The 57,671-nt window shown below is 33.6% G+C and carries 27 protein-coding genes (2 of these 27 only partly in view); 15 read left to right on the top strand and 12 right to left on the bottom strand.

The features are described from left to right. Window positions 1-13,035: the start of an Ig-like domain repeat protein gene (locus AW729_RS04830; protein ID WP_112124043.1), read on the bottom strand. It extends 16,458 nt beyond the left edge of the window; the window shows 13,035 of its 29,493 coding nt (coding positions 1-13,035); it begins with the start codon at window positions 13,033-13,035; its stop codon lies off the left edge, out of view. Window positions 13,036-13,994: 959 nt separating this feature from the next. Here AW729_RS04830 and AW729_RS04835 point away from each other — a divergent pair. After that, window positions 13,995-17,180 (top strand): C1 family peptidase, encoded by a 3,186-nt coding sequence (locus AW729_RS04835; protein ID WP_112124044.1) that lies wholly within the window; start codon window positions 13,995-13,997, stop codon window positions 17,178-17,180. A 219-nt stretch (window positions 17,181-17,399) separates the two neighbouring features. On the opposite strand, the gene AW729_RS04840 is transcribed toward AW729_RS04835, so the two are convergent. The 5 genes from AW729_RS04840 to AW729_RS04865 form a co-directional block, all read right to left on the bottom strand. Further along, window positions 17,400-18,593: a hypothetical protein gene (locus AW729_RS04840; protein ID WP_162685797.1), complete on the bottom strand. Its 1,194-nt coding sequence runs from the start codon at window positions 18,591-18,593 to the stop codon at window positions 17,400-17,402. A gap of 779 nt (window positions 18,594-19,372) precedes the next feature. Continuing rightward, window positions 19,373-19,987 carry a TetR/AcrR family transcriptional regulator gene (locus tag AW729_RS04850; protein ID WP_162685798.1) on the bottom strand — a complete coding sequence of 205 codons (615 nt, stop codon included), beginning with the start codon at window positions 19,985-19,987 and terminating at the stop codon, window positions 19,373-19,375. A 145-nt stretch (window positions 19,988-20,132) separates the two neighbouring features. Next, on the bottom strand, window positions 20,133-20,684 hold the full coding sequence (locus tag AW729_RS04855) for a hypothetical protein (protein WP_112124048.1): 552 nt from the start codon (window positions 20,682-20,684) through the stop codon (window positions 20,133-20,135). A gap of 199 nt (window positions 20,685-20,883) precedes the next feature. After that, window positions 20,884-29,319: an S-layer family protein gene (locus AW729_RS04860; protein ID WP_162685799.1), complete on the bottom strand. Its 8,436-nt coding sequence runs from the start codon at window positions 29,317-29,319 to the stop codon at window positions 20,884-20,886. Window positions 29,320-29,681: 362 nt separating this feature from the next. Continuing rightward, window positions 29,682-34,712 (bottom strand): S-layer family protein, encoded by a 5,031-nt coding sequence (locus tag AW729_RS04865; RefSeq protein ID WP_112124050.1) that lies wholly within the window; start codon window positions 34,710-34,712, stop codon window positions 29,682-29,684. 1,150 nt (window positions 34,713-35,862) lie between these two features. On the opposite strand from AW729_RS04865, the gene AW729_RS04870 reads away from it, so the two are divergent. The 12 genes from AW729_RS04870 to AW729_RS04925 all read left to right on the top strand — a co-directional run bounded on the left by AW729_RS04870 (window position 35,863) and on the right by AW729_RS04925 (window position 47,213). Then, window positions 35,863-36,360 (top strand): hypothetical protein, encoded by a 498-nt coding sequence (locus AW729_RS04870; RefSeq protein WP_112124051.1) that lies wholly within the window; start codon window positions 35,863-35,865, stop codon window positions 36,358-36,360. A 9-nt stretch (window positions 36,361-36,369) separates the two neighbouring features. Continuing rightward, window positions 36,370-36,555, top strand: a complete 186-nt coding sequence (locus AW729_RS04875) for a hypothetical protein (RefSeq protein ID WP_112124052.1) — start codon at window positions 36,370-36,372, stop codon at window positions 36,553-36,555. Between the two features lie 363 nt (window positions 36,556-36,918). Further along, window positions 36,919-37,491 carry a J domain-containing protein gene (locus AW729_RS04880; protein ID WP_112124053.1) on the top strand — a complete coding sequence of 191 codons (573 nt, stop codon included), beginning with the start codon at window positions 36,919-36,921 and terminating at the stop codon, window positions 37,489-37,491. A 796-nt stretch (window positions 37,492-38,287) separates the two neighbouring features. Further along, window positions 38,288-41,332 carry an FmdE family protein gene (locus AW729_RS04885; protein ID WP_236951267.1) on the top strand — a complete coding sequence of 1,015 codons (3,045 nt, stop codon included), beginning with the start codon at window positions 38,288-38,290 and terminating at the stop codon, window positions 41,330-41,332. Window positions 41,333-41,421: 89 nt separating this feature from the next. Continuing rightward, on the top strand, window positions 41,422-41,940 hold the full coding sequence (locus AW729_RS04890) for a hypothetical protein (protein ID WP_112124054.1): 519 nt from the start codon (window positions 41,422-41,424) through the stop codon (window positions 41,938-41,940). Between the two features lie 10 nt (window positions 41,941-41,950). After that, window positions 41,951-42,571: an energy-coupling factor ABC transporter permease gene (locus AW729_RS04895; protein ID WP_112124055.1), complete on the top strand. Its 621-nt coding sequence runs from the start codon at window positions 41,951-41,953 to the stop codon at window positions 42,569-42,571. Window positions 42,572-42,581: 10 nt separating this feature from the next. After that, window positions 42,582-43,064 (top strand): hypothetical protein, encoded by a 483-nt coding sequence (locus AW729_RS04900; protein ID WP_112124056.1) that lies wholly within the window; start codon window positions 42,582-42,584, stop codon window positions 43,062-43,064. A gap of 17 nt (window positions 43,065-43,081) precedes the next feature. Further along, window positions 43,082-43,780: a DUF2162 family putative transporter gene (locus AW729_RS04905; RefSeq protein WP_112124057.1), complete on the top strand. Its 699-nt coding sequence runs from the start codon at window positions 43,082-43,084 to the stop codon at window positions 43,778-43,780. A gap of 14 nt (window positions 43,781-43,794) precedes the next feature. After that, complete coding sequence (locus AW729_RS04910) at window positions 43,795-44,442, top strand: MotA/TolQ/ExbB proton channel family protein (protein WP_112124058.1); 648 nt, start codon at window positions 43,795-43,797, stop codon at window positions 44,440-44,442. Beyond that, a complete protein-coding gene (locus tag AW729_RS04915; RefSeq protein ID WP_112124059.1) occupies window positions 44,442-44,777 on the top strand; it encodes a DUF2149 domain-containing protein in 336 nt (111 codons plus the stop codon). Before AW729_RS04910 ends, AW729_RS04915 begins: the two co-directional genes overlap by 1 nt. A 263-nt stretch (window positions 44,778-45,040) precedes the next feature. Beyond that, window positions 45,041-46,507, top strand: a complete 1,467-nt coding sequence (locus tag AW729_RS04920; protein WP_112124060.1) for a sodium-dependent transporter — start codon at window positions 45,041-45,043, stop codon at window positions 46,505-46,507. Between the two features lie 310 nt (window positions 46,508-46,817). Next, entirely contained in the window at window positions 46,818-47,213 is a 396-nt protein-coding gene (locus tag AW729_RS04925; protein WP_112124061.1) for a hypothetical protein, read from the top strand. A 65-nt stretch (window positions 47,214-47,278) separates the two neighbouring features. Here the strand turns inward: AW729_RS04925 and AW729_RS04930 are convergent, their stop codons facing one another. Beyond that, the gene (locus AW729_RS04930; RefSeq protein WP_162685800.1) at window positions 47,279-47,491 is read right to left on the bottom strand and encodes a hypothetical protein; all 213 of its coding nucleotides are present in this window, start codon (window positions 47,489-47,491) and stop codon (window positions 47,279-47,281) included. Window positions 47,492-47,505: 14 nt separating this feature from the next. Next, on the bottom strand, window positions 47,506-48,423 hold the full coding sequence (locus AW729_RS04935; RefSeq protein ID WP_112124063.1) for a CorA family divalent cation transporter: 918 nt from the start codon (window positions 48,421-48,423) through the stop codon (window positions 47,506-47,508). A 724-nt stretch (window positions 48,424-49,147) separates the two neighbouring features. Here AW729_RS04935 and AW729_RS11245 point away from each other — a divergent pair. After that, window positions 49,148-49,306: a hypothetical protein gene (locus tag AW729_RS11245; RefSeq protein WP_162685801.1), complete on the top strand. Its 159-nt coding sequence runs from the start codon at window positions 49,148-49,150 to the stop codon at window positions 49,304-49,306. Window positions 49,307-49,356: 50 nt separating this feature from the next. On the opposite strand, the gene AW729_RS04940 is transcribed toward AW729_RS11245, so the two are convergent. Beyond that, window positions 49,357-49,695, bottom strand: a complete 339-nt coding sequence (locus AW729_RS04940; RefSeq protein ID WP_112124064.1) for a VOC family protein — start codon at window positions 49,693-49,695, stop codon at window positions 49,357-49,359. Between the two features lie 72 nt (window positions 49,696-49,767). Here AW729_RS04940 and AW729_RS04945 point away from each other — a divergent pair, with 72 nt between their 5' ends. Beyond that, window positions 49,768-50,451: a hypothetical protein gene (locus AW729_RS04945; protein WP_112124065.1), complete on the top strand. Its 684-nt coding sequence runs from the start codon at window positions 49,768-49,770 to the stop codon at window positions 50,449-50,451. Window positions 50,452-50,530: 79 nt separating this feature from the next. On the opposite strand, the gene AW729_RS04950 is transcribed toward AW729_RS04945, so the two are convergent. The 3 genes from AW729_RS04950 to AW729_RS04960 all read right to left on the bottom strand — a co-directional run. Further along, window positions 50,531-51,274 carry a hypothetical protein gene (locus tag AW729_RS04950; protein WP_112124066.1) on the bottom strand — a complete coding sequence of 248 codons (744 nt, stop codon included), beginning with the start codon at window positions 51,272-51,274 and terminating at the stop codon, window positions 50,531-50,533. Between the two features lie 42 nt (window positions 51,275-51,316). Continuing rightward, window positions 51,317-53,251, bottom strand: coding sequence for a cation:proton antiporter (locus AW729_RS04955; protein WP_162685802.1), 1,935 nt, complete (start codon window positions 53,249-53,251; stop codon window positions 51,317-51,319). Window positions 53,252-53,486: 235 nt separating this feature from the next. Next, a protein-coding gene (locus AW729_RS04960) for an Ig-like domain repeat protein (protein WP_112124068.1) crosses the window boundary here: on the bottom strand, window positions 53,487-57,671 show its 3' portion. Its footprint extends 1,020 nt past the window's final position; the window shows 4,185 of its 5,205 coding nt (coding positions 1,021-5,205); its start codon lies beyond the right edge, outside the window; its stop codon occupies window positions 53,487-53,489.

A 57,671-nucleotide genomic window follows, 5' to 3' on the forward strand; every position in this document is an offset into this window, starting at 1 on the left:
ACTTTCATCATCAGTAAGGTTTACACGGATACTTGTATTTCCTAATGTGGTATTTGTAGCGTTTGCAGTTATATCTGCTAGACGTCCTACAATTTCAACATTTGTTAGGTTTAATTTAGTTTCCTCATCAGCATCTGTGTTACTTTCAATGTAATAATCATTTCCTTCATAAGTAACTACAAAGGTGTAATATCCTTTTGTTGTGATGTTTGTTACTATTATTGCATGTCCATCTTCACTGTTGAATGTGACATTTCCAACATCACTGCCGTTTGCCTTAACTGATACAGTACCGTTGGTTACAGGTACACCTGTTACGGCATCGGTAATATATGCTTCAAGTGTTACATTGCCTGCGACGTTGTCAACAACGTTAGCCGTGATTGAGCTGTCACGTTTGTCTAATGTGACTTCATAGTCAACAATGTTTTCATTGAATGTATCTGATCCCGTGTATTTTATAACAAGGTTATAAGTGTCCGGTTTATCAAGGTATCCTTCAATGATATTAACTGTTGCTTCACCGTTTTCCACATCGGCCTGTCCGATTAGTGTTTCACCATCATCAAGGTATATTTCAACTGTTCCATTGTTTACGTTTTCTTCAAATAGACAGTCAACGTCAACTTTGATTGAAACGTTACCTGCAGTGTTGTTTACAACACTAGGTGTTAATGAAACATCAAGTTTAAGTACTTCAAGTGGTCCTACTGTTTCATTTGCAAAGTATGTGGTTGTACCACCATATGCTACAATGATTGTGTAATTTTTGGATACGTCAACATCATGTAACTGTATGATTGCCTTACCGTCCACAACAGTTCCACGTCCAAGTTCTATTCCTCTATCTTGGGTTTCGGTCATGTTGTATATGACCACTTCACCCTCGTTGATTATGGTTGTTGGGTTTTCCAAGTCTTCCACATTTACCTCTATGGTTGTATTGTATACGGTATTGTTTAGTACTGTGTATGATACAACATCATCTAACCTGATGATATAGAAGTTAATACTTTCAGTTACTCTGTTATAGTCTACTGTATCATTTGTAAATATACCTGTCAGGTATACTTCCTGTTCCCTACCACTAGAGTAGTTGTACAGTCCAACTCCATCTTTAACAGGAACTAATGCTAGAATATGACCTTCTTCATCATAGATTGTGAATGTACCGTTTACCGGAATTCCGTTTGCATCATTAATAGTGAAAGTTAATAGGTTGTTCTGATGTATTCTGACTGTCCTGTTAGCATAGACCCAGTCACTGTATGTTAGTATTTTATCATCAAATACTTTTCTGAAGTCATAGCTTATGTAACGATCGCTTCCAAAGTATGCAAATCCTATGGTAAAGTTATCATGGGAGAATTCTTTTCTGAAGTTAAATACGAAGTTACCTGTAGCATTTGTAATGTAGGTTCTAGTTTCATTAGTGCCGTTCTGATAGAATATCGTGATGTTTACAGGTTCATTTGGAATTGTTAAGTTATTACCGTTTTTGTCTTTAAAGAAGAGTAATCCGATAAATTCAACAAATCTTTCACTATGATATTCTGTTTGATTGAAGATACGACCTAATGTTGCAATCCTATTTACTTCTAATATTGAGTTATTGCTTGCAGTGTTGTATTCAACATCCATACGTCCGTCAAATGTTGCCGTAATATTGTATACAGCTTCACTTGCCGGTTGCCATTTGATTGATCCTTCACCGTTTTCATCAAGATGTACTACTTCTGAATATACGAATTCATTATTCTCATCGACGTTTGTGATAGTTATTGTAACATCCTTGTTTGGAATAATATCTCCATTTTGATCTTTGAGTATAACTGATATGGTTACATTGTCTTCAGGAGCTACATTTACTGTAGTTCTATCATCACTTAGAGTTAATTCAATTGTTGTATTGGTTTTATCCAATTTTACAATCACCTGAGTGGTTGCCTCATTATATAAGTGATTTTCAACATATTTAAGCGTTACAGTTGTTGCTTCTTCCAATTCATCAATAGGAATTACTACCACACCGTTTTCAACATTGTATTCCACATCTGTTGAATCGACTGTGAATATTAATTTTCCATTTGGTATCTTGGATGAGTTTCTGTCATCAACTTTAACCGTTAATACTCGTTTATCATCAGAGGTAATCTCTTCGATTGGTGTAATTACTACATCGTGTTTGACAGCGGTTAATGTTATATTTTCACTGGTTACAGGGTTTGTCACATTGGTTATACCATTGAATGTGGCATTGATTTTATATGTATCAGGATATTTTGCCTGATATTTATATGAATATCCGTTTTGATTAATATCTACGGTGAATTCTTCATCATTTACAATTATTGTAACTGTTCCTTCTGTAATTTCACTGCCGTCAACATCAATTACATGACCGCTGATTGTTGTTGTTTTATCAAATGGGATTTCACTTTCACTTAGAGCAATGTCAATTGTCACATTTTTATTCTGTACGTCAATTATCATTATCTCTTCGTTAGGAAGTCCTGGTATGCTGCTGTTTTTAGCATTGCTTGTTTCATACAAGTCATTTTCATTGTATGTTACAACAATCTGCATTGGACCGGATCTTGCTGCTGGAATTGAAATGTTTGCAACTCCACCAGTTAATGTCTGGTTAGCTATTGGATTGTTTTCCATGTCATATACTGTGATGTTTCCGATTATTACATTATCACCTGTCATGTTGGTTACATTGACACCTATCACTACATTTCCAACAGTATTGTTGATTATTGTTACGTTTGTTTTTGTAGCAATCTTGGATACTGTGTAACGAGTGTTTTCTGCATCTCCAAGTATTACTCCAGGAATACCTGTAAATATTGCCGTTACACTGTATGGAGTGTCACGTTTCTGGAGGTATTTTGCTAATTGCTCGGTAGCAGTTAATGTGTATTCATAGTAACCTGTAGCATCTGTTTGAACTGTTGCCACTTCAACAGAGTCAATTCTTATAACTACATCTACACCTGTTATAGGCATGTATTTACCTGTTACAGCATCAATTAATGTGCTGTTTAATGTACCGAATATTTTTACAGTTTCATTTACTATTAACTGAGTATTGTTCACATCTACTGATATTGATGAGTTAAGTAAGTCAATTGTATCCTTGTACTGTAATGCAGTGCTGTTTCCATAATACAATTCATCTTCACTGAAGACTGCTTCAATGATGAATTCATTGTTGTTATGTACAGTATAATCAAAGATTAACTGTCCATTTGTATCGGTTTTACCCAGATTTTCTACTGGAACACCGTTTACTTGTACATATATATCTTTGCCTGCTATTGCAGCACCAGTTCTATTTGTAAGTGTTATGACTACTGGGAATGACTGGTTTATTGCCACGTCACTTATTGGAGCGATGGTTATATTTGTAGCGAATTTATCAACCTTGTAGGTTGTACTTGCTGCTTTACCAAGAATTACACCTGGTTCACCATCATACTCAACAGTTACCACATACTCTTCGGCAGAATATGCAAGTAGCTGTGGATATGTATCCTTAGTAATTGTTACTGAATAATTTCCATATTCATCGGTTGTAGTCTGAATACTTACACCATTAATAGTTACAGTCACTAAAGCATTTGCTATAGGATGAGTGTAAATGCTGGTATAAGTATCATTCATGAAACTGTCATTCAATGAACCAGAAATTACAATGCTTTCATTGATGAATATTGGAGTTTTATTCACAGATACACTAATATTTGATGTGAATAAATCTATTGTACCATTATATAACCAGAAGGTACTGTTTCCAAAGTATACATCGTCTTCCTCAAATTCCACTTCAACCAATATCTGATTGTTGTTATGAACAATATAATCAAATGTTAACAATCCATTACTGTCAGTTGTTCCAATACCGGTTACAGGTTCCTTGTTGATAAAGACTTTAATAGCCTTACCTTCAAGACCAGTACCAGTTCTGTTGGTCAAGTTCAATGTAATTGGGAATGTTTGATTGATTTTTACACCAGTAAATGGTACTATTGTGAGATTTGTTGGAATCTTGTTGACTTTGTAGGTTGTACTTGTTGCTTTACCAAGAATTACACCCGGTTCACCATCATACTCAACAGTTACCACATAATCACTGGTTGAATATGCAAGTAGCTGTGGATATGTATCCTTAGTAATTGTTACTGAATAATTTCCATATTCATCAGTTGTAGTCTGAATACTTACACCATTAATAGTTACAGTTACTAAAGCACCTGCTATAGGATGAGTGTAAATACTGGTATATGTATCATTCATGAAACTGTCATTCAATGAACCAGAAATTACAATGCTTTCATTGATGAATATTGGAGTCCTATTCACAGATACACTAATATTTGATGTAAGCAGGTTAATTGTATCTTCATACAATAGATATGTACTGTTTCCACGATACTCTGCATCTTCCTCAAATTCTGCTTCAATTAATATTCTATCATTATTATGAATCATATATGGGAAGATTAATTGTCCATTTTCATCAGTAGTGCCTAGATCTGTAAGTTCAACCTTATTGACAAGAACTTTTATAGGTTTACCTACTACGGCATCACCTGTTCTGTTGGTAAGGGTTATTGTTACTGTGAATGTCTTGTTAATTTCTATTCCACTTAGTGGGTCTATTGTGATGTTGGTTCTGTGTTTGTTTACTTCAACAACAAATGTCGTATTATTCGTTGATTCAAGTACCTTGACGTTACCGTTAATATCGGTTAGTCCATTGAAGTGTACTTCAACTGGTATTATACCAACAATACTTGTTATGAATGTCTTTGAGTATCCGTCGGCGGTTACAGGTATTCCTGTGAATTCTTCAGTACCTATTGTTATGTCAACGGTACCTTCGGTGATTTCCACACCGGCCTCATCGTATACCCTACCACTTATTACAACGTCACTGCCACTTACTACTGGATCTGGATGTACAGTTATTGTCATATTTGATGGAATAGCCTCCACGTCAATATGTGTAAATACTTGAGAAACATCAGAATAGTTACGTCCAGTACTGTTTAGATGAGTGTTACTTTCATTGAATGCAACATTCACGTTTACTCTGCCGACTACATCTATATCATCAAGCAGGATTGTTGTGTTAATACCCATTATAGGATATTGTACTGGGTTTCCACCATTTACTCCTTCAATTGTCACATTGATAAATCCATCCTGGACATAATTTGTGAATTTACCAGTAACGTTTTCCTGTACCACTACATCAATTGATACATGTCCTATTGTAGTGTTTAGAACATTTACAGTTGTAATTGTAGGTATCTTAAGCACGTTAAACGTTTTGTTTTCACTGGTAGCTCTTATCTTATCATTCAGGATATAGGAAGCGTTCACAATGTATGTTCCATTATTATCGAATACGGGGTAAATTAGGTACATAGCTGTTGAATCAAGTGGACAGGTAATGTTTGTTCCATTGCTGAGTGTAATGTTTACACTACCCTCGGTTACACTTCGACCATAACCATCAGTTACTCTACCTATCATCATCTGTGACTCTGTCACGTAGATATCAGATAGTTCATTGATTGTAATAATCTGTCTTCTTACAACAAATTCATTTGAAACAACCCAATCATTGTAGTTATCATCATTTTCATATGTGACTTTTACAGTATAAGTGTCTGGTTCATACTCGGTTAAGTCAAATTCAACTGGATTGCCTGATTTAAGAGTGTATTGTCTTGTATCAATGACATCACCTGTTGAATTTATGATTTCAACTGTTATGTCACCACTGGCATTATAGCTTGTAGTGCTGATTGTAACAGTCTCGGTTTGTCCATAACTTATATTTGTCACATCAATGACAATTTCAGGATCTGCTTTTGTAACATTGAATGACATTGAACTTGAGTTTGAACGGAAGTGTTCATCGGCGGTATATGATACTGTTAAATTGTATGTGCCTACTACCAGTTTTCCGTCACTGACAATGTTTGTTAAGCTTGCCGTATCGATTTGGATTAGTCCATCCTCATCTATGGTGTATCCTGTTAATACAGTATCGTTGAGTTTGATTTCAAGGTTGTTAAGGTTGCTTGCAGCCGGTACTGTAATGTTAATTAGTTGGGTTTCACCATAGGTCATGTTGACCAATTGGATATTTATTGGATAGTTATCGATGGTTACTGCAAATTGGGTTTTGTTTGAACCTTCGAAGTGGTTTTTATCCCCATAATAGTTAACAGTTACATTATATGTTCCGACCGGTAGTGCATCCATTAGCTGTGATGCTCTTGAGTCAACCAGAGTGTAGGATTGATCCAAGAATACACCATTGGTTTGGTTGACTACAATTATTCTGACTGTGTTTGTTGATACTTCAGGTTCTACATGAACATCTATTCTGTATATTTCATCACCTGTATCTACAGCCTGAAGGTCAATTACAGGATTAATTTTGTTGACCGTGAATCTATGTACAGTAGTATTTGAGGTGTAGTTTAGGCTTTCATTATAGAATGCTGTTACTTCATATTCACCTGCATTAAGTATTGGTAATTCTATTACATTACCAGTTACTTTTTCATCGTTTACTTGGATGTTTAATTCAATATCATTCCATGAATAGATTGTACCATCACTTTCACGTCCTGTTATGTTAACAAGAACTGTTCCTGCCATTGGCTTATCTTCAATACCAGTTAAGTCAAAGCTGATGTCGCCTGTTTCGTTGTAGGTATAGTTGGTTACATCAAAGTCAAGCTTACTTTGAGCCTTGGATACTGTGAAGTTTGCAGTTGCTATCTCGGATAGGTATCTTCCATCACCATTATATCTTACATATACATCATAGTCTGCTGCACTTAACAAGTTCAGTGGTGGTGTTGATATTTCAACTACTCCATCACCAATATCCCCTATTTCAAATGTCTGATTGACAAATCCTTCAAGGGTACTGTTAAGGTATACTGTTAGACTACCTGTTGGTAATGGATCATCATCTGATGTCCTATTTACTCTGATTACTATGATTTCTTCTTCACCATAGGTGATGTTTGTTACATTTACCGTTAAGTTAGCGATTAACTTGTCAAATGTATCTACTATGTATGTGTAATAGTCATCTTCCAAGTGATATAATCTGAAACTGTCATCAGGATCATATGGGAATTCAAATTCATAGTTACCAAATTCATCGGTCAGGGTAGTCATATTGTATTTGAGTTGATTGTTCCTATCATATACTTCTAGTGTAACGTTCTGGTAGGTTTCATTCAAATGAACAGTAGCTGATACATCATCTATGTTAACCACACCGTTTAATCCTAGATATAGTACATTTACTCCAAGGACATTTCCACCAAGCACGTATATACCGTTTAGGTAGTTGTCACAACCGAGGAATACTCCAAGTAGATGTTTTGTGTCACCATCAACATATTCCCTTTTATTGGCACTGATATTTGCACTGTGTGCCTGGTTGTCTAGAAGCCTTATATTTGTAAGTCTTACTGTACCACCGTTTACATATATACCAGAACCGTTTGTAGCATTGTTGTTTGTAATGTTACAATCAGTAAGGTTTGTATTTTTGGTGATGTATAATGCCCCACCGTTTACTGCCAGGTTATTAGTGAAGTTAATGTCAGTTAACGTTACTGGAGCATTTATATAGATTGCTCCACCATTGGATGCATTGTTATAATCAAAGGTGTTGTTAGTAATATTATAATTACTTATACTGTTAATATATAATGCTCCACCATCATTTGTAGCTGAACCATTATAGAAAGTAGTGTTTGTAATGTTTACATTAGGACCACTTATATAAATGAATCCAGCATTTGTTGCATTAGTATTGTTAGAGAATACACAATCTCTTACAATAAGTCCATTCTTTTGAGGATAGGATGAATAATAACTATAATAAATAGCACCAGCAGTACCATTTGCAGTATTATTTATAAATACACAGTTTTCATAGGTGTTATTTGATGTACAAAGATATAATGCTCCACCATTTCTACCAACAAAATTATTTTCAAAAGTACAATTGATATGGGTGTTATTTGAACATCCACCAGTGTGATGACGATAGTAAATGGCACCACCATCCCATAGAGCTGAACAATTCGTAAAATTATTATTAATTATCAAATTGTTATTAGCAGCTTCGAAATAGACTGCTCCACCTTGTCCAGAATATTCTGGTCTATCTGCTGACATAGAAGAACAATTTATAAACTTATTATTTATTAGTAAACCATTATTATCTTTCCAACAAATAGCAGCACCAGAACGGAATACTGAATAACAGTTCATAAAAGTACAATTTGATACTTGAGAACCGACTGAAGTAGATGATGAAACGAAAAATGCTCCACCGTCTTTTTCAGAGAAACAAGTGTCAAAAGTACAATTATCTATAAGGTTTCCTGTATTTCCTTGGAAATTAATTGCTCCACCGTGATGACCATCACCAGTAGCAGTTGAAGCTTGAATTCTACCACAACTACAGTTATAGAAATATGAATCTCTCAATTGAATATTTTCACTTTTTTGCCAGGAAATAGCACCACCAAGAAGTTGTGCATAACAATTAGTAAAGTTACAACCAGTAATATTACCATTGTTAGAACCAGACAGGTACAGAGAACCTCCATTAGAACCTATACTTGAATTAAAGTTAGAATAATTAATATTCAATAATTTACCATTACAAGCTATATCTCCACCAGGTTGATTACCATTACCGGCAGAATTACTAGTCATGTTTACATAAGAAATTGTAGCACTATCACCATAAATGTAGATAGCTCCTCCACTTGAACTAGCTGCCTTGTTATTTTCGAAAATTGAATATTCAACAGTAGCATTTCCTCCTTTAATATTCACTGCTCCACCATTAGTTGTAGCATTGTTCAGAGTAAAGTTTGAATTTGAAACTTTACCATAAATACCATTAATATATACTGCTCCACCACCTTTTCCGGCAACGTTTTCAGTGAAATTTGAATTTAAAACTGTACCATTAGCACCGTTTAAATATACTGCTCCACCATTACCAAAAGTATCACTACCGACTTTATATCCAACAACCCTGTTATTTGTGTAGGATGAATTTGATATAATAGCCTTAGTACCATTAACATATACTGCTCCACCTTCTTTTAAAGCAGTGTTATTTTCAAATTTTGACAAGTCAATAGTACCGTTAGTACCATTAACATATATTGCTCCACCAGTATTGTTAGCAATATTATTAGTGAAGTTTGAATTTAATATAGTACCATTTGTACCATTGAGATATATTGCTCCACCATTATTTGAAATAGTGTTATTTTCAAAATTTGAATAATCGATTGTGGCATTAGCACCTTGTACATATATTGCTCCGGCACCATCTCCACGGTGATTGTTGGTGAAGTTGGAGTATGAAATGTTAGCATTATCTCCTTTAATATATATTGCTAAACCCCATGCATATGGTGTTGAACTAGAATCATAATTTCCATCAAAGACCGTGGCATTCACAAATGAATTGTTTCCATCTAATCTTAATGCTGCACCAGTGTTGTTTGCTGTGTTATTTTGGAAGTAAGATGAAGTAATGTTACCATCATTTCCTTCGAAACGAACGGCTCCACCAGCCCATTTTGCAGAGTTATTACTAAATGTTGATGAATTGATTACACCATTGTTACCTTTCCAATCAACAGCTCCTGCATTAGCATATGCGGAATTGTTTGTAAATGTTGAATTGTCAATAAGACCTTCATTACAACCTTCTCCGAAGCTGATTGCTCCACCATCACCATAATCACGACTACCAACAGTATATCCAATTGCTTTGTTATTAGTGAAATTGGAATTTAATATTTGAGTATTGTTAGCATCGTCATCAATGTTTATAGCTCCACCAGTAAGTGTTGCATTGTTGTTGGTAAATAGGGAGTTATTGATTGTTACGTTCTCGTTTTTCTCCAAATGAACTGCCCCACCAATAAATGCTGAGTTGTTGATGAATGTGTTGTTTTCCAATAGTTCATTTGAACCGTCAATAGCGATTGCTCCACCAGTATTAGCTCCATGTTGGTTTGTGAAGTTTGAATTGGTGATGTTGGTATTGTTACCAGTTAAGTATATAGCTGAACCCCATGAGTAGTTTCCCTGTGGGTCGTAGTTTCCATCGAATACTGAGTCGTTTACAACTAAGTGATGTCCATCCAATCTAAGTGCTCCTGCAGCGTATGGTGCTGAGTTGTTGTAGAACTTAGATGATGTTACGTTTCCGTATTCACCAGTCCATACTACTGCTCCACCATTGGCGTTTGCACTATTGTTGACGAAGGTGGAGTTGTCGATTAATCCATCCTTAGAGCCACTTCCAAAGTATACTGCTCCACCATCACCGAAATAATACGTTCCTGATGAGTTTGTAATATTGATACCTTTAACTGTGTTGTTTTCAAAGTGTGAGTTAAGAATCTTTGTATTGTTGGCTGATAGGTTAACCATTACTGCTCCACCGTCTTCTATTGCAGTGTTGTTTACGAAGAGGGAATTGTTTATTGTAATGTTTTCATTTCTTAGAATGAATACTGCTCCTCCAAACTTGCTGACGTTATTGTTCGTGAAGTTTGAATTGAGAAGAGTACCGTTACTGCCTATCCAGTTTATTGCTCCACCGTTTCCGCCGGAAATTGAATAGTTAAACAATCCTGCCTCTTCATAGTTGGTAGGATAATTTACCAGCCTTGGATCATTATCCACATTTCCAATTACCTCATTGTCATTGAATTTAGAATCGTATACGTGACCGTTGAAACCGTTCCAGTAGACTGCTCCACCACTACGATTAGCTACGTTATTGTCGAATGTTGAATTGATGATATAACCATTTGTTGAACCAGTAAAGAAGTCCAATGCTCCACCGTTTAATCCTGCAGTATTGTTGATGAATACTGAATTATTTATAGTACAGTTTTCAGCGTCAACATCAGTAACTTGTTTTGTGAAGAATATTGCTCCTCCACGGTAGGCGGCAGTATTGTTTCTGAAGTAATTGTTTACTACAGTACCATTACTTCCAGTCCATATTATAGCTCCACCGTCACCACCTGTTGTTGTGGCATTATCTGTACCTAATGCATGGTTATTTATGAAGTTGGATGATTTTACTGTTCCATTGTATCCATTCCAGTAGATAGCTCCACCACTACGATTTGCCGTGTTGTTTTCAAATATTGTATTGGTTACAAAACCGTTTGAAGCTCCTTCTCTCCAATCAAGTCCACCACCATTGTTACCAGCGGAGTTGTTTATTATTTTGGAGCTGTTGACTATAAGGTCAACTCCATCATTAAACATTATTCCTCCACCGTTTACTTTAGCTGTGTTGTTGATTATTGTTACATTGTATAGGGAACCTAGTGCTCCTGTCCATGTAATAGCTCCACCATTTCCACCAGCAGTCGGATAAGTGGTTGTTCCACTAGGATCTGTTGTTTCCTGAACTGTTCCGAAAGCCTGGTTATATAGGAATGTGGTGTTTTCTACAGTTCCGTTATGACCATTCCAGTATACAGCACCGGCACTACGATCAGCTGTGTTGTTCTCGAATGTTGAGTTGATTAGTTGACCGTTGTGTGAACCGGCTGCCCAGTCAATTGCTCCACCGTTGTGATGTGCATGATTATACTTGAAGGTACAGTTTATAACACTTGTATTTTCAGATGGATATTCAGTTGTTCCAGTAAGGAAGATACCTCCTCCACGACCAGCTGCAGTGTTGTTGATAAAGGTTGAATTTACGATTATACCTATATCTCCTACCCACATTACTGCTCCACCATCACCAATGGTAGCATTGTTGTTTGTGAAGTTGGAATTGAATATGTCTCCGTCTTCACCGGACCAGTAGATAGCTCCACCATAGGTAGCATTGTTATAGCTTAGATTGGAATTATCAATCTTACCATGTTTTCCAGTCCAATAAAATGCTCCACCTGTTTGTGCGGAGTTGTTTATTGCTGTGACATTGGTTATTCCTATGTTGGTTCCATGAATATATACTGCACCACCCATACTACCTGCAGTGTTGTTAATAAATACCATGTTATCAACACCTCGGCCGGTACCATCAGTATAAGCATATACTGCTCCACCTGAAGTACTTGCATTGTTGTTGATAAATGTGATGTTATCAAGTGCTGTTGGAGTTACAACATATAGTGCTCCTCCGTTTTCGGCTGAACAGTTTTCTATATTGATGTTCTTGAGAATTGTTGGCATGTTTTCTTGAGCGTGTATATACATTGCTCCACCGTCTGTGGCTTTGGAGTTTGTGATGTTTATATAGTTTAATATTCCATCATGTCCTGCATAGTATATTGCTCCACCATATCCTTCAAGACTATCTGAGGGTGCACTTGCATTTATTAGATTAAGATTTAATATATTTACAGTAATGGATTCACCGTCTATCAGGAATATTCTTGCAAGATTGCTTCCATCTATTGTATGTCCGTTACCGTTAAGGGTAAAGGTTTTGGTGATTAGTAATCCATCTGCAAGGGTACTGCCTGCTTGATCATCAATACCTACTGTGAATTTATAATCTTTATCTAAGGCATATGCGGTGTTACCGTTTATTAGCTGTTGTAGTTCGGTAAAAGTACCTTCTCCGTCACCTTTAATAGTTTTTTCAATATCTTTATTAATATTGCTTGTTGCAATATTGCTATCATTTGTTATTATTGAATTCTCTGTTAGTTTATTTGTCGTCTCTGTATTTGTGTTTTCACTTGTATTTGATATTTTTTCTACGTCTGCATCCGACTTAGCAGTTGCCAAATCGGATTGTACCACATTATCCACATCATAATTGGAGGGTGTGGATAACACATTATTATCTTTTATTACCTGTGTGTTGTTGTTTGTATCGGTAGCCGACACAAAAGCAGCTCCTAATAATAGGATAAATACCACACTAAGTAATAATAGACAATGCTTGATATTTGTTGTCATTTTTATGTGACTCCTATTAAACATTGTTTTTTTAAACATTTTAATTAGTTTGGTACAAAAGCTATTTAAAAGGTTAGCTTCTAATTGAAAGATTAATGTTTTATCATGAAAATGCATTAATGTAATCAATGTTAATATCTTAATATAGATTATTATGAATTATTATGATTTATCGCTAGTATTATAATGATTTTTCATAGTTAAATTGTGTTTTTTGTAATGATTATTGCTACGATTCCAATAATCATTCAATTAGTCGCTTGATATTTATCTATGTAGATTATAATTAATATACTTTGTTTTTTAGGGAATTTTTGAAGGGATTTGTTATAATTTTAAATGCTCAAAATAAAATTTTACCATGTGAATAAAGTCCATATCATAATATAAATTTTTATAAATTTTAGAATAATATTTTACCAAAAATATTTAAAAAAAAGAGATTTTTTCGAATATAAAATACTTTTTTCATGACACAAAATTTATCAACATATCCTTTACAGACATCACATATAACCTATCCCTTCTTAACGCCTATTTTGAAGATAATGGTATTTCAATCTAATGATCAACCATTACATAACGTTTAACGATTTTAATTTGAAAATTTCCAATCCTACTTATTGAATTATCTGATCCATATGTACCGAATGTACTTTCTCCAACTTAACCATAGCGAGAGTGTTGACTTTAAATGTAACGTTATCTATCCTATTGATGTTAAAGACATTGTTATTTGTTACATCATAATTATTCCGGATGATTTTACAGTAATTTGATGAAAAAATTAATCACACCACCCCTGTACTTAAAAAAAACATGAATATCCGGATTAGAAATCATATCTAATATTTTCTAGTTAATAACCAATTAATAAATACCTTTAAAGACATATAATTAAACACAATATGACTGAACTGTCAAATATATTAAATTAAACAATAGAGGATAAGTTTATTATGAATAAAAAAGTCAACATAACATTAAAAATCATAATGATATTTATATTTCTATCCATCATAATACCAGTATCATTTGCAAATAGCACCGAGACATCATACAGTGATGATACACTGCAAAGCCAGATAACCGATGAAAATGTCAGGGATTTGCCAACATTACGAAGTTCTCCCGAATACAAGGACATTTACTTCAATGCATCACTGTCACATGATAATGGAAATGGATCACTATCAAACCCTTATAAGAAGTTAACCACCAATAGAATTGAAAGTAATTCAAACATCCATCTAAGTGACGGCAATTATACCCTTTCAAGTAGAAAAACCATTAATAATGTAACATTTATAGGACAATCCAGACAAAACACAATATTATCCAATATTCTACTTACCAACAAAGAGTTAATGACGACAATAAATTTGACCTTTAACAATTGCAGCATAACAAATAACAATAACATTACAATGATAAACACGAGTTTTGTTAACTCAACATCCAGTACCATCTCAAGTAGCTCCGGAAATATTAATATGGATAACTGTGTATTCATCAACACCGACACCAAAGATAGCTTTTCAATAAGAATACAGAATACAAACCTAACAATAAACGACTCATTGCTTGAAAACAATACTGCATACAATGGAGGCTGCATATATTCACTCAATTCCACGATAACAATAACAGATTCACTATTGCTAAACAATAGTGCAAGCAGATTCGGTGGGGCCATAACATCACTCAACACAAATCTAAGCATAAAAAATACTACTCTTAAAAATAATAATGCAGGCTATGATGGAGGAGCCATATATGGATTCTATGGATTATTAAGCCTGATTAATTCAACAATCGAAAACAACAGTGCAACCGAGGGTGGTGCATTAGTAATTGATAACATGACAAGTACGGACATATCACAAAATATCTTCCAGGACAATACCGCCAATAGATATACAGACATATATTCAATTACATCCAACATAACAAATTCCATATTGGATTCAAATACCTTCAGAAATCTATCCATAAATCCCGAAGATAATGTATACATAATCAGCGTACCCAACATGATTATCGGCAATGAAAACTACACGCTATTTAAACTTGAATCGATATACGAAAATATTAGTGATTTACCCAGCAGTTATGATTTAAGGGAGTTAAACCTTGTAACACCGGTAAAAAATCAGGGAGGTGACGGTAACTGTTGGGCATTTGCAATACTGGCTACCCTTGAATCAAACATATTGAAGGCATCAAATGTTACATATGACTTCTCGGAGGAAAACATGAAAAACATCATGGCATTATACTCCGATTACGGATGGAATATCCCAACCAATACAGGTGGATCCGATACAATGCCACTGGGTTATCTGACAAGCTGGCTTGGCCCGGTCAATGATGTTGACGATAAATACATGTCAGGACTAGTATTGTCCCCCGTACTTAACAGCATTATGCACGTACAAAACATATTGTTCCTGGACAGGAAAAGTTATACCGACAACGATAACATTAAAAAGGCATTGATGACGTACGGATCGGTTGCAGTACGTATAGGATGGTACAATACTTTCGAGAAAGGCTCATCTTATTACTGCTACAACAGCAAAGACCAGAACCATCTGGTAAGCATTGTCGGATGGGATGACAATTACTCAAGGAACAACTTTAGAAACACAGCACCCGGTGATGGTGCATGGATAATAAAAAACAGCTGGGGTACAAATGTGGGTGAAAACGGATATTACTACGTTTCATATTATGATACGACATGTGCAATTAATTCATTTGAATACGTCTTTATCCTGAATGATAGCATCCGCTATGACAAAAACTACCAATATGATATACCCGGCACTACAGATTATTTCCTAAGCAGAAATGAAAGTGCATGGTACAAGAACATATTCACCGCAACAGATGAGGAATACCTGGAAGCTGTATCCACATACTTCAGAAACAATACCAGCTATGAAATATCAATATACGTGAACAATAAACTTGAAGCCATACAGGAGGGAATCACAAATGCAGGATACTACACCATTGACCTTAACCGGAAGATATTATTACAACCCGATGACATCTTTGAAGTTGTATTCAAGATAACACAGATAAATGAATCAGCAGTACCTATCTCGGAAAACATATCCCTGAACAAGTTACTCTACAAAGAGAACATATCCTTTGTAAGTTATGATGGAGTCAACTGGACGGACTTCTATAATCTAAGATGTGACTATGAAAACAGTCATTCATACTACTCACAGGTTGCTTGTATAAAAGCCTTTACTACAAAGAAAATTGCAAAGGTTAAACTGGAAATAGAAAACGACAACCCTTGTAATATTGTTGCCAAGATAGTAGACCAGCATGACAATCCGATAAATACGGGAAACGTGACATTCAATATAGGTGATGATATTGTGAGAGTGGATGTGTGTGATTCACAAGCACAACTTACAAGAATACTGCCAATAGGTGACCTCACCATAACTGCTACATTCTATTCTGATGAGTATGGTATTGTGACAAATAGTACTGAAATTACCGTATGCAATCCTGAAACTGCCAAGTTATACGTTGAAGCAACGGTTTCAGACAAACTTAACCTGACTGCTACGCTCTACGGATCAAGTGGAAGAGTATCCAATGGTAAAATAGCATTTAAGGTAAATGGTAAAACACTTAAAGATGCCAACGGCAAAGTAATTTATGTCAAAGTCGTCGATGGAACTGCAAGCATATTATATGACATTGACGGCACTTGGCTGGAAAATATCATTTCAGTAACTGCGGTTTATTCTGGAAGCAGCGTGAATCCATCTGTAAGAAACAATACAACAATATATATTCCAAAAAAGGATTCAAACATTAAACTTACCCCCTTTGAGGAAAGTGTAAAAATAGGAAACAATGTCACGTTTAAAGCTACTGTGACTGATGGATATGCTCCTATGACTACCGGTAAGGTAATTTTCAAGATAAACGGCAAAACTATTAAGGATGAAAATGGAAAAGTCATCTATGCAATATTAGATTCCAATGGTGAAGTATCAGTTAATTATACAATAACCGGCCTTAAAGCAAAAAGTTATACAATAACAGCCGTATTCATATCAGATGAATATAAGCGGGCAGAAGATACTGCTAAATTGACGTTGGTAAATTGATTGGCAGATTATGATAATTAAAAAAAGTTATTTAATCCCCCTAATTATCTTTTTTTTGATGAAATTTACTTGTTTTTTCGTGTACCATGACAAATAAATACAATATGATAAAGGATAAAGTCCATTTGCAACAAAAAAAGAGTATTATTGAAAAACTCCAAATATTGTAGAAGTTTCAAAAAAAGAATTAAAAAAAATATCAATGAAATACGCGAATTACTACTCTTTAGTAAAAGCTATCCCATTTCCAATTTGTGTTGCATGATTTCTTGTCAATGACCCATTGAATATAATATTATCCAATGAATCAAAGAAGTTGATTGCTCCACCATATCTTGCATGATTATTGGTGAAATTTCCATTAAATGTTATATTATGAGGTGTTTGACGGAAATTTATTGCTCCACCATGTTCTCCTGCACGGTTATTTATAAAGTTGCAGTTAAATATTGAATTTGTGGATTCATCCTTGAATGTTATTGCCCCACCATTTCCTGTTAATCCCGTATTGTTTTTAAAAATTCCATCAAATGTGTTGTTGTTTGTTTTATTATAGAAAAATATGGATCCTCCACAGGATTTTGCAGTGTTATATTTGAAGGTACTGTTGAAGATGTTGTTATTTGACTGGTTGTAGAAGAATATTCCTGCACCGTACATTGCCATGTTGTGTTGGAATATGGAGTTATATATGTTTTGTTGACTTAAGGTGTAGAAGAACATTGCTCCTCCACTTGCTTCCAAGGCCGTGTTATTGTAGAATCCGGACTTGAATTCGTTGCCTGTTGAAGTTCCCCTAAAGTAGATTGCACCACCTGCTCTTGTTGCGGTGTTGTTTTTGAATTTTGATTTGATAGAATTTTTTTCAGTCGTGGAGTTGAAGTATATTGCACCACCATTATTTGCATTGTTGTTTATGAATGTGGATGTTAGTTTAGATTTTGAATAATCGTTTTCAATAAAGACTGCACCTCCTGATTGATTTGCATTGTTGTTTTCAAAGAAGCAATTTATCAGATTCAATCCATACTTTGAGTATATTGCACCACCATTTGTAGCATTTCCATTGATAAATCGGATATTTTTGAGTGTTACATTGCTTGATGTTATGTTAAATATTCTGGCATTGTTTTTTGCGTCAATAACATGACTTTTACCATCCAGGACATAATTGTTCCTGTTTATTAGAATTCCACTTTTATACCCATCATCTCTGGAGGAGTTGTATATGTAATTCTTGTTCAATTGATTAGTTGTTGTGTTTTTATTAAGATTATTGTTTAGTGTTGTGAAGTCACATGTATTATGATGTGTCGAATTATATATTGTCTGCGTGTTTTCAACCGCACTTATACAAGTGATGTTTATAAGAACAAATAATACCACTGCAATAATAAATATTTTGCTTTTCATAATCATTCTCCTTATAATTTATGATTTTTTCATTTAAAAAAGGAATATGGAAGAAATTTATTTTTTCTCATCGACCTATAAATTTGGAGGCATTAAAGGTTTTTTTGAGACGTTTGATTCGTTATCCATTATTTTTTTTCTTTCCTAGTATTCCACACATTGGATTTACTCTTTTTTTTGAGTTTCACAGGCTGAGTAATCTTAAGATACTAATGTTATTAGTTCATTTACATTTAGTTGAATTATTTTTGATGCGTTGTTCCGCCCATGTTTGTTAAACTTCCAGCTGATTATACAACTTACGCCTATAATGCTATTATTAAACATATTGGGATTAAGGTAATTTTTTCATTTTTATCATTCCTCTAAGTTTATATATAATAAAAGATATTTTCCTCTACTAATTATTATATACAACAATGTATATGAATCTTTTCGAATGCAAGTACTCACTTACATTTTTAATAGCAAATCAAAGGGAAATAAACAAGTTTATAAATAATCAGAGATTACAAGTAAGTTATAATATAAAATTAATGAATCAAGAAAAATATTGGAAACATTTAAAATACCAGAAAATAGAACAGGATATGCACGCATGGCAGTGAAATTTTTACCATGAATCAAGAGCATATTCCATTGTTTTTGATAAATAAAGAATTATTAATAGATATTACTGAAAAAATGGGGCATAAACGAAATATGAAAGTAAGTACTTACTTACATGATTAAATAACAACTACTTAATAAAAAAAAGATAAAATTGGAAAAATATGGAGTTATTCTGGCATTATACCATTAAAGAGGATATCAAAAATATTATCGGAGTAGTAATCCAATTCATAATCAGGACTTAGACTATAAACTTTTCTTAATATGACTGATTGGAAGATTATACTAAAACACATAACCGCCATTACCTTAGGATCAATGTCCCTAACAGTACCCTTCTCTTTTTGTAATTTGAAAAAGTCCTCCAACTTTTCAAGGATGACATCAGTTATTTGAATAAGTAAAAGTTTTCTCTCAGGAATTTCCCTAACTTCTTCCATGGCAACCTTAAGAATACTGAAGTCACTATCGGATAGATTTAAGACTCCCATAAATGCTCCTTTAATATATTCCTCAATGTCCTCATCACCATTAAAATAGAATATACCACGTAGTCTATCTATAAACATGTTGAGGAAATGATCTTTGGTCTTTTCAATCAGATTCTTTTTATTGTCAAACTTTCTAAAAATAGTTACCTCATTGACTCCGGCTTCAGCAGCTATTTTTTTAGTTGTGGCCTTATTAACACCCTCTTTTTGAAGAATTTTAAACGTGGCATTTAATATTTTTTCCTCAGTATTTTCTCTTTCATTGAACATGATAATAAGTTTATATTTCATATTATATAATCTATTCATAGGTATTTAGAATTTAATGAAAATAACCTAAAAATATTGAAGTTGATAATTCATCAGTATTGATGTCTTAGGGTTATCAGAATAAGATACTAATGATTAAAAAAAAAAAAATAAGCTGATGAGTGAATTAGAATTCACTATCATTATATTCATCAGTTGAAAATCCAAATCCTCTTGCACAGTATGTTTGATTTCTTCCCAAGAAGCGTGAATTTTCAGCAAATTCATATTCATTGTATTCATGAGGTTTTATTATCTTTGCACCATTTTTCTTGTAGATATCAGTTACCATGTTATAACTGCTTGTCGAGTTATTTACTGCGACATATATTCCATCCGTGAAGTTGAATGTTCCACCACTTGATGTGTATAATGCGGCCATCTGTTCTAGTGTGAAATAATATGTTCTTGTATTTCCATTTTCATCTGTTGCATTACAATATCCGTAGAGATCTTTATTAAATTCATATCCATATGGATTCATGTCAAATATTTCCGGTTTAATCAATTCGGTATCTTCCGGAACTCTAAATATTAAACCTCCTATAAGTCCCATTATTACTGTAATTCCTATTGTTATCATTATCAGGTATATTATGTATTTCTTATTGTATGTTACTTTTTTTCTTCTCTTATGTTTTTTATTTACGTTTACTTTTCTAAATTTTTTTGAATCCATACAACATCACCTTGACCATACAAGTATTTAATCTCATAGTATTTAAACTTATACAACATTTTATAAAAAATAATATAGAGAATAATCAATAATTAAAACAAATAAAAACTTTTTAGAGGGCATTATAATTTTTAAAATTATATAAATTCAAAAATAAAAAAAATAGGTAAAAAATAAGAGGAGATTAATAAAATACTTATTAATTAAGTACTTTTATTTTTGTTGTAGTGTTACGTTGACTGGTGTATGCCAACCTGTCCTGCGTTACAACCTCCACATAATTATACACATTATATACAGGAATGTCAATATTACTTATTGAGAGTATTCCATCTACCGAGTAGTAGTACATAGGTTCTGTACCATTGGTTATGCTGAAGCCGTTAAGTTTTATGATAAACTTGTTAGGACCTTCAACGACATTTCCAAGATAGTCCCTGACTGTCACCTTCAAGGATAACTTATGTGTTTTGTTGTTAGCAGTGACATTAGATATGACAAGTGTCAGGTTGGATCTTTCAACCTGGAATGTCGGAGTCTGTGAAACCGTATCATAGTTTTTATTGTAATAGCCGGCGACAATCGTATGATTCTTAACTGCCATGGTTTTACAGTCCATGATACCTGCTATTCCAAGTGGTACCGTGTAGTTTATTGTAGCCACACCATTTACAAGTTTGACTTTTATCGTTTGATTATTTGCATCCTTGAGCGTTATACCATTTACCTTGAAGAATACGTACTCGTCAGGATATGCAGTAAGGTTGGTTGACTTCTTGCCGTTTGTCGTATCATATACCCTGGCCGTTATTGTCAGTACCTGTCCCTGTTTTACTACTTTTTTGCTTGTGGTAATTTCTATCGATGCATTTCTAGGTGCAATCTTTATATTGGCAGGACTGCTTACGGATGCATTGTATATGCTTGTTCCAATGTATGATGCCACAATTGTCTCGGCACTCTTCATGGTCACATCAGGTATTATTGTAGCTGTAGCAACACCATTTGTCACTTTCACCTTAAGTGGGTTATTTGAGCCTGAAAGTTTACCGTTGTCCTTAATTGTCACACCGTTTATTTTAAAGATAAGGTTTCCCTCATTTACCTTATTGTTGTTGGTATCGGTTACTGTAGCCTTAATTATTAATTTTTCACCTATCACACCACTTGCTGCAGTCATAACTGTTTTTGTATTGTATTTGTTTTGAACTGTTATCTTGGTAGTTGCAGTACTGTTATTGTCCTGGCCATTTCCCTTAAAGGTTGCGGTTATCGTTTGCGTCTCCACCTTGGTTGGAGTATAACTCATTGTAACTACTCCATCCTTGTTTGTGGTTACATTGTATGTTTTACCGTTGACATTTAAGGTTATAGGCTGATTTGCAAGCTTGTTGTTATTGCTATCAGTTAATGTAGCGGTAATTGTTATGGTCGTATTGTTTACAGGAGTACTGTTTGATACTTTAAGATCTATTTTCGTGTTAATCTTTTTGACTGTTATGTTTGCTGTTGCGGTACTGTTATTGTATTTACTGTCTCCTTTGTATGTTACGGTTATTGTCTGTTTTTCAACCTTGGTTGGAGTATAGCTTTGTGTAGCCACACCATTGCCATTGGTTTTTACATTGAATGTTTTACCAGCAACACTTAAAGTAACATTCTGATTAGCCAACTTATTACCACTTGCATCAGTAAGTGTAACGGTAATATTTATGGAAGTATTAAGTACTGGTGAAGTGTTGGATGCCTTGACTGCTAGTTTTGTATTACTCTTTGTAACCGTAATGTTTGTAGTTGCCGTACTGTTGTTGTATTTACTATCTCCTTTATATGTAGCGGTTATTGTTTGGGTTTCAACCTTAGTTGGAGTGTATGATTGTGTTACCACACCATTAGTGTTGGTTTTATTTGTAAAGGTTTTACCACCGACATTTATAGTTACGTTTTGATTTGCAAGTTTATTACCACTTGCATCAGTGAGTGTAGCCGTTATGGTAATGGCAGTACTGTTAACTGGTGTACTGTTGGATACTTTAACGGCGAGTTTTGTATTTATCTTCTTGACTGTTATACTGGTACTAGCTGTAGTGTTAACATATTGGCTGTCACCTTTATATGTAGCAGTTATTGTCTGTGTCTCGACCTTGCTTGGAGTGTAGCTTTGAGTTGCCACACCACTGGCATTTGTCTTAACGTTGAACGTCTTGCCACCGACGGTTATCGTCACGTTCTGACCGGATAACTTGTTACCATCCACATCAGTTAATGTAACTGTTATGTTTATAGGCGTACTGTTTACCGGCGTCGTATTGGATGCCTTTACTGATAACTTAGTGTTAATCTTCTTGACAGTTATCTTGGTTGAATTAGTACTGCTGTTGTATTTATCGCTTCCATTGTATGTGGCTGTTATTGTCTGTGTTCCCAGTGTCGTGTTTGGAGTATACTTCTGTGTTACCACTCCGTTTGCATTGGTTTTATTTGTAAATGTTTTACCGTTGATGTTTAATGTAACATTCTGATTGGCTAATTTCTTATTGTTTATATCTGTTAGTGTAGCGGTTACTGTTATTGCCGTATTGTTTACCGGAGTCGCGTTGGATACCGTGAGTGCAAGTTTCGTATTTATCTTCTTGGCAAGAATGTTTTTAGTAACATTGCTTTCATTGTAGCTGTAGTATCCATCATATTTAGCTGTTACCTTCGTCACGTTGGATGCTAAGGTGTAGTCGACTGTTGCTATACCATTGGAGTTTGTGGTTTTGTTGTATGCTTTACCGTCTACTGTTATGTTTAGCTTTTGACCACTGAGTAATTTACCGTCTTTGCCTTTTAATGTGAATGTTATCCTGACTTTATCACCCACCGTCGGGTTGGTGTTGTTTGTGGTTATTGTGATTGTCGTGTTGATTGTGCCGTCATCGAATATGTTCTTTATGATACTTACATCATCACCATAGGTGTATATTGTACTGTAGTATCTGGATGTTTTATCGTTGATATTATTTCTTATTTCAGCGGTTCCTGACTCGTCTACTATTGCACTTTCTCCACTTGCTGCCTTGTTGGTCTTGAAGGTATTGTTGTAGATTGTGGCGTTGCCCATGTTATGGATTGCACTTCCAATATTTGCAGTGTTATTCGTAAATACAGTCGTGTTGATGTTTAAGAGTCCGTCTTCATGATAAACTGCTCCACCACGATTATCTGCATTGTTGAATTCTATCGTGGAGTTGGTAATGTTTAGGTTAGTACCGTTCTCAGTATTGTAGATAGCACCACCATAACTGGCATTATTATATTTTAATGTACTGTCATTGATAAGAACATTACTGTAACAGTCCCCCATATCCTCTGTCAACTCAGATTCAGATACAGGAAGTACTGCATTAAATATTACTCCACCACAGAATGCCGTATTATTGTTTAATGTAGAGTTTGTTATGATAATATTGGAATAGACATCCCATTTTTCATCGGATTCTGCTGCTGACTTAATTGTCTTGGAAAGACCCAGCATCTGTTCTTGAGGCATTTCCAGTTTTGCATAATTAACTATTGCACCACCCATCATCTTTGCCGTGTTGTTTACTATGGTAGCGTTACTGATAGTCATGTTAGCATTATAATTTTCTATTGCTCCACCAAATGATGCATTGTTGTTTTCAATACGAGTATCATTTATGATTATATTACCGTACTCGTTTGAAATAGCACCGGCCTCAAATGCAGCATTATTTGTTATTGTAGAGTTTGATATGATAACGGTACCGGAATAATCCCCTTCTTCATCATCTGCCCTGTAGATACCTAGGATAATTTTACCGTTACCAAACGTAGCATTATTGCTTAATGCTCCACCATTATCAATAGCTGTGTTATTATTCAGGACGACATTAGTCATGTTCAAAATACCATTTTTGTTATATATCGCTCCACCATTACATGTTGCATTATTGTTTTCCAGCCTAGCAGAGTCAATACTCATATAAGCATTATTGTAGATTGCTCCACCATCAGATGTTGTACCGTTAACGTGATTACAGGTAAAGTTGGTGTTGAAAATGATTATGTCACCATCCTCATTGAATATTGCTCCACCACCACATTCCTGGAGAACTTCATCATCGGCAATTTCTTCACCCTCAAATGACGTGCCAGTGATTGAATTATTATTAAATATAGAACCTGTAATGGTTAACATTTCATCCCAATTGATTATTGCTCCACCAGTTAATTCTGCCGTGTTCCCGGTCAGGTTACTGTCAGTTATATATGCGGTAGCATCATTATCGATTGCACCGGAATTTCTTGCAGTGTTATTCTCAAAGGTACTATTTGTGATATTGACAATACCATAATTTTCTATTGCTCCTCCATAAGCATCTGCATTGTTATCATTAAAGTGACTGCTTATTATTGTTGCTAAGGCACCCTCCTCATTATATATTGCTCCACCTTCAACGCTTGCATTGTTATATTCGAATGTGGTATCAGCTATGCTAAGGATACTGTCATAAGTACTTTCTGTTTCTTCAGGGTTTTCCTGATTGGTTAATGTTCTTGAAGCAGATCTTGTACTATCCCATATTGGTCCGATAATTATTTCCACGATATTTTTTATGGCTCCACCATTAGCAGATGCCGTATTGTTTTTTAATGTACTATTTGTTATAGTTAGATTACCTGAAGTTTCTATTGCTCCCCCTGATTCTGCATTGTTGTTATTTAATTCGGATTTATCTGTTATATTCATAATACCAATATTTTTTATAGCTCCACCATATACTGCATTGTTGTTGTTTATCCTGCTGGCAATAATTGTAACGGTATTGTCAACGATTGTTTCATCATCAGCTTTAGGGATACTTGGCACAGCTACACCTTTGGCATTTCTCGTAGTTCCATCAGATAATTCATTATTTACATTATATATTGCTCCACCAGTTCCTGCCTCGTTATAGGTCATGTTTGTATCATTAATTGTTAAGTTACCCTTATCGTTGTAGATTGCTCCACCATCCACTTCAGCGATGTTGTTGTTTAGTGTTGTGGTTTTAATCGTCAAATTACCAGAATTGTATATGGCTCCACCATTACTTCTTGCATTGTTGTTTTCAAACAGTGAATAACTGCTGATATCTAATATTCCTCCATTTGATACTGCCCCACCTCTTGATGCGGCATTGTATTTGAATGTAGCGTTATCAAGGATTAAGTCAGCATAATTAACTATTGCTCCACCAGTAATGTCAGCGGTGTTGTATTCAAAGCTGGTGTCATTAATTGTTAATTTACCATTATTATCTATTGCTCCACCACTCCAGTAAGCCGTATTGTTATTGAAACAACTTTCTGTTATGGTAAACGTACCATCATTTTCTAATACGCCACCACTAAAGCCTGATGCATTGTTGTAACTGAATGTGGCTTTAGTGACATTTACAGTACCATTGTTATATATCACACCACTAGTATAGGCAGTATTGTATTCGAGAATAACATCCCTCATGGTTAAAGTACCTGTTTGGTTATTGTATATAGCTCCACCCTCATATGATGCATTGTTATGGGTTAGATTGGTATTGGTTAATGTTATCCTACCATAATTACAATTAGTTATTGCTCCGCCGGATTCTGCTTGGTTATAGTTTAGTCTTGAATCGGTAATGGTTAAATTAGCTGATCTGTTGTTGAATATTGCTCCACCATTTTCTTTTGCGTGGTTGTTTTCCAAGGTAATATTGTTTAATGTAAGAGTACCATTATTATCTATTGCTCCTCCATCATTTGCTGTGTAATTGGTAAGTGTGATGTTTTCTAAGGTTAAACTATAACCACTGTTTACATACATGAACTGATGAACATTTATACCGTCAAGCGTAAAGCCATTTCCATTTATTGTTAAATTACGGGTACTGCCGGTTGCATCAGCCCAGGTCATACTAGCTGTTGCATTGTAATTTCCAGGCAATAAGTTAATTGTATACTTATCACAGCTGGTGGACTTTGCATATTCAACTGCCGATACAAGAGCAGGATAACCAGATACAAGAACATCATCCCCTTCTATCTGTACATCCAGGATAAATGTGTTCATATTGAATTTTGTTTGATCTAATCCGTTTACAACTAATTTAATAGGGTAAAATCCGGCAGGTAAAACATATTCATTAAGATTGTTTCCGGTATATCTTGGAGTGCTTTCATCTGCCAAGTAAATGGCATAAGTAGCATCTTCCGGGATATAATTATCATTGTTATCTAATTGGATATAATTTTCATCGTTTATTTTGTAGTTTGCTGGAGTATTATTCTCAAAGGTTGAATTTGTACAAATAATATCACTATCAGTGCTGGTATCTATTGCACCCCCAACTTCCTTATTTTGTCCTGTTGCTATGTTGTGTATGAGATTGGAGTTGTTTATGGTAATAGTATCAGCAGTGTTGTATATTGCACCCCCATGTCCTTCATTTCGTCCTGTTGCGTTGTTGTGTGTGATATTAGAGTTGTTTATGGTAAGAGTACCACTATTGTAGTTGTATATTGCACCCCCTCGCCCAATATTTTGTCCTGTTGCTGTGTTTTGTGTGAGGTTGGAGTTGTTTATGGTAAGAGTACAACGATTGAAGTTGTATATTGCACCCCCATGTCCTCCATTTTGTCCTGTTGCGTTGTTGTGTGTGAGGTTGGAGTTGTTTATGGTAAGAGTACCACTATTGTAGTTGTATATTGCACCCCCATATCCAGAATATGTTTGTCCTGTTGCTGTGTTGTTTGTGAAATAGGAATTGGTTATGGTAACATTACCACCATTTATGCATATTGCACCCCCATATCCATCTCTTTGTCCTGTTGCTGTGTTGTTTGTGAAATTGGAGTTGGTTATATTAAGAGTACCATTGTTGTATATTGCACCTCCATATCCAGGAAATATTTGTCCTGCTGCGTTGTTGTATGTGAAGTTGGAGTTGATTATATTAAGAGTACCGGTGTTGTATATTGCACCTCCATTTCCAGGATATGATTGTCCTGTTACTGTGTTGTTTGTGAAATTGGAGTTTGTTACGGTAAGTGTATCTATGTTATATATTGCACCCCCATATCCAATACCTTGTATTGTTGCTGTGTTATTGTCGATGTTGGAGTCTGTTATGTTAATAATTCCATTGTTGTATATTGCAGCTCCACCTCCATGTTGTCCTGATACAATGTTGAACGTGAGGTTGGAGTTGGTTATGCTAAGAGTACCATTGTTGTATATTGCACCTCCATAATCACTTGATGTGTAGTTTGTTATTGTAACACTTTCTAGTTTTAGATTGTGTCCTGATGCTATCTTGATGAATTGGTATTCTTTCTTACCGTTGAGTGTCACACCATTACCGTTAATGGTGATATTTCTTGTAGCCGAATTGCTCCAATCTATACTAACGGTTGCATCATAATCTTCTCTTGGTTGTAGGTTAATTATCATATTTATGTATTGACTCTCTTTGGCTATATCTATTGCATTCACTAAAGCATCATACCCGTCTACATCTATCGTATCCGATATTATGTATTCATTGTTGATCCTATTTGTACCGTTTATAATTAGTTTAACTAGATGATTACCCTCTGGAATTGGAATAGTACTTAACTGTGCAGGGTTTGCATTAGTTAATTTTTCTTCACCATCTACCATTAGGGTGACTTGACTCATGGTGATATAATTATCGTTGCTTAGTAGTTGTATATTTCTTGTCTGATTTATGATGAAGTTTGCTGGGGTATTGTTGTAGAATATTGTGTTATTTATTTCTTCAATTGAATTCTGGGAAATGTAAATTGCTCCACCATATCTGTCTGCGTGGTTGTTTGTAAATTGTGTCTCGGTCACGAATAACCCACCATAGTCATTGTAGATTGCTCCATACATATATGCGTTGTTGTCTGTAAATTGTGTACCGGTCACATTTAAAGTAGCACCAAAGTTGTAGATTGCTCCAGCTTCGGTTGCACTGTTGCCCGTGAATTGTGTATCAATCACGGTTAAAGTACCCATCTCATTGTAGATTGCTCCCCCAAAGATGTTTGCGTTGTTGCCCGTGAATTGTGTACCGTTCAGGGTTAAAGTACCCTCTTTCTTGTAGATTGCTCCACCATCCCCTGTAGAATTACAGTTGGTGATGGTGAGGTTGTTAATTATAACCGTATGCCCCCTACTGATTTTTAAGAATTGGTGTTGGTTGGCTCCGTTTATCGTGTTTTTTTCTCCATTGATGGTAACATATGTGGGGTTAATAGAAATACTACCAGTAAGTGTTATGTTATTTTTAATATTGACTGTTACGTCGTCATCAGAGCTTGTCAATGCCTCGTTTAACTGTTGATATGTTTCTACATTATACTCTGGTGCGGTTTTCGTGTTTTTTTCTGTTTTTGTTATCTTATTACTTTTTTGTTCTACCGTCTTTTCTTGTACATCCATTGTGGGTGTACTTTTTTCTTGTATTGCTACTTCCACTGCTGCGGGTGTATCCGTGCTGAGTGTATCCGTTGACAGATCATTTGACACGTCACTTGCACTCACGACTCCTACCAGCAATACCAGTAGTGTAACAAATAGTATGGTTATGATTTTTTTCATTTTTCGTTCACATCTTTCTATTTTAATAATTTTCATAATAACATAGCATATGTTCATCTTTTCATAAAAACTGAACATGAAATTAGATTATATGATATTAAATTTTATTCTTATTTATAATAAACCTTTTCATTTTCATAAGTCTTAGATGAATAGATGAATCCTTGGTATTATCAGTAAAAAAAAAGTATTAGATATGTTCATGATTTTATTCTTTTCATAAGTCTTTGTGGTGTCTTTTCCCCCCGTTACAGGGGATTGAAATTTTATTAGGTATTCAAAGGCATAGATAATATGATGTTTTTGTCAAAAAAGTTTAAAAGAAGAAAAGAAGGGGGTTGAATGTCAAAAGGTATTACTTCTTAATTTACTACTCTTATCTTTGTCGTTGTGTTACGTTGTGACATATATGCTAGTCTATCCTGTGTTACGACCTCGATGTTGTTGTACTTGTTGTATACCGGTATGTCAATATTGTTTATCGTTAGTATTCCATCAACCGAATAGTAGTACATGGCTTGTGTACCGTTTGTTATACTGTAACCGTTGACTTTTATAACAAACTTGTTAGGACCAGCCACGACGTTTCCAAGGTAATCCTTGACTGTTACCTTCAGTGATAGTTTATGTGTCTTGTTGTTTACCGTAGCATTTGCTATTTCAAGTGTAATGTTGGATCTTTCAACCTGGAAGGTAGGAACCTGTGAAACCGTATCATAGTTCTTATTGTAGTAACCTGCTATCACCGTGTGGTTTTTAGGTGCCATGGTCGTACAATCCATTATACCAGCAATACCCAATGGTACTGTGTAGTTTATCGTTGCCACACCATTAACCAGTTTTACCTTAAGTGTCTCATTGTTGGCATCCTTTAGAGTTATTCCGTTTACCTTGAAGAAGACATATTCTCCATCATATGCTGTTAGGTTGGCGGACTTCTTACCGTTTGTCGTATCATATACCCTAGCAGTAATGGTTAACACTTGTCCCTGTTTGATTATCTTCTTGCTTAAGGTTATTTCAATCGTGGCATTTCTTGGTGATATCGTAATATTTGCAGGACTGCTTGCAGACTTGTTGTAGATATCCGTTCCGACATATGAAGCTGTAATAGTAGAGGCACTCTTCATGGACACGTCAGGTATTATCGTAGCGGTTGCCACACCATTAACAACCTTTACTTTTAATGGGTTAGATGATCCGGACAGTTTACCGTTATCCTTGATTGTCACACCATTTATTTTGAAGATTACATTTCCATCAGTAACTTTGGCATTGTTTTGATCAAGTACCGTTGCCTTAAGTGTCAGTTTTTCACCTATTACCCCACTGGAAGGAGTCATCGTTACCTTAGTGTTGTACTTGTTTATGACTGTTATCTTGGTTGTTGCCGTACTGTTGTTGTCCTGACTGTTTCCCTTGTATGTGGCTGTTATCGTCTGACTTTCTACCTTGGTTGGAGTATAGTTTAGCATAGCTACTCCCTCCTTATTTGTGGTTACGTTATATGTTTTACCGTTAACATTTAAAGTAACGACCTGACTGGCTAGCTTATTATTATTAGCATCTGTTAATGTAGCGGTTATACTTATCTGAGTATTGTTAACAGGCGTACTGTTTGATACCTTTAATGTGAGTTTCGTGTCAATCTTCCTGACTGTTATATTGCTTGTTGCAGTGCTACCCGTGTATTTGCTGTCACCATTGTAAGTAGCCGTAATTTTCTGTGTCTCTACCTTTGTAGGAGTATAACTTTGAATTGCCACACCATTACTGTTTGTTTTAACCGTGTATGTTTTTCCACCAACGGTTAATGTAACGTTCTGCCCTGATAATTTGTTACCGTTTATATCTGTAAGTGTAGCCGTAATATTTATGGAAGTGTTAAGTGTTGGTGTAGTGTTGGATACTTTAACGGCAAGTTTTGTGTTGATTTTCTTGACTGTTATACTGGTAGTTGCTGTACTGTTAACATATTTGCTGTCACCTTTATATGTAGCGGTTATTGTCTGTGTTTCTACCTTCGTTGGAGTGTAGCTTTGAGTTGCCACACCACTGGCATTTGTCTTAACGTTGAACGTCTTACCACCTACGGTTATTGTAACATTCTGACCGGATAACTTGTTACCATCCACATCAGTTAATGTAACTGTTATGTTTATAGGCGTACTGTTTACCGGAGACGTGTTTGATGCCTTGACTGCCAGTTTTGTGTTAAGTTTCTTAACTGTAATATTCGCTGTTGCGGTACTGTTGTTATGTTGGCTGTCGCCTTTATATGTTGCGGTTATTGTCTGAGTTTCAACCTTGGTTGGAGTATAGCTTTGTGTAGCCACACCATTGGTGTTTGTTTTAACCGTGAATGTTTTACCGGCAACTGTTAATGTTACATTTTGATTAGGTACTGCCTTATTATCGGCATCGGTAAGTGTAGCTGTGATAGTAATGGCAGTATTATTTACTGGTGTGCTGTTGGATACTTTGACTGCGAGTTTTGTATTGATCTTCTTGACTGTTATGGTAATTTTTGCTGAACTATTAATGTATTGATTATTTCCAGCGTATGCTGCAGTTATTGTCTGTTTTTCTACTTTGGTTGGTGTGTATGCTTGTGTTATGATACCGTTAGCATCCGTTTTAGCTGTAACATTTTTACCATTGATGTTTAGGGTTACGTTATGTCCTGATAATTTTTTACCGTTTACGTCAGTGAGTGTGGCTGTGATATTGATTGATGTATTGTTTATTGGTGTGCTGTTTGATACTTTGAGTGTTAGTTTTGTGTTTATTTTTTTAGCGTTTATATTCAGTGTTTGATTACTTACGTTATATATTCCGTTTCCTTCAAATTTTGCGGTTACTTTTGTCAGTGTTGAGTTTAATGTGTATTCAACTGTTGCAATACCGTTTGCATTTGTAGTTCTAGTATATGTTTTTCCGTCAACTGTGATTTTAAGTGTTTGACTTGCAACTGGTGTTCTTGTTTGATTTTCTTCTAGTAGGAAGGATATCTTGACTTTATCTCCCACATAAGGGTTGGTGTTATTGGTTGATATTGTAATTGTTGTATTTACTATTCCATCATCGAATATGTTTTTAATTATGCTGACATCTTCCCCCTTGGTGTATATTGTACCGTAATAGGTTGATGTTTCATCGTTGATGTTATCTTTAATTACGGCGGTTGCCTCGTTTATTATTGCCTTGCCTTTCATGTCTGCCTTGTTGGTCTTGAAGGTATTGTTATATATTGTAGCATTACCTGTGTTGTTTATTGCACTTGCATTAGGAGCCGTATTATTGGTAAATACTGTTGTATTAATGTTTATTGTTCCGTTTTCATTGATTATTGCTCCACCAGTGATATCTGCATGGTTGAATTCTATTGTAGAGTTTGTGATGTTTAGATTACTGGCGTTACTGTTAACTATTGCTCCACCATTCTTTGCCTTGTTATATTTAATTGTGGTGTCACTTATAATTACATTGCTTGTAATTTCAATTGTATCCGTAGAGCCAATCGGTGCAGTTTTCATGTTTTTTTCAAAGACAAATTCAATTTCAGGTAGTATTACAATGCTGCTTATAGCACCTGCCTCATCAGTGGCGGTATTGTTGTTTATTGTTGAATGGGTAATTGTTAAATTTCCATTTAAATTCCCAATAGCACCTATATTACTAGCATTGTTATTTTCCAAAGTGGTATTGTTAATGGTTATATTTCCCTGTGAGTTAAAGACTGCTCCCACATTTAATGCACTGTTATTTTTTAAGGTACTGTTATCTATTGTAATAACTGCACAATTATTCATAACTTCAAAAATAAATGGAAACATACTTCCCGATTGCATCGTTTCATAAATTGGTTCAAGCGTGTTAACTATTGCCCCACCTGTTAATGCTTCATTGTTTTCTAATGTAGTATTGTTAATGTTTACAATACCCCCTTCATTGAAGATTGCTCCACCATATTCAGCTGAGTTATCTCCTAATGTACTGTCCTTAAGGTCAATGATAACATAATCTTTTGGAGATATCGGATCATCGGATGCTGTTTTAATTGATTTCGTCCAATCTCCATACATATAAGGCATTAGATGATTGAAGATTGCACCACCCAATGGGGCCCCATTATTCTTTAATGTACTGTTTATAATTGTAATATTGGAATAAGTATCTTCCATACCATCTTCAGATAATGCAGCCTTAATTGTATTGGAAAGTGATGGTAGAGGACCATATCCACTATCTAAGTCATTGGCTATTGCCCCACCTGCCTTATTAGCTGTGTTGTTAATTAGGTTAGTGTCTTTTATAGTTATATTTCCAACATTGTATATTGCACCTGCTACGGTAGCATTGTTATCGGTAAAATTACATTTGACAATAGAAACATTATATTTATATGTATCATCTGCATTGTCACCTATTATGCCTGGAGTTTCTATTATACCACCATTATCTCCAATCGTATTATATAATGCTCCCCCTGTATCAGCAGTGTTATTTCTTAGGGTAACATGAGTCATGTTTAAATTACTATAATAATTGTAGATGGCTCCTCCCTTATTAGCACTGTTATGTTCTAGAGTAACATTATTTAAAGTTAGATTACCTTCCCAATTGTCTATTGCACCACCACAACTTGAATCTGCACTGTTATGTTCAAAGTAGGAGTCTGTAATAGTAAGATTACCCAAATTTTCTATTGCACCACCATCTCCACCAACGTTGTTATATGCAAATTTGGAGCCGGTAATAGTAATAACATGATTATTCAATATTGCACCACCATAATCAGCTGTGTTATTTGTGAAGTTGGAGTCGGTTATTATCAGTGTTCCCTCATTATATATTACACCACTCCATGATGAAGATGCATTTGTGATTGTGATGTTTTTTAGAATTAAAGTACAATCTTCACTTACCCAGAATACTTGTTGTTTTTGTCCATCAATTGTTTGTCCGTTTCCGTCAATAGTGACTTGTATATTTGGATTTTCTATAGTTATCACACCAGTACTTTCATAAGTACCCTGTTGTAATTTTATTTCTGTTGATGTTTCTAAGTTTTCAATCTTTTCCTTAAGATCAGCGTAGCTTGTTACTGTTTCAGGGTCTTGTTTAATGTCCTTGTTTGTTTCATCTTTTGTAATAGTCTTTGTTGAACTTTCTTTTATATTATCTTTTAGATTTTCATCTGTTTGTATATTATGTTTTATATTTATCTTATCTTTTACAGCATTTGTTTGTAATAATGCATGTGTATCTTGTACTATTTGTTCCTGCGTATCATCAATACTGTTTGTATCCTCCGATACTTCATTGGCATTTACTAGTCCAGCTAGCAGTACCAGTATTGAAAGAAATAGTATTATTTTTTTATATTTCATATTCAATTACATCCATATATTTTTCTTTTTAATCGAACAATTACTGTTCTTGATTATTTATAAGTCTTTTGTATAATATTAATTTTTCTAGTTTTTTTAAAGAATTAAAATACTTTAATTCATTCATTATATTCCCTAATAAGAGTAATTTTTCAATTATACAATAGATATATGAATATTCTTTAATTTAATATAATTCAAAGAATGCATCCCTATTTTTTTTCATAATCTGTTGTTATACTTTGTTTTATAGTTTTCATTTTTAAAATATAATCTATAATCACATCCATCTTTTTTCCAGTCATGATACTTTTTATCAAATGATTTTTGGATAAGTATAAAATCAAATTTAATAAAGAGGAATATATTTATAGATGAAAATCATATATAACTTTTTAGAGATAAAAAAATATTTTAACATTTAATCACCAGAATTTCATTATTATAATCCGGGTAATATTTTGTAAATAGTACCTTTCAATAATAGATAAGTGTTATTGATGGGATTATTTTTAAGGATATTTTTACTCAAGAAGTAAAACATTGCAAAAATAGCATTTTTAAAACATTACATATACATGTAATTGTTGATTTTTGATAGTTTAATGAGATTTGGAAAAACAGAGGAAAGAGGAAAATATTTATCATGATTTATCATAATTACATGGTAAAATCCATAATGATACATAATGATTTTGGACCCTTTGGAAAAATTTTACTTCGTTATAGTACAGTATAGCGAAGTAAAAAAATATTCCTAGAAATTTAGAAAAATAAAGCATGAACTTGCATCCATAGATAAAAACAATACCCAGAATGATTATGGATTGATACAAATAATACCCAGAATTTTGAAAAAATAGTCTCATTCAAATATTAATCCCATAACCAGTTATTTAAAAGTATAAGTGAGAACTGAGAATTAATAGGAAGTAAAACGATAATACTGTACATAAAATAATAGAAATAAGTAGAAGACTTTAATAATTATAGATAACTATTAAAAATAATAATAAAAAAAAACATTAAAATCTAGACAAAACACTTTTTTATAGAAGTAATACTATAAAAAATTAAAAAATCAAAACATTTATATATAACATGTAACATATTCCCTCTTGTAAAAAAGATTATGATAAAAAGAGATACCTTGAAAAATATTACAATAAATAATAAAAGATTTGAACTCAAATACCTCAATTTAATAAATCTGATTGAAAAAGAAGATGACAAAAGTAAATCTTACTTTAATAATAGTTTACTTATCTTAACTGTAGAGTCTACCTTAATAATCAGCTTATTATTAAATATAAACTGGAAAATGATTAGTTATTTTCATTTAATCATTATCTTATTTAATTTATTAATATTATTTTCAATAAATATCGGATTAAAATATTTTAAAAAATCCATTGACAACAAGGACATCATCACTATAGAACCAAGTGAAGAAACTGAAAAAATAAAACTTAGACCTGAGGACTATTTGACTCAAATCAATCTGGATTATGAAAAAAACAATTACAAAAATAGAGAAATATTAAATGATAAACGATTTGCCAATAATCAAGGAATAAAATTTTTAAGATATGGAATTATATACTTATCATTTTTCTTAAGTTATCTTTTGATTAACGTATTATTATAGGTGATTAAAATGATTGATAAAGAGAATTTTGACTGGGATGAATATTACAACACGCATCCCGACTATCAAAGACGTGTAGACATTTTAATGGATCCACGAGAAGACTATAAATATGCACCACCCCCATTACATGTGCAAATCAAGGAATTCTACCAGTCACTTAAAGAAAAAATAAATAAACTACGCTCCAAATAATCATAGATGAATATTCATCTAATCAATCCTTTTTTTAAAAGATTGAACTCAAGAAATAAACATTATTGATGAATCACAAGCCTATTTTTTTAATTTATTCATCAAATCAATTGAAACTTGACATGCAATATAGAAAAAAAGCAGATGGGTAAATTAATCTTAGCCAGAAACCATATAATACTATACTCTAATTCCAATATATATTCGTGTAAAAGTTGATTTAACCAAAATTTATATAAGTTTATGAAATAGGTAAAATTTCATCGTAAAATATACTATAAGCCAATTACATATAATATCATGAGAGTGAAATACGAAAAATAAAGAAAAAAAGTATGTGAAAAAATATTCGGAGGAACTAAAATGACCAAATATATTCAAGATTATTATGGCATATTAAATGTAGAATCAGATGCAGATAATGAAACAATTAAAGAAGCATATGAATGCAACATGAAAAAGTATCATCCTGACGTCAATAATGGTGCTAAAGCCCAGAAAAAATATGAATTAAGCCAGGAAGCATATGACGTATTATCTGATGGTGATAAAAGAAAAGAATATGATAAATTAAGGGAAAAAGCCTTAGCCAACCAAAAGAAAAAAGAAGAGAAAGAAAAAGCCAAACAGGACTTTGATTACGATAAATCAAGTAAAACATCATCCAAGAAAGGCAGATCATCATTCAAAGGCAAAAGGGGTTCTTCCTTCAAGGGTCGCGGAAGATCAAAAAGCAACCTTTCAAGTTCTTTTGATGTGTTGAAAGGTTTGGAAAAAGGAGGCAGTGTTTCAAAAGTTTTAGGTGCTGGAGTTAAAGCAGGAAACTCAGGTTCATTATTCTCATTATCCAAATTGATTTTAGGTGGTGCCGCTACTGCTTATGGTGTTAAAAAAGGAAGAGACTATGTAAATAAAGGTAGAAAAAACCAAAACTAACCACCCCTCACCTTCTTTTTACTTTAAAATAAACTTTTTTTATATAAAACTATATTAATGATGTTGTTTCTTTAATTTTAATAATTTATGATCCCATTATACCTATTGAATCATTAAATTGAATAAACTTTTTGTCTACAAACATAGTACATATATGTAAACATTATATCCAGTATGATTATATTAACAAATAGGATATTATAATTAAGAAAAATTCCATTTAAGACATGAAATTATTAATAATCGACTGGTGATTATATGGAAAACAAAATAGATGTATCTTGTTAAAAAATCTGGTCACTAGCATGTGTTTCTTTAGTATTATTCAGCGTATTCACATGTTTTACGCTATTTAAAATCTTCTTTTTAATCCATTTACCACCTAAAAATAGATAGTTTCTTTAATCCACCATAATCCAAGTTAAAAGTAGTACGTTATATTCTTTAACAATTATTTATTCTTTTATTATAAACTATATATGATACGTGTAATACATTTAGGTAATCAAGTAATATTTAGTTTTATAAGATATACTTTAATAAATAATTGATTAAAAGTATAATACGAAAAATGGATTTAAAGGCTTTTTTTAGGTAATTAATACTATAACACCGTTATTTAGAAAAAAAGTAATAACAATATTTAAATAAGTATTAAAACATAATATTATTGATGTTCAATAAGTAATTATTATAAAAAAATAATAAATTATTAACCATAATTGCATTTAACTACAAGTTAAAATGCAAAATAAAAAGAACATCACCAATATAATTAAATAAAAAGGAGGAAAACATGAGAAAACAAGTATATCTAATAACATTCCTTGCATTATTCTTAGTAATGTTAGGTACTGTTGCTGCAGCAGATGTTACTAACGACAACACTACAATGACAACAAGTAACGCTAATACAGTCGACAATTCAAATGTTATGGTAACTTCAGAAACACCAAATGCTGACGATAGCATTTCAGATTCTCAAGAAATTGAAACTTCCGAAAAAAATATAGACGTTAAAGTAGATTATCAATACTCAGATGATGTGAAAACAGTCACCCCTGATTTCTATATATTTTCAAACGGCAGTGAAATTAAATTTAACAGATCAATAAATTCAAACAATGGATTTACACTTAAATTTAATGACAGTATATTAAATACCGAATACAACATCACCGCTATGACATCCGGATATAACTCCGAAAGTAAAATAATCACTTCAACAGATAAACCAGTAACCTTTAAATTAACAGCTACTGAAGCATATAAACTCGGTAGGGATGCAACAATCGCTGCTGATAAGGTATTGAATTTCAATGGTGCTGACGATGTTTTAGTAGTAACTTCTGCAGGAGTTGCCAGATTAAACAACAAAACTACTGAAGAAGCTATTGAAGGTATCTTAAACTATGGAAGTAGCAAAATATCCTATACCGATATTTTAATGTTAAGAGATAGTGCAGTTGATCCTATTGACTTTGCATTTATTACAAAAAAAGGTAAGGATTTACAAGTTGTTGTCTATGAAAATGCTTCCCTTAAACCATCATACTTAGGAACAATTTCAAAAGACATGACCAAACAAGAGTGGAATGCCTATTTTAATGCATTAAGTGGTGAAAATGCATGGTCATTTGCTAGTTTAGCAAATGGTTGGGCAGCCGGAGTATCAAGAGAAGTACTTCAAGAGGCTGCATTCCATGGACACATTTGTGAAGGTACACTTGGTGGATATAGTATTGTTAAAGCATTACTTCAGTATTACCCTCCAGTACAAGAAACATCTATGGGTGGAGGTTCCCCTGGAGACATAACATCCTATAAAATATTAGGAGTTCCAGGCGGATCAGATGATGATGCTGCAATGTTCTTCTTAGATGCAACTGTAGGTAAAATAGGTTATGTTGGAATAGACACCACGGCAACAGGTGCTACCGAAAACATGATTGGATTTATCAGATGGTTTGCAAATGATAAAACCGGCGATTTAATAATCATGACCTTTGATTCCAACAAAACCAAAGCAGATTTCACGAAAGAAACAGGAATCAACCCAGATGCAGGAAGTCTAGAAGAATTACAATATGACACTTGGTGGATTAACAAAATTAACAACCGTCCTGAAGAATTAGTAACATTCCTATATGAATTTACTAACTTAACTGAAGAACAATACTACTACTTGATGGGAACAGCTAGTGACGTAGTCCAAGATGAAGATCACAGCATACAAGCTATTGATTCACATGGATTAGACATGGAATATATCTTATCATTAAACTTACCAAAAGCTAAAAGAACAACCACAACAGCCAATGTTGGTTCTTTAAGTGACAGCCAAATGAAAAACATAGGAATAAAAGCTGCTACCAAAGGTAAAGAAATATTTGAAAAAGAATTAGGAATAGACATATTCAAAGATGACATCGACTTCGCTGTATTTACATCAGCAGGATATGTTTACTTAGAAGGCCAGGAAACTGTTTTAGTTAGAGACGGTCTTTATGAAACATTAGGTACAAGCTTATACAGTAAAGACATGCTACAATACCATCAAGCTCTCTGGAAACCGTTATGGTTTGCATTCATCATGCGTAACCCTAACAGTGATGATGTATATGCAGCATACTTAAGATATAATCCTGACGGAACATTCTTCGTAGGAGACTTAAACGGTTCTAAAGTAGTCAATATTGGTATTGACACATTAAATAATTCTGAAAAATTAGCCGAAATCCAAAAAACGTTTATGCCCGACGGCAACTGGTTCAGTATACAAACAATTGCAAACGCTTGGAAAGCAAATCCAAACTTCGATCAGATAATGTCCTTCCTATACCACAACCACGTATGTCCAGGTGTACAACCAGGATTCTTTATAACAGATTACATACAGAAAAATTATCCATTACATGAAAATGAATCATACACATACATCGCTTCAAGTACCTACTGTAAAGATGACAGTTTAACCTACATCTTAGGCATATCCCCTGGTATGGGAACGTTTATTGTTCAAAAATTACCAAATAGCGAAACTGAATCATCATATGTTGAAGGCGGAACTGATGAAGGAGTATTAGTTGTATGGGATGATGCTAAAAAAGTTGGTAAAGCATCAATAATCACATTCAAATGGCCAGTAGTTGATACAAGTATGTATTCTACTTCAGAAGCTAAACGTGCAACACAAATCCAGGCATTCATTGACTTAAACAAAGGTAACCCTAATGATAAAATATTGGAAGAACCTGTTGTTAAAGCTAGTGAAGAAAGATTTATCAATGAAGAACAGTTTAACTTACTTAAATCTGGTTCTGGTGACTTGAACACTATGACATTCATAAAAAATCTTCCAGTATTAACTGAAGAGGAAGTAATGGCACAAAACTCTGCAAATCAAAATGCTACAGATGACAACAACGAAAATACACAAAACAACAACACAAACAACAACCAAAACACTAATCAAAACACTAATCAAAATAACAACCAAAACACTAATCAAAATAACAACAATAATCATAGATCATCTTCCAACACAAACAGATACACAAGTTCAAGCATATCTGCATCACCAAACACAGTATCTGTAGGTACTACTGTAGCAGCAACAGCTGCTCTTGCAGAAAACACCGAAACTTCAGATAATCCTGCAGATACACAGGAAAGTCCTGAATCATCAGAAAGTCCTGAACCAAACAGTGGAAAAGCTTATGAAGTATCACAAAATACGCCAACAAACAATAATTCAATGAACATATTATACTTCGCTGGATCATTAATATTAGTTGGTGGTTTAGCTGGTTATGGATTTATCAGATACAGAAAAAATTAGATGAATAAAAATTAAAGAAAGAATTACATTTATTCTTTCTTTTTACTAATTTTCGAGGTGTTAATATTAGATTTAATAAATATTTACTATTGACGATTATTTTTATTACAGTAATATCATTAGCTATTACTACTGTATATTCTCACCCAGGTCATGGACATGAATATCCGGAGGAGGTATCATCTACACATAGCAGTAGTTCATATTCAAGTCATAGTGCATCATCCAGTAGTTATAAACCACAGAGTAGTTCATCAGGCAAACAATCATCATCCTCCAGCAATTACAGATCAAATGTAAAAAGTAGCAGTTCACAGTCATCAGCTAAGCAACAAGCTTCTACTACGACAAGCGGCAATCAAAAACAAGAGGTATCCCAACAGGAATCAACCAAACAACAAACAAACAATAACAATGAAAGCGGCACGAACATTTCAGATAATGCCAGTATAAATAATACTACTGATAGTAACATTAGTAATAATTCAAGCCAAGACATTCAAGACGATAACTCAATGTTTTCCATTGAAAACATTATAATATTAACATTAAGCCTTATAATAGGATTTTTAGCTATTGTATTGATAGATACTATAAGAAATAGATAGGAGGCATTAGATGCATTTACCTGATGGAATAATTCCATTAAATCAAGCGATTGTTTACTGGATTATATCAATTATAATCATTTCGATAGTATTCTATAAATTCTCAAAGGATGAATATAAGGAAAAGACAACCGTTGAAATAGCAATATACTCTGTGTTTATGACAGTAATCTCTTCATTATCAATACCATCACCCTTGGGTTTACCAATACATTTTTTTACAATAGCATTACTAGTGTTTCTCATAGGCCCTTATAATGCATGCTTCGTATCATTTATAAGTCTATTATCACAAGCACTACTTTTAGGTATGGGTGGTCTCACATCATTTGGTGCAAATTTCCTGATAATAGGAGTCGTTATTAGCATGTCCACCTATGTCATATACACCCTATTTGAAAAAATAAATAGGCAATATGCAATATTCATATCAACCATGTTTGGTATACTGCTGGCAACGATAGGCCAAATAATAGTATTACTACTTAGTAAAACAACGACCCTAATGGCATTAGCATCAACATTAATACCCTTTTATTTATTCATTTCAATAGTTGAAGGAATATTAACAGTTATGATAGTCAATGCCATTAGCAAGATTAAACCGGAGCTGTTGAAAATAAAGATATGAGGTGTGAAATATGAACAATAGATTAATCAACATATTACTTATTCTCACAATATTAATGGCCAGCTTGACTGTGCTATCTGCTCATGGAGTAGATGTGACCAATGATAAGATGGTCATAGCCGATGACAATAATGGCCAACAAGTAAAGGACATAGCGGATAAAGAAAACATTAATATTAGTGTATATAAGTTTACTTCCAAAGACGAAGTGGCTCATCAACTGGAACATATGTTAAATAATTCAAATAAACATATTCTTGTTGTAAGCTATCAGGATACTGCACAGGAATTTCTTAAAAGTCATCCGGAAGTATCCGATAGACTGATTATTTTAAATCAATATGATGACAAGTCATTATCAGAAAATATGAAAAAAATAGCGGATAGTACAACCACAAATAGTATTGACTCAAACATACTTATCATATCAGTTATGATAATAATCATAGTGTTAATGATAGGTGCTATACTACTATTAAAGAATAAAAAATAAAAAAAACGGAGATTACGATGAATGTAATAAGTGTAATATGGCAGATTAGTTTTATTTCTATGCTGCTTGCATTTGGAATCGAAGTGGGTATATCCTCAGGATTGAGTAAGTTAAACAGAAGATCATTTATAATGATATGCTGTGCTTATTGTGGAGGTATATTCCTCTTAACCGAAATATTGTCCTTATTTCCAATAAGCCTTAGTGGTTTTTTAAGTGACTATATTACGGTCATTTATGGAATTATGGCAATACTGATGATTGTTGGAGCATACAGGATAATTAAAAAATATAAAAACGATGACCATGTCTTCGATAGCATAAAGATAGCTCATGGAATATCCATACCATGTTGTATATTCACCATGGCAATAAATATCATGGTTATACAACCAACTATTGAGTTATCAGTAAATAGGTTGAATCTTTATTCATGTGCATTGCTGCTGATAATTATGACCATTTGTTATTTAACGTCAAAATATATCGATATAATTAAAAAACCATATCCCATATTACTTAGTAATTATATGCTACTGTTTGGTGAATATTTCATATTTACTGCATTATTCCTACCAAACATTTCAACTGCATTACAAAAAACAAGCAATATAACAATTTACTCTATAGAGTACATGTTTATATTTATAATAATAGTTATTGGATTGATAATATTCGGTTTATTGTTGAATATTAGAAAATCGTTATTAAAATAAAAGGAGGCTAATATATGAATACGACTATACCCTATACAAATTTAATCACAGGAACTATGGATGTTATAAGTCAAAGTTTAACCATACCTGTTTTAATAATATTGTCCATAATGTTTATTATTACAGTAGTAATGCTGGGAATGGTTATATCTGAGTATACATCTAGAAAGAAGGTTTCTGTTGAAACGATAAGCAATTTAATATATGATATCAATAATGCCACTTCAATAAATGAATTGGATGCAATTGTCAGTAATTGTCAATTACCCCAATCACAAAAAGATGTTTTGAACAGGATAATAGAATCAGATTCGCTTACTGAAACATCCCGTGAAGCATTGGCCGGAAGATTGGTCGAAACAGAAGAGGAAAAAACAGAAAATACCCTTCAAAAAACAGACATCATAACAAAAATTGGTCCGACACTTGGACTTATGGGAACGTTGATACCAATGGGTCCTGGACTTGCCGCTTTAGGAGCAGGCGACATTACAACCCTTGCCCAGTCACTGACAGTGGCCTTTGATACTACGATTGTGGGAATAGGCTCTGGTGCTTTGGCATATGTACTTTCAAAGGTACGCAGAGGTTGGTACGAACATTACCTCTCTGATTTAGATGCACTGACTGATGCACTGCTTGATAAGATGGGGAGATTATAATGGTTAGAAAAAAATCAAGACGCAGAAATGCTCATCATGAGGAAGATCCAATGTCTGGTACTGCCAACTTGGTTGATGCCATGCTGGTATTGGCTGTGGGATTTTTGATTTTTGTTGTAATAAGCTGGAACATGCAAAGCGTTGTATTTTCAGATATGACACAGGACCAAAAACAGGAGGTAATGAATAAAATGAAGGACGCCTCTGAAATTACTCAAGGCCAGGAACTGGATGACACCCCCCAAAACATTAACAGTTCAGGTAGCGGTTATCATGAGATGGGAAAGGTTTACAAGGACTCCAATACGGGTAAGCTGATTATGGTTGAAGGTTGAAGAAAACTTCAGCAATTTATATTAACAAGACATTACTCTTAACATACACTTTTAAATATGTGAACTTAAACAAATATAACTAATTCACCCCCCTTTCTTTTATAAATAATCATCAATTAACTAAGCATCAAATAAACAATGATTAACCAATGTTCATTCTATGAAAAATTGAATTAATCAGATTTCTTTAAAAAAAAAGCATAACTATTAATCCATTGAAAAATAAACATTTACATAGTAATAACTAATGGAGGAAAAGATTTATGTCCGAAAGTGTTAAATGGAACAGTACATTAAGCTTTCTGTTAGCAATGATTGGTTCGGCCGTTGGACTTGGTAACATATGGAGATATCCATATATAGCATACACCAATGGTGGTGGAGCATTTCTGATACCCTATATCATATCAATTTTATTAATGGGACTGCCATTATTGTTTATCGAATACGGGGCAGGATATAAATTTAAAGCAGGTATAACCAAAGTATTCAGAAAAATCAATGAGAAATATGAATATTTGGCATGGTATATTCAGTTAGTGCCGTTTTTTATAATGACATATTATTCATGTATTGTCGCATGGGATTTACTTTATATCCCGGCAAGTATAACTAAAAGTTGGGGTTCAAATCCGGATAATTTCTTTACAAACGTAATTTTGAACAATATCGATGGATTTTCTGGATTTACAAGTATTTCATTATATGTGCTGATTGCATTAATATGTATCTGGGTTATTGCATGGTTTATTTCTCATAAAAATATCAATGATGGTCTTGCAAAGGCCAATAAAATACTCATACCATTATTATTTGTTATAATGATTTTTATAGTATTTTACGCTTTAAACCTACCTGGTTCTATGATTGGGGTAAACCAATTTATCACACCGGATTGGACATCGATAACCAAGCTGGACATATGGTTAGCGGCTTTTGGTCAAATATTCTTCTCACTTAATCTTGGTTTAACGATTGTACTGGCCTATGCCAGTTATTTACCGGATGACGTGGATATTCCAAGAAGTGCCCTTAGGGTAGCAGTTGCTAACTGTGGCTTTGAAGTCTTTACGGCATTTGGAGTATTTGGTATTTTAGGTTATATGAGTTCAACCAGCGGCATAGCATTAAATGAACTGGTTACACAAGGAACAGGTCTGGCATTTGTAGCATTCCCACAAGTATTTAACACGATGGGAATTATGGGTAACATAATAGGATTTTTATTCTTTTTATGCATATTATTTGCAGGTATAACCTCAACAATATCATTAATTGAGCCTGTGACCCTTTCAATTACAAATAAGTTTGGTTCCGATAGACGACATATTGTCAGCTTAGTTTGTATTGTTGGATGTGCAGTATCACTCATTTATTGTACTAGCTGTGGAAGTACTATCATAGGACTGTTTGATGGATTTTTAAGTCAATTCGGATTACTTCTGAATGCACTTTTAGAAATAATCATCATCGGATGGATTTATGGTGTGGATAATCTTATGGACGATCTAAATAAGAACGCCACCATATTACGTTTAGGTAATGAATGGAAATTCATGATTAAATATCTGATTCCTGCAATTTTAACAGTATTATGGCTTTCAGGTATGAAAGAACTGCTTACTTCAGGCGATGTATTTGCTTTAACCGTACAGTCAATACTCATAGCATTATTGATTATATTACCGGCCATTCTTACAAAGCTACCGGCAAAAGTTGATGATTATTAATCATCAACTCTTTACTATTTTTGAATATTTTATTATAATAATTTTCCAAATTTTTACAGATTGTTCTAGTTAATACAAATCATCACATTCAAACGATTGTATTGAAATAATGGCAAAGATTTAATATTATCCTACATATAAAAAGTAATATATCACATGATGAGAAAGAGAAATTAACAAAAAAGATAAATCTAACTTGAGAATACTATTTTCAATAGATTAATTTAGTAGTAATAATATAGATAATTAACAAGAAGATAATGATTTTTTCATTATAAAAGACATGAAAAATAATTAACGGAGAGATTATATGGAAATAAATAATATATTAGATGCATTGATGATGGACGGCGTTGAGGAAATAGTGCAATATTGTAACTGTACATATGAAGGTGAAACCCTTGAATTCAGATTGATTAATGATGACATTGGCGTTATTGATGAAATAGAATACAAAGTTGAAGATGAATGGATAATGGATTATGACATTGAAAATGCAAATGACAATGTTAAATTAATAATTGACGCTATTGAAAAGGCTCCTTTTGAAGTATTTCATAAAAGCGATGTAGGTGCAAAGTTAAAGTTAAATCATGAAAGCATTAAGCCACAGAACATTCCAAATCATCTAAAAACTGAGTTTTATGTTGATGAAAACGGACCTATCGAGTTTACACTAGAAAAGAATGTAATACAACTTGATTAAAATACAGTTATCATTTATTCAAAAAATTAACACTAATAATTGTTATTAAAAAAAGAGATATTAGGTTATTGTACACCTAATTCTTCTGCTAGTTTATCCAGCATTGACTTTGAGTTTTCCTCTTTTTCTTTTATTTTTCTTAATTCAGGCGGCAGAATCAAATGCAATCCGCATTGAGGACATTTTACGTTTTGTCCACCACAGCCCATTCCACAGTCGCAGTCTCCTGCTTGTGTGTGATCAAATTCACATCCGCATATGTCACATTTTAACATCATAACTTTCACATCCTTTATAACCATCTTTTTCTTCTGAAATAGAGTATTGTTGTTGAAGTAATTAGAACACACAACAACAGCACTGAGGGATAACTCCAGTAGAAATCAAGCTCGGGCATGTATTTGAAGTTCATACCATACCATCCCACTATGAATGTTAAAGGTGTGAATGTCGTGGTTATTATAGTAAGTATTGTCATGATATGGTTCTGTTTGATATCCAAGTGCATCTTGTATACATCCCTAACCTGCATTGTGTAATCCCTAATGGAGTTAGACATGTCTTTTAATCTTTCCACCCTGTTCAGGAACATCCTAAAGTATCTTAGGTTATGTTCTTTGAAGAAACCATTCTCATTTTCTTCAAATACTTCCGCCAAATCCAACAGCTGTTCATAGTGGTTTCGTAAATCCCTTATATCAGCCCTGATATCGTTTACCCTTTTGGTTGTTATTTCCTCATCGTCAAATACTATTGCATCTTCCATTGCATCAAGTTCCTGTTCATATTCTTCCATTAATCTGAAGTCGTGTCTTATGATTTGATTCAGGAAGTCATATAGGAACCTTTCAAGACTTGGCAATCTCCATTTTTTTCGTCTTTTTATTTTTCGTATTATCTTTCTTGCTTCTTGACTATCATCAATGAATACTATTCCTTTTTCGTCTAATGCAAATGCGAATTTTATTTCTTCTCCTTGTATGTCATCCCTTTTGGGTATAAAAAATGTACCTGTAATCGAGTCGTAGTTTTCTTCTGCCTTTGTTACGTGAATATCTGTTGTTTTGGGTTCAAAGTCTATTCCCATTTTAAAGATATTTTTCTCTTTTTTCCATTCCTGTGAATTTATTAAAGCCACATATTGTTTGTTAGAGCTTAATAATTCCTCTTTGGTGCAGTTTTCTAAGGATTGTTCGATTATATAATACATTATTATACCTCATTGATAGACTCTGATATATTATATGTTTATCCTATTATAAGAAAATTTTGATTTAATAACAAGGATATTTTAACCAAATCTTTTTGAAAAACAGGGTGTTTACTATATATAGTTATTTAGTATTATACTTTATACATTATTATCCAATTAATCCACATTGCTTTTTATCCTGGATAAAATCCCCTAATTTCTTTTTCATTTTAAAGTACTTTACATAGAAAAAGTATATTACACAGTAAATAAAGTTTCATTTTCAACCAGATTATCATACCCCTACATTAACGTAAACAATAACTCTGTTATGAAATAAATGAAGTACCACTTCATAATTCTTTCATTAATACAACATCTGTATTAAAAATAAGAAAATACACAAAAAAAGCATAAAATACTCAAACTAAGAACAATAAACAAAAATACCGAATACAAACACTAGAAACTAATTTATTTAACAAAACAATGACAACAAATGGTTTTAAAGAAGGATACGACAAAAGATCATTTAAAAGAACACGGCAAACAAAATAAAAATCCCCCCAAAAAATACATTAACTTGACATCATTGAAAAAATTTAATGAAAACTGGGGTGATAAATATATATAGATATTAAAACATAGTAATAATTAGGAATTTAGGTATGTCTAAAAATATAACTTTTTTATATTTTTCAACAATATAAGATTGAAAAAGAAATAATCAAGAGGTGATATAATGGAAGAAACCAGTAGAAAGTCCCTGATTACGGCTATTGAAATCGTATTATTATTAGTAATATTATACATCATAGCAGTATTTTTAACAGGATATCTGGAATCAATAGAAGGAGAAGTAATTGCAACTGTATTGAACGCACCCCAATTACTAATATAACTCCCAATAACCCCTTTATTTTTGAATTAACCTTTTTTTTGAAAAAAATATCATTCTTGAATTATATTAATATCCACACCATCATAATCACATAACGATAGAATAGAATTACCCTCAGTTATGGATTGCTTTTTATAGTCCACATCAAATTCATCCAATCTTTTTAACACATCTCCCATATCATCTACAACAAAACCCACATTATTCAAGCCATATTCACCAGAGGAATCCTCAATCAACTCCAAATTTATATTTCCATCGGTTAACATGACAACAGAAATGCTGTCAGAATAATATTCATCCACAACATCCAAATCGAATATCTTTTTATAGAACTTCAAGGATTTTACAATATTTTTAACCTTAATTGAAGTATACTTAATTTTCATAATAACATCCAACAATAATCATTATAAATATGTATTTAAAAATAGTTATATATAATATTTGGAAGTAAATTTATGACTAATAATAAAGAAGAATTAAAGTTAATCGTTAAGTGTACTGATGAAGTAAAGTACGGAAAATTATATGGACTGAATCAGGAAATACCCGAAGAAGAATTCGAAAAAGCTAAGAAATACATGACAAACTTTGCTCCTGCAGACTTTCCGGACATAATGAAAATAAGTGGCAATCCAAGAGGATGGATGTGTACCCATGATGATGCACCCAAAGTAGAAGAAGCTCTCAATATAACAGAAACACTTGCTAAAAGAGAGAAAGAACAGGCTGAAAAAAGCAAACATTATGATGAAAACAGAAAAATAAAAGAAGAAGCTCAGCTTAAGCTCGAAGAAATATTCTTCAGTGCATCACGACCAAAACAGAAACTGAACATCCTGTTAAAGGTAGCCGATGTTGTTTATGATCCGGCAAATAGCTTCAGGGACAACAGCTATTATGGTGGAGGTCATCTGTATATCATTCTTAAAAATAGCATATGGTATATCATGAACAATGGTAGGGAAGAAAACAATTGGAACATCAACAACATTGAAATCGATAATGCTGGTGGAGCGGTAGGTTTTAAGGTTTCCTACTCGGATGAAGTGCATGATTTAATAAAGATTGTATCCGAAGAGAATATTTACTCTGGTGAAACTCTTAAAGAAGAGGATATGAATCTCAGTTGTGGTTTATAAAAACCACAAAAGAATCCTTTCTTTTTTTTAATACGTTTATTATTTTTTCATAGCAATTATTTTTTAAAACAAAACAGACTCATTTTCTTTTTATGTTCTCGAATTGCTTCATGTATTCATTGTACTGCTTCTGTAACTGTTGAGCTTTTATAGTATCTGTATCTATTGATTCGCCAGTATTTCTATGACTCCTTGACTTATTGCTAGTGTTGTTGGATTTTTTAGTGTACTTGAATCGTTTGATGAGTATTTTATTGTTTTTTGTCAATCTTTTTATTTGATTTTTATATTTGTAAATCTGATTAATATATTTTTCTTCATTTTTTATTGCCGTGATATAGATTTCATTATTTTCTTCTGATTTAATGTTAAGACTTTCAATTAATCTTTGATTTTCTTCAGATAATTTTAGTACTTTATCCTCCAAGTCATTTAATAATTCATCATATTTTTCATTATCTTTTAATGTTGTTTCATAGTCATCAGTTAATTTGATGATTTGATTATTTAATCCTTCAATCCCATCATCCAATTCTTGAACTTTCTTTGAATACTGTGAATTTTCCTTCTCCAATTCTTCCTTTTGAATTAAAAGATTATCAATACGTTTATAATCATCAGACAAGTCTTTTTCCAATTTAGTTATCTTCTTATTATCCCCTGAATCATCCGACGGAGATAAATAATATTCCCTGATTAAATTTGTTAAAGTTGGACCTATCTTCCCATAGGTTTTTCCTTCAACGGATTCAATCTTATTAACGAAATCATCCCATACCTCTTTATCCACACTTATTGACACTTGTTTAGTCTTTTTAGTCATTGAAATATCCCCTTTTTAAAAAAAATAATGTATGGAGCTGTTCTAAACTCCCCTCTCTGATTCATGTCCATCCTTAAAAAATTCATCAATGTTATTCTCGCTACCTGTAAATAATATCAAATCATCATGCTGCAATTCAAATTTAGGACTTAACCCAAGAATTGTCTTGTTGTTCCTTATTACAGCCGTTACCGTTAAGTCATGCTTTTTGAATCCATATTCGTCCAACTTTCTTTTATCTTTCACATATATTGAATCCACCATCAAATCAGTTAAGTTTTCATTTAACTTGGTTGTTAACTCTTCAGGTGCAATGGATCTGAATTCATAATAATTATCCGATCTTAATGTATCGATAGTGTCGGTTATCTCATCTACATCCTTATCATAATAATCCATTAATTTAGTGAATATTACTATACTTGTCTCAAATTCCTCAGGAATGACCACATCAGCTCCTGCCTCATAAACTTCATCCACATTTTTAAGATATCTTGTTCTGACGATTATGTGAATATCCGGATTTAATCTTCTAGCTGCATCAATTGTCTTCAATGTACTTTCATAGTTTGAGGTAGCTATAATTATACAATTTGCATCATTAATCTTAAGTTCTTTAAGTACAGACTCGTTTGATGCATTACCATATATTATCGGAAGACCCAATGCCTTTTCCTTTTCCACAATCAACGGATTTAAGTCAACTATAACATAAGGTATGTGATAATGGTAACATGCACGTGACAAGTTCTTTCCATTTACTCCGAAACCCACGATGATAACATGATCTTCCAATACTTGTGATTGTATCTCCTCTTGTTTAATCATAGTTAATTCTTCATCAACGTGGAAGTAAGGTATCCTTTTGAATAAATCCACGACATGTGGTGTAATCTTCTGCAAGAATGGCGTTGACGACATCGTAATGATGCTGACAGCCAAGAACATTGTGAATACTTCCCTTGTTAATAAGCCATGTGTGATTCCTACCCCTGCAAGTACAAATGAAAACTCCCCAATCTGAGATAAGAGTATTGATATTGCTATCGTAGTACGTATCGGTATATTCAATATTTCACCGGTTATTAATGTGGCTATAAACTTTACCACCAATACCACCAGGGATAATGCCATGATTAAAAGGATATTGGAAACAAAATAGTTAACGTCAATCATCAAACCTATGGATATCAGGAAGATGCTCATGAATACATCCTGAAACGGTTGGATGTAACCCAATGTCTGATGAGCATAATCCGTATGTGATATGATTAAACCAGCAATAAACGCTCCCAGCTCAGGTGATATGCCAATAGCGGTTGTTCCGAATGTAGTACCTATACAAATGAACAATACCAGCAGCATATACAAATCCCTATTTTTTGTCTTTGCCGCCTCCTTAAGTGCTCTTGGAACAACAAACAAACCGACCACTACAATAATCAATGCCAATGCAATCAGTTTAGTTAACACTGACGGCAAGATGACCAAATCTATTGATTCACCACCCAATAGGGGTGTCAATAGCAATACAAGTATTACTGCAATATCCTGAAAAATTAAGATACCCAATGTCACTCTTCCCTGGAGCGTATGGGTTAACTGTTTTTTCTGGATTAACTTCATTACTATGGCAGTACTGCTGAAACATACTAGAAATCCCATGAATATTGCCTTGTTAACTGGCATTACATATAAAGATAGTAACATCACAATTAATGTGGTAAGCACTACCTGCAGCAATCCACCAACTATAGCATAATGTTTTATTGCGGAAAATTTCTCTATTGAAAACTCCAAACCGATGATAAAGAGTAAAAATATAACCCCCAACTCGGAGATACTCGTTATTATGGATGTGGATGTAATAAATTGTCCCAGTACAATACCCGTTAAAAATAGCCCAATCATTGATGGAAGTTTCAGTTTATTGAAAATTAATAAGATTACAACCGCCGTAATCAATATTATTGACATAGTCTCTAATAAGTACAAATCCATAGTATAACCTGTTTATAAAAATCCTTAAATTTAATCTTATTAATATATTTGTTTATTAAAAATTATTAACTTAATGGTAAGAGTTTTAATTATAATGAAATGTTATACTTTGATAGATGCTGGAGAATATCTTAAATGAATAATTTATTTAAAAAAATAGCTTGTAATGTTTAATATAACTGAAAAAAAATAAGAATATAAGTAATTATCTCTAATTACTTAATGTAAGAGTTGAATTTGCTTCCAATCTTGGGTAATCAGTTGAAAGTAGTACAGCAGTAATTGTGTAATCTTTTAGTTTCCAACTTTCAGGGAATGTGTATTCAAGAACTGCTTCATTGTTAACTATTTTAGCATAGACTACTTTACCGTTTTCATCTTTAAGTGATTTTCCGTTGACTTTAAATACCACTTTTCCTTCATTAACTACCTTATCATTGTCTGTTAGTGTTGCCTTGAGTGTGATTGGACTTCCCACCTTAGCTGTAACATCTTCAGTAGTTAATTGAGGTTCTTCAATTGAAGGACCTTCCTCTTCATGTACATTTAAAGTTTCAAGTTCACTTTTAAGCATATGTACCTGACTTGATGCCGTTGACTGTGCCTGTATTGTGAAATTCTTATCTGCCCATGATTCTGGGATTAGATAATTTTCAATTTTTGCAGTTCCATTTACTATTTTAGCATAGATTATTTTACCGTTTTCATCTTTAAGTGTTTTACCATTTACCTTGAAGGTTACTTTACCTTTGTTAATATCCTGTGATACTTCATTTTCAAAGTATATGCTTGCCTGTATTGTAGCAGTTTGACCTTTGATGAAATCGGTTGTATCTACCTTAAGCACATATCCTCTTATGTAATAGTTTATACTTGATTCTGCAGCTGCATGGGTGTTGTTTCCTGCATATTTGAATGTTAATACATGATCTCCCGGTTTTTGTGGAGTGTATGTGTATGTGAATGTACCGTCATCACTTGGACCGGCAGTAGCTATTTCCACATCATCTTCATATATTGTGATTAGGTCAACATATGTGCCTTCATTTTCATCTGCAAATTTGAATACCCCATTGATTACAGAAGATTCTGATTGATTGAATGCTGTTTCACCATCTACTGTTAATTGTATTTCTGTTGCATCAGGTTCTTTGACAATAATGGTAATTATGCTTTCTGAGTGTGCGTGTGTATTGTTTCCAATAAACATGAATGACAATTCATGAGAGCCAATTTCTGTTGCTACATATTCATAGCTTAATACACCATCCTGAGAAGGACCCAATAATGTGACAAATTCATCATTATCGCTTACCATGATAGATCCAACATAAGTACCTTCATTTTCACCAGCATAAGCAAACAATACATCTACTTTAGCAGTCTCATCAACGTATAATGATTCAGCATCACTAGTTAACGTGATTTCAGTTGCATCAGGTTCTTTGACTACTATTGTAATAGTATATTCACTGGCTATGTGACTTACGTTACCTGCGAATTTAAATGTTATGTCATGGCTTCCCACTTCTTTTGCCTGGTAGGTGTATGTTAATTTTCCATCGTCAGCCGGACCTACTGTTGCTATTTGTTCATCGTTGTCTGTAATAGTTAATTGTTCTACATAAGTACCTGTTGTTTGATCGACTAATGTGAATAATGCATCTATTTTCGCACTTTCATCTACGAATAATTCGGTAGCGTTGGTAGTTAACTGTATTGCTGTAGCGTTAGGTGCATCCACTGTTATTATTATGCTTGATTGACTTTCCGTATGACTTACATTACCAGCAAACTTAAATGTTAGATTATGGTTTCCCGGTGTTGTTCCATCAAATATGTAGTTAAATACACCATCTGTTCCTGTTGGACCAACTGTTGCTACCTGTTTACCATTATCTGTTACGGTTATTGTGTTTGCTTTTATGGCTTTGTTAGCTTCTTTGAATGTTCCGGTTATGTTTGCTTTTTCTGTTAGGTATATTGATGTTGCGTTTGATGTTAATGTTATACTTGTGGTTGCAGGATTTTTTACTGTGATTGTTTGTGTTGCTTCACTTGCAAGATGACTTGCATTTCCTGCAAACTTGAACGTAATGTTATGACTACCAGCAGTACCGGCAGTATAGGTATAACTTACAACACCATTACTTCCACTAGGACCAACACTGGTTATTTTAGCGTTATTATCATAAACATCCACACTGTTAACCTTAGCGGCAGCATTTTTAGCCTTGAATGTAGCATTGAATGAAACTTTTTCAGTCACGTAAACACTTGAAGGACTTGCAACTACAACAATAGCAGTCGAAATCTTATTTACAGTAACGGTTTTATTTGCCTGACTTGCCTGATGACTTACATTACCGGCAAACCTAAAGCTAAGATTATGATTACCTACAACAGTAGACTTAAATGTGTAAGTGAATTTTCCAGTATCATCACTACTTACGGTAGCTAACTTCTTAGTACCATTATAAACATCCACACTGTTAACCTTAGCGGCAGCATTATTAGCCTTAAACGTACCCGTAATAACCAGGCTTTCATTATAGTAAACTGAAGAGTTACCAGCCAATGTGATACTTGTTGCCACAGGATTGTTTACAGTAATTACCTTACCGGATTCACTTGCAAGATGACTTGCATTTCCTGCAAACTTAAATGTAATGTTATGACTACCATTAGTACCGGCAGTATAGGTATAACTTACAACACCATTACTTCCACTAGGACCAACACTGGTTATTTTAGCGTTATTATCATAAACATCCACACTGTTAACCTTAGCGGCAGCATTTTTAGCCTTGAATGTAGCATTGAATGAAACTTTTTGAGTCACGTAAACACTTGAAGGACTTGCAACTACAACAATAGCAGTTGGAATCTTATTTACTGTAACGGTTTTATTTGCCTGACTTGCCTGATGACTTACATTACCGGCAAACCTAAAGCTAAGATTATGATTACCTACAACAGTAGACTTAAATGTGTAAGTGAATTTTCCAGTATCATCACTACTTACGGTAGCTAACTTCTTAGTACCATTATAAACATCCACACTGTTAACCTTAGCGGCAGCATTATTAGCCTTAAACGTACCCGTAATAACCAGGCTTTCATTATAGTAAACTGAAGAGTTACCAGCCAATGTGATACTTGTTGCCACAGGATTGTTTACAGTAATTACCTTACCAGATTCACTTGCAAGATAACTTGCATTTCCTGCAAACTTGAATGTAATGTTATGACTACCTGCCGTAGCAGCAGTATAAGTATAACTTACAACACCATTATTTCCACTAGGACCAACACTGGTTACTTTAACACCATTATCATAAACATCAAGACTAGTTACATTAGCGGCGGCATTATTAGCCTTAAATGTAGCATTGAATGCAACTTTTTGAGTCACGTAAACACTTGAAGGACTTGCAACAACTGTAATTGTGGTTGGAGCCTTGTTTACGGTAATGGTTTTACTTGCATTTGATGCGAATAAAGTATCGTTTGCTGCAAATTTAAATGAAATGTTGTATTGACCTGTTTTGGTTGTATTGAATGTGTAGCTGAATACGCCGTTTTCGTTGGATGAAATTGTAGCTAATTTATTATTGTTATCATACACAGTTATGTTGGTTGTTTTGGCACCTTTACCTTCAACTTTGAATGTTCCGGTAATATTTAATTTTTCATTCACAACAATTGTGCTTGCAACATTATTTAAGGTTATTTGTGTAGCTTTTTGTGGTTCTTTGTTGTCTTTGATGGTTACGTCATTATCTGCACTGTTTACATATACGGCAGCATCACCAACCAGGGATGTTGAGTTGATACGATTGTTTTTGATTGTGACATTTGTCACTGTCTTATTTACATATACCGCATATTCATCATCAGAGTTAATGATGTTGTTTTCTATTAGCACGTTTTTTATTTGATTGCTTCTTTTACTGGATAAGTATATTCCATCGGTGATGTTATTGTTTTTAACTGTGAATGTATCTACTGCACCATCTCTACTGGTTAGAGTGATTGCCCCATTGATTTGTAAGTTTTCCAGGGTAATGTTTGCAGGAATAGAACTTGAAGAATCACCCGTTTTTACGGATACATTACCGTTTATTGTACAGTTTTCCAATGTAATGTTCTTTGTATTTGATGGTATTGTTACATTACCGTTAATTGTATTGTTTGCAAATATCATATTGGATGATAAAGTAAGGGAATTTGCAGTATTGTTGTATATCTGAGCATTAGCTGCAGGTACTAACTCACCTTGAACTGTGTTGTTAACTACTATTCCGCCTTCAGGACAATATAACTTACAACCATATAATTCATTGTTTATGATTGTTGTGTCAATACTTTGTGGTCTTCCATCTGCCATATACTG

It is taken from the genome of Methanosphaera sp. BMS (assembly GCF_003268005.1).
Classification (GTDB): Archaea; Methanobacteriota; Methanobacteria; order Methanobacteriales; family Methanobacteriaceae; genus Methanosphaera.

What these genes read in the sequence shown, in the direction of transcription:
- AW729_RS04910 (WP_112124058.1), top strand. Translation starts at nt 43,795, where the DNA reads ATGAATACGACTATACCCTATACAAATTTAATCACAGGAACTATGGAT.
- AW729_RS04945 (WP_112124065.1), top strand. Translation starts at nt 49,768, where the DNA reads ATGACTAATAATAAAGAAGAATTAAAGTTAATCGTTAAGTGTACTGAT.
- AW729_RS11245 (WP_162685801.1), top strand. Translation starts at nt 49,148, where the DNA reads ATGGAAGAAACCAGTAGAAAGTCCCTGATTACGGCTATTGAAATCGTA.
- AW729_RS04935 (WP_112124063.1), bottom strand. Translation starts at nt 48,423, where the DNA reads ATGTATTATATAATCGAACAATCCTTAGAAAACTGCACCAAAGAGGAA.
- AW729_RS04875 (WP_112124052.1), top strand. Translation starts at nt 36,370, where the DNA reads ATGATTGATAAAGAGAATTTTGACTGGGATGAATATTACAACACGCAT.
- AW729_RS04835 (WP_112124044.1), top strand. Translation starts at nt 13,995, where the DNA reads ATGAATAAAAAAGTCAACATAACATTAAAAATCATAATGATATTTATA.
- AW729_RS04950 (WP_112124066.1), bottom strand. Translation starts at nt 51,274, where the DNA reads ATGACTAAAAAGACTAAACAAGTGTCAATAAGTGTGGATAAAGAGGTA.
- AW729_RS04925 (WP_112124061.1), top strand. Translation starts at nt 46,818, where the DNA reads ATGGAAATAAATAATATATTAGATGCATTGATGATGGACGGCGTTGAG.
- AW729_RS04900 (WP_112124056.1), top strand. Translation starts at nt 42,582, where the DNA reads ATGAACAATAGATTAATCAACATATTACTTATTCTCACAATATTAATG.
- AW729_RS04865 (WP_112124050.1), bottom strand. Translation starts at nt 34,712, where the DNA reads ATGAAATATAAAAAAATAATACTATTTCTTTCAATACTGGTACTGCTA.
- AW729_RS04855 (WP_112124048.1), bottom strand. Translation starts at nt 20,684, where the DNA reads ATGGATTCAAAAAAATTTAGAAAAGTAAACGTAAATAAAAAACATAAG.
- AW729_RS04895 (WP_112124055.1), top strand. Translation starts at nt 41,951, where the DNA reads ATGCATTTACCTGATGGAATAATTCCATTAAATCAAGCGATTGTTTAC.
- AW729_RS04940 (WP_112124064.1), bottom strand. Translation starts at nt 49,695, where the DNA reads ATGAAAATTAAGTATACTTCAATTAAGGTTAAAAATATTGTAAAATCC.
- AW729_RS04905 (WP_112124057.1), top strand. Translation starts at nt 43,082, where the DNA reads ATGAATGTAATAAGTGTAATATGGCAGATTAGTTTTATTTCTATGCTG.
- AW729_RS04930 (WP_162685800.1), bottom strand. Translation starts at nt 47,491, where the DNA reads ATGATGTTAAAATGTGACATATGCGGATGTGAATTTGATCACACACAA.
- AW729_RS04840 (WP_162685797.1), bottom strand. Translation starts at nt 18,593, where the DNA reads ATGAAAAGCAAAATATTTATTATTGCAGTGGTATTATTTGTTCTTATA.
- AW729_RS04955 (WP_162685802.1), bottom strand. Translation starts at nt 53,251, where the DNA reads ATGTCAATAATATTGATTACGGCGGTTGTAATCTTATTAATTTTCAAT.
- AW729_RS04885 (WP_236951267.1), top strand. Translation starts at nt 38,288, where the DNA reads ATGAGAAAACAAGTATATCTAATAACATTCCTTGCATTATTCTTAGTA.
- AW729_RS04915 (WP_112124059.1), top strand. Translation starts at nt 44,442, where the DNA reads ATGGTTAGAAAAAAATCAAGACGCAGAAATGCTCATCATGAGGAAGAT.
- AW729_RS04850 (WP_162685798.1), bottom strand. Translation starts at nt 19,987, where the DNA reads ATGAAATATAAACTTATTATCATGTTCAATGAAAGAGAAAATACTGAG.
- AW729_RS04920 (WP_112124060.1), top strand. Translation starts at nt 45,041, where the DNA reads ATGTCCGAAAGTGTTAAATGGAACAGTACATTAAGCTTTCTGTTAGCA.
- AW729_RS04860 (WP_162685799.1), bottom strand. Translation starts at nt 29,319, where the DNA reads ATGAAAAAAATCATAACCATACTATTTGTTACACTACTGGTATTGCTG.
- AW729_RS04880 (WP_112124053.1), top strand. Translation starts at nt 36,919, where the DNA reads ATGACCAAATATATTCAAGATTATTATGGCATATTAAATGTAGAATCA.